The sequence below is a fragment of the Methanothermococcus thermolithotrophicus DSM 2095 genome, assembly GCF_000376965.1.
GTDB classification, from domain to species: Archaea; AGJL01; Methanococci; order Methanococcales; family Methanococcaceae; genus Methanothermococcus; species Methanothermococcus thermolithotrophicus.
The window spans coordinates 1-57,671 of sequence record NZ_AQXV01000051.1; the positions used below are offsets into that span (position 1 = coordinate 1).

55 protein-coding genes (1 of these 55 running past the window's edge) are annotated in these 57,671 nt (G+C 33.8%); 33 read left to right on the plus strand and 22 right to left on the minus strand.

Annotated features, from left to right (window positions below; translation table 11 throughout):
• Positions 1-8: 8 nt before the first annotated feature.
• The 4 genes from frhB to frhA all read right to left on the minus strand — a co-directional run bounded on the left by frhB (position 9) and on the right by frhA (position 3,600).
• Complete coding sequence (gene frhB / locus F555_RS0105685; protein ID WP_018153424.1) at positions 9-857, minus strand: coenzyme F420 hydrogenase subunit beta; 849 nt, start codon at positions 855-857, stop codon at positions 9-11.
• A gap of 52 nt (positions 858-909) precedes the next feature.
• A complete protein-coding gene (gene frhG, locus F555_RS0105690) occupies positions 910-1,635 on the minus strand; it encodes a coenzyme F420 hydrogenase subunit gamma (protein WP_018154257.1) in 726 nt (241 codons plus the stop codon).
• Positions 1,636-1,840: 205 nt separating this feature from the next.
• A complete protein-coding gene (gene frhD / locus F555_RS0105695) occupies positions 1,841-2,353 on the minus strand; it encodes a coenzyme F420-reducing hydrogenase, FrhD protein (RefSeq protein ID WP_018154258.1) in 513 nt (170 codons plus the stop codon).
• 14 nt (positions 2,354-2,367) lie between these two features.
• The gene (gene frhA / locus F555_RS0105700) at positions 2,368-3,600 is read right to left on the minus strand and encodes a coenzyme F420 hydrogenase subunit alpha (protein WP_018154259.1); all 1,233 of its coding nucleotides are present in this window, start codon (positions 3,598-3,600) and stop codon (positions 2,368-2,370) included.
• 362 nt (positions 3,601-3,962) lie between these two features.
• Here frhA and F555_RS0105705 point away from each other — a divergent pair, with 362 nt between their 5' ends.
• From F555_RS0105705 to F555_RS0105730, 6 genes are all read left to right on the plus strand, one after another.
• Positions 3,963-4,385, plus strand: a complete 423-nt coding sequence (locus F555_RS0105705) for a hydrogenase iron-sulfur subunit (protein ID WP_018154260.1) — start codon at positions 3,963-3,965, stop codon at positions 4,383-4,385.
• A gap of 14 nt (positions 4,386-4,399) precedes the next feature.
• Positions 4,400-5,299, plus strand: coding sequence for an NADH-quinone oxidoreductase subunit B family protein (locus F555_RS0105710; protein ID WP_018154261.1), 900 nt, complete (start codon positions 4,400-4,402; stop codon positions 5,297-5,299).
• A 33-nt stretch (positions 5,300-5,332) separates the two neighbouring features.
• Entirely contained in the window at positions 5,333-6,754 is a 1,422-nt protein-coding gene (locus tag F555_RS0105715; protein ID WP_018154262.1) for a Ni/Fe hydrogenase subunit alpha, read from the plus strand.
• A 1-nt stretch (position 6,755) separates the two neighbouring features.
• Positions 6,756-7,946: a 4Fe-4S binding protein gene (locus F555_RS0105720; RefSeq protein WP_018154263.1), complete on the plus strand. Its 1,191-nt coding sequence runs from the start codon at positions 6,756-6,758 to the stop codon at positions 7,944-7,946.
• A 220-nt stretch (positions 7,947-8,166) separates the two neighbouring features.
• The gene (locus tag F555_RS0105725; RefSeq protein WP_018154264.1) at positions 8,167-10,131 is read left to right on the plus strand and encodes a CoB--CoM heterodisulfide reductase iron-sulfur subunit A family protein; all 1,965 of its coding nucleotides are present in this window, start codon (positions 8,167-8,169) and stop codon (positions 10,129-10,131) included.
• Positions 10,132-10,361: 230 nt separating this feature from the next.
• Positions 10,362-11,666, plus strand: coding sequence for a formylmethanofuran dehydrogenase subunit B (locus F555_RS0105730; protein WP_018154265.1), 1,305 nt, complete (start codon positions 10,362-10,364; stop codon positions 11,664-11,666).
• 63 nt (positions 11,667-11,729) lie between these two features.
• Here the strand turns inward: F555_RS0105730 and F555_RS0105735 are convergent, their stop codons facing one another.
• Positions 11,730-12,902: a TraB/GumN family protein gene (locus F555_RS0105735; protein ID WP_018154266.1), complete on the minus strand. Its 1,173-nt coding sequence runs from the start codon at positions 12,900-12,902 to the stop codon at positions 11,730-11,732.
• A 79-nt stretch (positions 12,903-12,981) separates the two neighbouring features.
• Between F555_RS0105735 and F555_RS0105740 the strand changes: the two genes are divergently transcribed.
• From F555_RS0105740 to F555_RS0105755, 4 genes are all read left to right on the plus strand, one after another.
• On the plus strand, positions 12,982-13,458 hold the full coding sequence (locus F555_RS0105740; RefSeq protein WP_018154267.1) for a CBS domain-containing protein: 477 nt from the start codon (positions 12,982-12,984) through the stop codon (positions 13,456-13,458).
• A gap of 34 nt (positions 13,459-13,492) precedes the next feature.
• Positions 13,493-14,473 carry a beta-ribofuranosylaminobenzene 5'-phosphate synthase gene (locus tag F555_RS0105745; protein WP_018154268.1) on the plus strand — a complete coding sequence of 327 codons (981 nt, stop codon included), beginning with the start codon at positions 13,493-13,495 and terminating at the stop codon, positions 14,471-14,473.
• 213 nt (positions 14,474-14,686) lie between these two features.
• Entirely contained in the window at positions 14,687-15,085 is a 399-nt protein-coding gene (gene hisI, locus F555_RS0105750; protein WP_018154269.1) for a phosphoribosyl-AMP cyclohydrolase, read from the plus strand.
• 134 nt (positions 15,086-15,219) lie between these two features.
• Positions 15,220-17,187 carry a PINc/VapC family ATPase gene (locus tag F555_RS0105755; RefSeq protein WP_018154270.1) on the plus strand — a complete coding sequence of 656 codons (1,968 nt, stop codon included), beginning with the start codon at positions 15,220-15,222 and terminating at the stop codon, positions 17,185-17,187.
• A gap of 1 nt (position 17,188) precedes the next feature.
• On the opposite strand, the gene purE is transcribed toward F555_RS0105755, so the two are convergent.
• On the minus strand, positions 17,189-17,659 hold the full coding sequence (purE, locus tag F555_RS0105760) for a 5-(carboxyamino)imidazole ribonucleotide mutase (protein ID WP_018154271.1): 471 nt from the start codon (positions 17,657-17,659) through the stop codon (positions 17,189-17,191).
• Between the two features lie 106 nt (positions 17,660-17,765).
• Between purE and rbr the strand changes: the two genes are divergently transcribed.
• The 6 genes from rbr to F555_RS0105790 all read left to right on the plus strand — a co-directional run bounded on the left by rbr (position 17,766) and on the right by F555_RS0105790 (position 23,672).
• On the plus strand, positions 17,766-18,335 hold the full coding sequence (gene rbr / locus F555_RS0105765) for a rubrerythrin (RefSeq protein ID WP_018154272.1): 570 nt from the start codon (positions 17,766-17,768) through the stop codon (positions 18,333-18,335).
• Positions 18,336-18,418: 83 nt separating this feature from the next.
• The gene (locus tag F555_RS0105770; RefSeq protein WP_018154273.1) at positions 18,419-18,823 is read left to right on the plus strand and encodes a nucleoside-diphosphate kinase; all 405 of its coding nucleotides are present in this window, start codon (positions 18,419-18,421) and stop codon (positions 18,821-18,823) included.
• A 246-nt stretch (positions 18,824-19,069) separates the two neighbouring features.
• Positions 19,070-20,866 (plus strand): translation initiation factor IF-2, encoded by a 1,797-nt coding sequence (gene infB, locus F555_RS0105775; protein ID WP_018154274.1) that lies wholly within the window; start codon positions 19,070-19,072, stop codon positions 20,864-20,866.
• A gap of 167 nt (positions 20,867-21,033) precedes the next feature.
• Positions 21,034-22,506, plus strand: coding sequence for a DHH family phosphoesterase (locus F555_RS0105780; protein ID WP_018154275.1), 1,473 nt, complete (start codon positions 21,034-21,036; stop codon positions 22,504-22,506).
• Between the two features lie 97 nt (positions 22,507-22,603).
• Positions 22,604-22,876, plus strand: a complete 273-nt coding sequence (locus F555_RS0105785) for a DUF504 domain-containing protein (RefSeq protein WP_018154276.1) — start codon at positions 22,604-22,606, stop codon at positions 22,874-22,876.
• A 4-nt stretch (positions 22,877-22,880) separates the two neighbouring features.
• Complete coding sequence (locus tag F555_RS0105790; protein WP_018154277.1) at positions 22,881-23,672, plus strand: CBS domain-containing ParB/RepB/Spo0J family partition protein; 792 nt, start codon at positions 22,881-22,883, stop codon at positions 23,670-23,672.
• Between the two features lie 8 nt (positions 23,673-23,680).
• On the opposite strand, the gene hypD is transcribed toward F555_RS0105790, so the two are convergent.
• Positions 23,681-24,748: a hydrogenase formation protein HypD gene (gene hypD, locus F555_RS0105795; RefSeq protein WP_018154278.1), complete on the minus strand. Its 1,068-nt coding sequence runs from the start codon at positions 24,746-24,748 to the stop codon at positions 23,681-23,683.
• Positions 24,749-25,138: 390 nt separating this feature from the next.
• Between hypD and F555_RS0105800 the strand changes: the two genes are divergently transcribed.
• Complete coding sequence (locus F555_RS0105800) at positions 25,139-25,513, plus strand: nascent polypeptide-associated complex protein (protein ID WP_018154279.1); 375 nt, start codon at positions 25,139-25,141, stop codon at positions 25,511-25,513.
• A 147-nt stretch (positions 25,514-25,660) separates the two neighbouring features.
• A complete protein-coding gene (locus F555_RS0105805) occupies positions 25,661-27,007 on the plus strand; it encodes an AIR synthase-related protein (RefSeq protein WP_018154280.1) in 1,347 nt (448 codons plus the stop codon).
• A 15-nt stretch (positions 27,008-27,022) separates the two neighbouring features.
• Here the strand turns inward: F555_RS0105805 and F555_RS0105810 are convergent, their stop codons facing one another.
• Together F555_RS0105810 and F555_RS0105815 are read right to left on the minus strand one after the other, a co-directional pair.
• Positions 27,023-27,202 (minus strand): hypothetical protein, encoded by a 180-nt coding sequence (locus F555_RS0105810; protein ID WP_018154281.1) that lies wholly within the window; start codon positions 27,200-27,202, stop codon positions 27,023-27,025.
• A 68-nt stretch (positions 27,203-27,270) separates the two neighbouring features.
• Entirely contained in the window at positions 27,271-28,197 is a 927-nt protein-coding gene (locus F555_RS0105815; RefSeq protein ID WP_018154282.1) for a beta/alpha barrel domain-containing protein, read from the minus strand.
• Positions 28,198-28,475: 278 nt separating this feature from the next.
• On the opposite strand from F555_RS0105815, the gene F555_RS0105820 reads away from it, so the two are divergent.
• The gene (locus F555_RS0105820) at positions 28,476-29,387 is read left to right on the plus strand and encodes a homoserine kinase (RefSeq protein WP_018154283.1); all 912 of its coding nucleotides are present in this window, start codon (positions 28,476-28,478) and stop codon (positions 29,385-29,387) included.
• 5 nt (positions 29,388-29,392) lie between these two features.
• Here F555_RS0105820 and F555_RS0105825 read toward each other — a convergent pair whose 3' ends face one another.
• The gene (locus F555_RS0105825; RefSeq protein WP_018154284.1) at positions 29,393-30,493 is read right to left on the minus strand and encodes a 60S ribosomal export protein NMD3; all 1,101 of its coding nucleotides are present in this window, start codon (positions 30,491-30,493) and stop codon (positions 29,393-29,395) included.
• 256 nt (positions 30,494-30,749) lie between these two features.
• Positions 30,750-31,175 (minus strand): translation initiation factor IF-2 subunit beta, encoded by a 426-nt coding sequence (locus tag F555_RS0105830; protein WP_040682809.1) that lies wholly within the window; start codon positions 31,173-31,175, stop codon positions 30,750-30,752.
• A gap of 324 nt (positions 31,176-31,499) precedes the next feature.
• Here F555_RS0105830 and F555_RS0105835 point away from each other — a divergent pair, with 324 nt between their 5' ends.
• The 3 genes from F555_RS0105835 to hypA all read left to right on the plus strand — a co-directional run bounded on the left by F555_RS0105835 (position 31,500) and on the right by hypA (position 33,113).
• Positions 31,500-32,084, plus strand: a complete 585-nt coding sequence (locus F555_RS0105835) for a 50S ribosomal protein L15e (RefSeq protein WP_018154286.1) — start codon at positions 31,500-31,502, stop codon at positions 32,082-32,084.
• A 177-nt stretch (positions 32,085-32,261) separates the two neighbouring features.
• Positions 32,262-32,708, plus strand: coding sequence for an RNA-binding domain-containing protein (locus F555_RS0105840; protein ID WP_018154287.1), 447 nt, complete (start codon positions 32,262-32,264; stop codon positions 32,706-32,708).
• Between the two features lie 9 nt (positions 32,709-32,717).
• Positions 32,718-33,113, plus strand: coding sequence for a hydrogenase maturation nickel metallochaperone HypA (gene hypA / locus F555_RS0105845; RefSeq protein ID WP_018154288.1), 396 nt, complete (start codon positions 32,718-32,720; stop codon positions 33,111-33,113).
• A 35-nt stretch (positions 33,114-33,148) separates the two neighbouring features.
• Here the strand turns inward: hypA and F555_RS0105850 are convergent, their stop codons facing one another.
• The 4 genes from F555_RS0105850 to F555_RS0105865 all read right to left on the minus strand — a co-directional run bounded on the left by F555_RS0105850 (position 33,149) and on the right by F555_RS0105865 (position 36,933).
• Positions 33,149-33,313 (minus strand): rubredoxin, encoded by a 165-nt coding sequence (locus tag F555_RS0105850; protein WP_018154289.1) that lies wholly within the window; start codon positions 33,311-33,313, stop codon positions 33,149-33,151.
• 81 nt (positions 33,314-33,394) lie between these two features.
• Positions 33,395-34,180, minus strand: coding sequence for an N-glycosylase/DNA lyase (locus F555_RS0105855; RefSeq protein ID WP_018154290.1), 786 nt, complete (start codon positions 34,178-34,180; stop codon positions 33,395-33,397).
• A gap of 146 nt (positions 34,181-34,326) precedes the next feature.
• Positions 34,327-35,196: a thiamine pyrophosphate-dependent enzyme gene (locus tag F555_RS0105860; RefSeq protein ID WP_018154291.1), complete on the minus strand. Its 870-nt coding sequence runs from the start codon at positions 35,194-35,196 to the stop codon at positions 34,327-34,329.
• Between the two features lie 3 nt (positions 35,197-35,199).
• Positions 35,200-36,933 carry a 2-oxoacid:acceptor oxidoreductase subunit alpha gene (locus tag F555_RS0105865; protein WP_018154292.1) on the minus strand — a complete coding sequence of 578 codons (1,734 nt, stop codon included), beginning with the start codon at positions 36,931-36,933 and terminating at the stop codon, positions 35,200-35,202.
• A gap of 138 nt (positions 36,934-37,071) precedes the next feature.
• Here F555_RS0105865 and F555_RS0105870 point away from each other — a divergent pair, with 138 nt between their 5' ends.
• From F555_RS0105870 to fbp, 7 genes are all read left to right on the plus strand, one after another.
• Positions 37,072-37,755: an SWIM zinc finger family protein gene (locus F555_RS0105870; protein WP_018154293.1), complete on the plus strand. Its 684-nt coding sequence runs from the start codon at positions 37,072-37,074 to the stop codon at positions 37,753-37,755.
• Between the two features lie 170 nt (positions 37,756-37,925).
• A complete protein-coding gene (locus F555_RS0105875) occupies positions 37,926-38,138 on the plus strand; it encodes a sulfurtransferase TusA family protein (RefSeq protein ID WP_018154294.1) in 213 nt (70 codons plus the stop codon).
• An 18-nt stretch (positions 38,139-38,156) separates the two neighbouring features.
• Positions 38,157-38,501 (plus strand): DsrE/DsrF/TusD sulfur relay family protein, encoded by a 345-nt coding sequence (locus F555_RS0105880; protein ID WP_018154295.1) that lies wholly within the window; start codon positions 38,157-38,159, stop codon positions 38,499-38,501.
• 484 nt (positions 38,502-38,985) lie between these two features.
• Complete coding sequence (gene taw3, locus F555_RS0105885) at positions 38,986-39,576, plus strand: tRNA(Phe) 7-((3-amino-3-carboxypropyl)-4-demethylwyosine(37)-N(4))-methyltransferase Taw3 (protein WP_018154296.1); 591 nt, start codon at positions 38,986-38,988, stop codon at positions 39,574-39,576.
• An 80-nt stretch (positions 39,577-39,656) separates the two neighbouring features.
• The gene (locus F555_RS0105890) at positions 39,657-40,046 is read left to right on the plus strand and encodes a DUF2111 domain-containing protein (protein WP_018154297.1); all 390 of its coding nucleotides are present in this window, start codon (positions 39,657-39,659) and stop codon (positions 40,044-40,046) included.
• 52 nt (positions 40,047-40,098) lie between these two features.
• Positions 40,099-40,545, plus strand: coding sequence for a methanogenesis marker 5 protein (locus tag F555_RS0105895; RefSeq protein WP_018154298.1), 447 nt, complete (start codon positions 40,099-40,101; stop codon positions 40,543-40,545).
• A gap of 159 nt (positions 40,546-40,704) precedes the next feature.
• A complete protein-coding gene (gene fbp / locus F555_RS0105900) occupies positions 40,705-41,850 on the plus strand; it encodes a fructose-1,6-bisphosphate aldolase/phosphatase (protein ID WP_018154299.1) in 1,146 nt (381 codons plus the stop codon).
• Between the two features lie 695 nt (positions 41,851-42,545).
• On the opposite strand, the gene ilvD is transcribed toward fbp, so the two are convergent.
• The 3 genes from ilvD to F555_RS0105920 form a co-directional block, all read right to left on the minus strand.
• Complete coding sequence (gene ilvD / locus F555_RS0105910; protein WP_018154301.1) at positions 42,546-44,198, minus strand: dihydroxy-acid dehydratase; 1,653 nt, start codon at positions 44,196-44,198, stop codon at positions 42,546-42,548.
• 468 nt (positions 44,199-44,666) lie between these two features.
• A complete protein-coding gene (cobI, locus tag F555_RS0105915) occupies positions 44,667-45,356 on the minus strand; it encodes a precorrin-2 C(20)-methyltransferase (RefSeq protein WP_018154302.1) in 690 nt (229 codons plus the stop codon).
• 102 nt (positions 45,357-45,458) lie between these two features.
• Positions 45,459-46,316 (minus strand): shikimate kinase, encoded by an 858-nt coding sequence (locus tag F555_RS0105920; protein ID WP_018154303.1) that lies wholly within the window; start codon positions 46,314-46,316, stop codon positions 45,459-45,461.
• 354 nt (positions 46,317-46,670) lie between these two features.
• On the opposite strand from F555_RS0105920, the gene F555_RS0105925 reads away from it, so the two are divergent.
• On the plus strand, positions 46,671-47,300 hold the full coding sequence (locus tag F555_RS0105925) for a DUF447 domain-containing protein (protein WP_018154304.1): 630 nt from the start codon (positions 46,671-46,673) through the stop codon (positions 47,298-47,300).
• A gap of 116 nt (positions 47,301-47,416) precedes the next feature.
• Positions 47,417-48,868 (plus strand): replication factor C large subunit, encoded by a 1,452-nt coding sequence (locus F555_RS0105930; RefSeq protein WP_018154305.1) that lies wholly within the window; start codon positions 47,417-47,419, stop codon positions 48,866-48,868.
• 46 nt (positions 48,869-48,914) lie between these two features.
• Here F555_RS0105930 and trm5b read toward each other — a convergent pair whose 3' ends face one another.
• The 4 genes from trm5b to F555_RS0105950 form a co-directional block, all read right to left on the minus strand.
• Positions 48,915-50,000 (minus strand): tRNA (guanine(37)-N1)-methyltransferase Trm5b, encoded by a 1,086-nt coding sequence (gene trm5b / locus F555_RS0105935; protein ID WP_018154306.1) that lies wholly within the window; start codon positions 49,998-50,000, stop codon positions 48,915-48,917.
• Between the two features lie 65 nt (positions 50,001-50,065).
• On the minus strand, positions 50,066-51,868 hold the full coding sequence (locus tag F555_RS0105940) for a KamA family radical SAM protein (protein ID WP_018154307.1): 1,803 nt from the start codon (positions 51,866-51,868) through the stop codon (positions 50,066-50,068).
• A 258-nt stretch (positions 51,869-52,126) separates the two neighbouring features.
• Positions 52,127-52,504: a hypothetical protein gene (locus F555_RS0105945; RefSeq protein ID WP_018154308.1), complete on the minus strand. Its 378-nt coding sequence runs from the start codon at positions 52,502-52,504 to the stop codon at positions 52,127-52,129.
• 207 nt (positions 52,505-52,711) lie between these two features.
• A complete protein-coding gene (locus tag F555_RS0105950) occupies positions 52,712-53,734 on the minus strand; it encodes a type II glyceraldehyde-3-phosphate dehydrogenase (RefSeq protein ID WP_018154309.1) in 1,023 nt (340 codons plus the stop codon).
• A 411-nt stretch (positions 53,735-54,145) separates the two neighbouring features.
• On the opposite strand from F555_RS0105950, the gene metG reads away from it, so the two are divergent.
• Positions 54,146-56,215 carry a methionine--tRNA ligase gene (gene metG / locus F555_RS0105955; RefSeq protein WP_018154310.1) on the plus strand — a complete coding sequence of 690 codons (2,070 nt, stop codon included), beginning with the start codon at positions 54,146-54,148 and terminating at the stop codon, positions 56,213-56,215.
• 253 nt (positions 56,216-56,468) lie between these two features.
• Positions 56,469-57,671: the 5' portion of an AMP phosphorylase gene (locus F555_RS0105960; RefSeq protein WP_018154311.1), read on the plus strand. The gene runs 315 nt beyond the window's last position; only the first 1,203 of its 1,518 coding nucleotides appear in the window; it begins with the start codon at positions 56,469-56,471; its stop codon lies off the right edge, out of view.

Genomic DNA, 57,671 nt, shown 5'->3' on the forward strand with positions numbered 1-57,671 from the left:
TAAAGATTCTAATAAGGAACTGGTAATCCAATTTCTTTTCTATGTTCGATTTCTTTTGCGTTTTTCTCTTTTTTAGTTAGTGATAGTTTCTCAACTAATCCTAAACCAGGTTTAACTTCTTCTATTGGTTTAACTTCCAATGCTCCGGCTTCAACCATTTTGTTAAAGAACTCTTCTCCTTGAGCAGTTCTTATGAATACTGTACTCCAGCCATCTGGGCTTCCCACCGAACCTGTGGAAATATCAGCCAATTCAGCTGTGTAATCCATACATACGTGGCAGGATTGTTGTTCGTATGGGTGGGTTTCTTTTAATTTGATGGATTTAACATCTCCCCATTTGGAATATACCCAGAATTTACCTTTTCCAATATCAGTTTTAGCAACATCTTCCATCTTTATTCCACAGTGTTCCTCGATGATGGTTTTCATACCATTGTATGGGAAGTTTTCCATACAGAATATTCCCACAATTAATGCCAGTTTATCAGGAACGTGCCTAAATCCTATAGGATATTTCATTAATTTTCTAGTTGCAATTATTTGGCATGGAGTTCCAACAACTCCAAGTTTTTCACATCCATACTCTCTAACTGCACTCTTTATCACACTTATAGTTGGACAGACTGTGTATTTGGTTCCAGCAGCCTCTAAAACTTCATCAACTGTTGTTGCAACTTTAGGAGTTGTTTGTAATTTGTCATCTTTATCTGCAACAATAACACCATCCAAGAGGCCATTTTCCAAACCGTATATATATGCGGCTGAAACAATACCTCCATCTTGACATTTTTTCAGTATGGTTTTATCTGCAGCTCTTGCAGATACCACAGTTTTATACTTTCCAAAGGGATCCATACATACCACCTCAAAACTTTTGAGAAGTTTTATCAAAATAAGTACTGGCTTTTTACTCAATTTCTTCAATTAATTTAGGAAATCTTATTCTTGGACACTGTAAACTACATGCCCCGCACTTAATACAGAGCTCCTTTAAGACGTTTGGTTTTCCGTCAATCATCTCTATAGCTCTTGTAGGGCATGATGCGGCACATGATCCACATCCCATACAAAGAGACTTGTTGATCACGTTAACCAATAGGTCGCAACCACAGGCTTCTGTTTTTTTCGCTAACTCGGCATAAATTTCCAAATATTCAGTATCTCCATTTAATGCGGCAGTGATTAGGTTTACAAGGGCTTCAGGCGATGGAGGACATCCTGGAAGTGCCAAATCAACCTTTATTAAATCCCCTATTGGAACAAATGAACTATGAACTGGTTTTGACATTTGTCCGCCTCTGCAAAACCTGGTTATTCCACCAGTCGCAGCACATGCCCCTAAAGCAACAACAATTTTTGATTTTCTTCTTGCGTCGAAGACATCTTTCATTGAATGTTCGTCCTCTAAACAGACGCTACCTTCTACAAGTGCTATGTCAATATCATCGGGAATTTCTCTCTCAATGAGTATTTTATCGTCAGTTTCTCTTATCTCGGTTTTTTCATCTACCAAAGTCAATGCATAAACCAGCTCTACACTATTTAAAATATCTAAAAGCTGCTCGTAAGTATCTGCAAGAGATATTAAACAGCCTGTGCATCCACACAAGTGTATATGTGCTATTTTAACCATGATCTCACCTTCCTATTAATGATTAAGCAAAATTTGGCTGAGCATTCAAGTGTCGAAGTAAATTCCTTTGGAATTTACAGATTTAGACAAATCGAAGATTTGTCGGGAAACGGGTAGTAAGAAACTACAATTCGATTGGTGGTTATAAACATGAATATTTATTCAACGAGCTCTACAGTTAAGTCTTCGAGACAAAGATCAGCATTTACAATAATTCATCTAAAACCATTTCAACTGCGTTATCAACTGCATTTTTAACTTCTTCTGATAATTCAAGACATATGTCTGGTGCAGTCATGTTCTTCGATTGGCATCCAATAACTACGGTTTTTACGCCATACTTTTCATTAATTTCCTTTATCATTTCTGCAAGGGGCATATCGTGGGCATCTATGTGATATTTTTTTATGTTTGGCAAATCTTCAGGATATAGTTTTGTTAATTCACCAGGTTTTAAACCAAAATCGATTGCATCTATGATTATGATCTTCTTGATCGGCGTGTCTTTATCAATTAACGATAGTATGAAGTGAGAAGCCCCAGTTCCCGCATCAATAATTTCTATTTTGTCAGAATTTAATTTTGCACATTTCGAGATGGGATAATTATCTCGGATTTCTTTCAGCTTGTTTATTACAGCATATCCAAATCCATCATCGCCAAACAGAATATTCCCACACCCGAGGATTAAAATCTCTTTATTAAGGTAATCTGGCAAATACTCACCTCAGTTTATTTCAGTATCTTCTCACCAATTATTTTGTCATCATAATCCTTGATGATCATATGGGTTGCACATGAGATACATGGATCATAGGCTCTAACAATATGTTCTGCAAACTTGTAATGGGTTCCTTCAACAGCCTTACTAATAACAGGAATGTTCCACGTTGTTGCAACAATTGCGTTGTAATAAACTATGTTTCCATCTTTATCAATTACTGCCTGGTGAGTGTTATGCCCTCTTGCAGCCTCATGAACACCTAAACCTAATTTTTCACCATCTCCGACTATTGGCTCATCGGACATGGTTTTTCCATTTACATTTAATTCGTCAAGAATCTCCATGGCTCTTTTAACAAGAACAGAAATTTCATATGCTCTTGCTATATGTAATGCCATAGCACCTTTTTCTTTGAAATCGAAGAATTTACTAAATCTTGCCCTTGGACCAACTTCCATCAATCTTCCATTATAGGTTGGAACTGTAGTAGATGACTGAATTGCTACGTCTTTGTCGTACACATCAAAAGGAGTATATTCAACAACCTTATCTTGGTCTATTTTGGTTCTATCCCCGTAAGTTGGATGTGTTGCAATATATCCAAAATCATGATATCCAAGTTTTTCTGGGAGCTCAGTTCCATCATTCAAGGTTCTACTTTCAAATATTGGGATTAAATACTCCAGCTGTTCCTTTGCAAGTTTTTCATATTCTTTGCATTTGTAGTACATCTTTGCCTTTGTACTTTCGGTAATTTGCTTTGCCATTCCTCCAACCTTGATATTTGGAGAGTGAATTGCTTCTCCTCCAACGGCATCAACAATATATTGTCCTATTCTTCTCATTGCCTGAACCCTTTTAATAAACTCATTTGAATCATCCTTGGGTACGTAGTCAGGAGATATCAAAAATTGATGTAATGGGTGTGAGTGCATTTTATTGCCTATTCCACATAGTTCTCTTAACAACAACCCATCTTTTGGTGGTGTTATATCACATGCATCTTCAATTGCCTCTACTGCTGAAGTTGCATGAGCTACGGGACAAATTCCACAAAATCTTGATACTGCAATAGGAGCAAATTCTGCAGGTTTTCCAACTAAGAATTTTTCAAAACCTCTTACTGGGGTTACGCTTAGATAAGCTCCTTTTTCAACAATACCTTCATCATCGACCTTCAAAACCAACTTTGTATGCCCTTCATGCCTTGTTGTAGGGTGGATTTCTACAATTTTCCCCATATTAATCACCTACCTTATTTGGATAATTAATATATCTATTATAAAGTATGATATCTATTAAAATTTCTTATTTAGTTAAAATAAAAAGGTATATATGTTAAAATAATTTTCAATATTTTTATTAAGGTAATAATAAAAATTTAAAAAATAGTAATAAAAAATTCAAATCATTGTTTTTCGTATTTATTTTTACGTTTAAATTTTCAAAAATTTAATTTGATGGATATATCCATTAGATTTCCTAATACGTTATATAAAGTTTTCTATTTGGGCTGTATAAAAAATTTTATGTACATCTATGATTTATGTAGTATGTAATTAGTTTTTGTAATATAGATATTAAACTATTTAATGGTGATTCTATGTCTGAATGGGAACCAAAAATTATTGGATTTTGTTGTAATTGGTGTACCTATGGTGGAGCAGACACTGCCGGTGTTGGAAGGATGCAATACCCACCAAGTATAAGAATAATTAGAGTAATGTGCTCTGGAAGAATTGAACCATCCCTTATTTTAAAAGCGTTTAAAGAAGGGGCAGATGGTGTTTTTGTCGGAGGTTGCCACTTAGGAGATTGCCACTACGATTCTGGGAATTATAAATGGCAAAGAAGAGTTATGATGCTCTACGAATTATTGGAAGAATTAGGCATTGAAAAAGAAAGATTAAACCATGAATGGATTTCTGCATCAGAAGGTGAAAAATTCCAAAATACGATGAAGGATTTCTATAATAAAATAGAAGCTCTTGGACCTTGCAAACTAAAAGAAGAATTAGACAAATAAAATTGGTGATTTAGATGGTAAAAATAGCAACAACATGGTTAGGCGGTTGTTCCGGATGTCATATAAGTTTGTTAGATTTACACGAAGAACTTTTGAATTTGCTGGAAAATGTTGAACTTGTTCATTGTCCTGTGCTTATGGATGTTAAAGAAATCCCTGATGAAGTTGAAGTTGCATTGATTGAAGGTGGAATAAGAAACGAAGAAAACCTGGAAATTGCAAAAGAAATGAGGGAAAGGGCAAAAATAGTCATAGCATTTGGAACCTGTGCTGCATTTGGAGGTGTTCCAGGGTTAGGTAATCTGTATTCCAACGATGAGTTATTGGACAAGGCCTATAAAACAACTATCACTACAAAAAACGACGATGGAATTATTCCAAACGAAGAAGTTCCAGAATTAGTCTCAAGGGTTAAACCGCTATCTGAGGTTATAGAAGTCGATTACTTCATCCCAGGATGTCCACCAAATCCTGAAATGATTGCTGAAGTTGTAAAAGCATTGTTAGAAGGAAAAGAACCAGAATTGCCTAAGAAGAATTTATGTGAAGAGTGTGCAAGGAAGAAAAGTGAAGAAGGAGTTGCAATTGAAACAATAAAAAGAAACTATGAAGGAAATCCAGATCCTGAAAAATGTCTATTGGAACAAGGATATATCTGCTTAGGTATCGCAACAAGGGAAGGTTGTGGGGCACCATGTCCGAGCTCAGGTGTTCCATGTAGTGGTTGCAGTGGTCCAACAGATGCTGTTGTTGATCAAGGAGCAAAAATGATTTCTGCACTATGTTCTGATTTTGGAATTGATAACGATAGAGATGTAGATCCAATGATATTACCGAAATCAATAAAAGATAAAATAGGAAGTTTTTACAAATTTACACTCCCAAGTGCTTTTGTTCCTATCAGATTGAAATAATAATTTAGAGAGCGATTAAATAACGGTGATAAAATGGTAAAATTGTCAGTTGAACCAGTTACAAGGGTTGAAGGGCATGGAAAAATATCAGTATCCTTTGATGATAGTGGAAATTTAGACAAGGTTCGTTTCCATGTTGTGGAAGTTAGAGGTTTTGAAAAGTTTTTGGAAGGAAGGTATGTTGAAGATGCCCCAATATATACACCAAGAATCTGTGGAATATGTCAAGTTGCCCACCATTTAGCAAGTGCAAAAGCGGTGGACAATGTATTTGGCGTGAAAATTCCAGAAACAGCTGAGCTCTTAAGAAACTTAATGCATCAAGGGGCAACAGTTCACAGTCATGCACTCCATTTTTACATGCTTGCTGCACCAGATTTAATGTTTCCAACAACAGATGATGTTTTAAAAAGAAACTTAATGGGTATCGCAAAGGAACATCCAGAAATTATAAAGGATGCTATTGAATTGAGAAAAGCAGGACAGAATGTTGTTAGAGTAGTCGGAGGTAGAGCAATTCACCCAGTTACTGCAGTAGTTGGAGGTCAATCAAAATCACTGAAAGAAGAAGAAAGAGACGAATTGCTAAAACTATCTGAAAGAACGATAGAGTTATCTGAAAAGTCTATTGAAGTTGGAAAAAAGTTACTTGAAAATATAAAAGATGAGGATTTATTGGACATAGGCTATTTTGAATCAGCTCATATGGGTATGGTAAATAATGGAGTCCATGACCTATATGATGGAAAACTTAGGGTTGTCAATTCAGAAGGAAAAGTTGAATATGAATTTGATCCATCTGAATACATGAACTATATTGCCGAAGGAGTTAAGCCATACTCATACTTAAAATTCCCATATTTAAAAGATAAAGGAGAAGAAGACGGAATTTATAGGGTGAATACATTATCAAGACTTAACGTTTCCGACAAGATGGCTACACCACTTGCACAGAAATATTATGACGAATTTGTTAAAGAATTTGGAAAACCTTGCCACCATCCAATGTTATTCCACTATGCAAGGTTAATAGAGCTCCTCTCAAGTGCTGAAATGGTAAAAGAACTTTTAGAAAACGATAAAATAGTTGGAGAGGACATAAGAGCTGAACCAGAGGAAGTTGTTGGAGATGGAGTAGGATGTGTTGAAGCTCCAAGGGGAACGTTAATACACCACTTCAAAACAGACGACGATGGAATTATAACAGATACTAATTTAGTTGTTGCAACAGTTCAAAACAACCCTGCTATGGACATTGGTGTTAGAAAAGTTGCTGAAAAGTATATAAAAGCTCCTGAAGATGCAACACCACAAGTTTTAAACTATATGGAAATGCTCATTAGGGCTTATGACCCATGTTTGTCCTGTGCAACTCACATAATTGGGGAAGAATCAAATAACCTATCATTGGATGTTTATCAGAAAAATAAATTAGTCAAATCAATTAGGGGATAAAATGATAGTAGTAAATACGGAGGATTGCTATTTATGCAAAGCATGTGAAAGGGCATGTCCTACTGAGGCACTAAAACTTAATCCCCTTAAAGTCTGCATGCTGTGTGGAAATTGTGTCAACGCATGTCCTAATGATGCCTTAAACCTAAGAGAAATCGAATTAAATGGCAAAAAAATCAAACAGATTGAGTACAACTCAAGTAAGTGTGATTTATGTGGAGAATGTGTTAAAGTCTGTCCAAATAATCTAACAATCAAAGATGATAAATTAAAAGGCTTCTGTGTTGGATGTATGAAGTGTATCGATGCCTGTCCAGACAAATTCGTTGGAATGGAAGGCGTTGTTGAACCAAATAAAAAAGAAATAATTATTCCACAAGAACCAATAGCAGTTACCGACGACTGTGTGGGATGTGGAATTTGTGCAGAGGAATGTCCAGTTAAGGCAATAGAAATCAGTGATGATAAGGCAGTAGTTGACAAGGATAAATGTATCTATTGTAGCGTATGTGCTCAAACATGCCCATGGAATGCCATATTCGTTGCAGGCAAGAAATCTCCAAAAAGAGACAAAAATATATTGAAATTTGAAGTTAATGAGGAATGTATTGGGTGTGGGGTTTGTACAGACGTATGCCCTAAAAATCTAATAAAAGTTGAAGATATGATGGCAAAACCACCAGTTGGATGTCCAGCATGTGGTCTGTGTGCAAATGCATGTCCTGTAGATGCCATAACTTTAGAGGTTGAGTATAAACCACCTAAACCAGTAAGTGAGGAAGGCATTGCGTGGATTGAAGAGAGCTGCAATTACTGCGGTTCATGTGCTATGAAGTGTCCAACAAGTGCTATAAAAGTTGTCAATAAGAGGGGTATGGAGCTCCCAACAAAGAAAAAAACAGATGAGAAAGAGAAGTTCAGAATGTGCGTTAGATGCGGGGCATGTACAACAGTTTGTCCAACTGGAGCATTGAAACTAGGAACGGTAACTTATGATGGGAAAGAATACAATAGGATTGAATTCAACCCTACTCTGTGTAATAAATGTGGAGAATGTGTAAAAGTTTGTCCATACGATATGTTAGAATTAACTGAAAATGAAAAAATGCCTTTAAGCGGTTTTTGTGTCATGTGTTTAAAGTGTGTTGACGCCTGTAAGAAGATTAAAAGAAATGCGCTGGCATTGAAGTGAGCTGAAATAAAGCATAAATTCCAAAGGAATTTATAAACGAAAGTTGATGATTTGCTTCGACTTCGGAGCAGATGAAGGATTATATGGTTCTTCGGATTTTACCATCGCTTGAAAAGACTTGAATATTTTGCATATTACCATATTAGAAAATCCAATTACAATATTAGTAAATTGGTTAATAATCAAAAATATTAAAATGAATTATAAAATTGGTGATAACATGGAAGAGCCAAGAATTGGCGTATATGTTTGCCATTGTGGAGTCAACATCGGAGGGACTGTTGACTGTCCAGATGTTACCGAGTTTGCTAAAACCTTAAAGAATGTTGTTGTGGCAAGAGATTACAAATACATGTGTGCAGATCCTGGGCAAGAAATGATTAAAAAAGACATCAAAGAACACAACTTAAACAGGGTGGTTGTAGCTGCATGTTCTCCAAGATTACACGAGCCAACATTTAGAAGGTGTGTTGCTGAAGCAGGATTAAACCCATTCTTATTTGAGTTTGCGAACATAAGAGAACACTGCTCTTGGGTACACATGCATGAAAAAGAAAAAGCAACAGAAAAGGCAAAAGATTTAGTAAGAATGGCTGTTGCAAAGGCAAGGTTGTTAGAACCTTTAGAGTTCATCAAAGTAGGGGTTACACAAAGAGCTCTGGTTATTGGAGGGGGAGTTGCAGGTATTCAGACTGCACTAGATTTAGGAGATATGGGTTTTGAAACCATATTGGTAGAAAAAACTCCTTCTGTTGGAGGAAGAATGGCCCAACTTGATAAAACATTCCCTACAAACGACTGTTCTATTTGTATTTTAGCTCCAAAGATGGTAGATGTTGCAAAGCATCCAAACGTTAAACTTTATGCCTATTCTGAAGTTGTAGATGTCCAAGGATATGTTGGAAACTTTAAAGTCAAAATAATGAAAAAGGCAAGATACATCGATGAAACAAAATGTACTGGATGCGGGCAGTGTTCAGAAGTATGTCCAATAGATGTTCCAAATGAGTTTGATATGGGCATTGGAATGAGAAAAGCCATCTATAAGCCATTTCCACAGGCAGTTCCTGCAAAATACACCATTGATAAAGAACACTGTATAGAATGTGGATTGTGTGCAAAAGTTTGTGGGCCTAATGCCATAGACTTTGATCAAGAACCTGAAATTATAGAAGCTGAAGTAGGTACGATAATTTGTGCAATAGGTTATGATGCATTTGATCCAACAGTTAGGGAAGAGTACGGATATGGAGTATATGATAACGTTGTAACTGCACTTGAATTGGAGAGGATGATTAACGCCTCTGGTCCTACAGGTGGAAAGGTTATAAGGTTAAGTGACGGGCAAAAACCAAAAAGAATCGCATTTATCCAGTGTGTTGGTTCAAGGGATGCAAAAGTTGGAAACAAATATTGTTCAAACGTCTGTTGTATGTATGCAATGAAGAACTCTCAGTTAATTAAGGAAAAATCACCAGATACCGAGATAGATATTTATTATATGGATATAAGGGCGTTCAGCAAAGGATACGAAGAGTTCTATGAAAGAAGTGCCAAACAGTACGGTATTAAATTCATGAGAGGAAGGCCATCACAAGTTATAGAAGATCCAGAAACAGGAAACCTTGTAGTTAGGGCAGAAGATACCTTGTTAGGAGAAATACTTGAAAAAGAATATGATTTAGTAGTTCTCTCAGTAGGTATGGTACCAACAAAATCAGCTGATGAGGTCCAAAAAATATTGGGTATTTCAAGAACACCTGACCAGTTCTTTATGGAAGCACACCCAAAATTAAGACCTGTTGATACTGCAACAGACGGTGTTTATCTTGCTGGAGCTTGTCAGGGGCCAAAAGATATCCCTGCATCAGTTGCACAAGGTTCTGCCGCTGCTTCAAGAGCTGCGATTCCACTTGCTAAAGGAGAAGTTGAAGTTGAACCAATAATTGCGTCAGTAGATGCAGAAATCTGTGGTGGATGTGGAGTTTGTGTAAAACAATGTCCATACGGAGCTCCAAGATTGGTTGAAAAAGACGGTAAAGTAGTAGCTGAAGTTATCTCAGCCCTGTGTAAAGGATGTGGAACCTGTCCTGCAGGATGTCCTAGTGGTGCATTAGAACAAGACCACTTCAAAACAATACAACTGTTTAAACAGATTGAAGGGATGTTTAGGGATACAGCATAACTCAAATTAATCATCTAAGACTTTAAAAACGGAATCTATGATTCCGTTGATTAATTCCTAATTTTATGTATATTTACTCAAGATTGAATGAAACATTTGGGTTTTAGCACTCCTTTGGAGGTTGGTGAAATCCTAACAGATTTTACGATTCATGAGAATTAACAAAATCAAAGTTGTAACTCCTTCTTGGAGCTCCCATATTTTTTCATGTTTCATATGAAGGTGGTATTATGGAAATAATAAAAGATGTGGTTTGTCCATTCTGTGGAACATTATGTGACGACATAGAGTGCTATGTTGAAGGTAATCACATAATCGGGACAAAGAACGCATGCAGAATTGGATACAGTAAATTTACCCATAGAGAAGGTTCTACAAGACACACAGGACCTTTAATGAGGGAAAATAAAAAAGACGATTTTAAAAAGGTTGATTGGGATACTGCAATAGAGAAGGCGGCAGAAATACTAGTAAATGCCAAAAAACCATTGATATATGGATTTTCAGCAACAGAGTGTCATGCTCACGTGTATGGGATAGAATTGGCCGAAAAGGTAAAAGGAGTAGTAAGTAATACTGCAGAAGTATGCCACGGACCAAGTGTTTGGGCATTGCAGGATGTAGGTTATCCTATTTGTACATTAGGTGAGGTAAAAAATAGGGCAGATGTAGTGATCTATTGGGGATGCAATCCAATGCATGCTCATCCAAGACACATGAGTAGGTATGGTGTATTTTCAAGAGGATTTTTCAGAGAAAGAGGGAGAAATGATAGAACATTAATTGTTGTAGATCCGAGAAAAACAGATACTGCGAAGTTAGCAGATGTTCACCTACAAGTCGAACCTCATAAAGATTATGAGTTAATAAGTGCAATGAGGGCGGCATTGAAAGGGTTTGAGTTGAAAGGGGAAAAAATTGCAGGAATCCCTGTGGAAACTATTTATGAGGCAATAGATGTGCTTAAAAATGCCCAATTTGGAAATTTGTTCTTTGGTATGGGTGTCACCCAATCAGGAAGTAAGCACAGAAATATTGACAATGCCATTGAACTTATTATTGATTTAAATGCCCATACAAAATTCACACTTATACCGATGAGGGGACACTACAATGTGAATGGATTTAACCAAGTGTGCACCTGGATAAGTGGTTATCCACTATGTGTTGATTACTCAAGTGGAAGCCCTATATTCAATCCAGGGGATACAAGTGTAACCGATCTGTTAATGAGAAGAGAAGCTGATGCCATGTTAAACCTTGCATCAGATCCTGGAGCTCACTTCCCTCAAAAGGCAGTGGAGAGAATGGTTGAAATTCCTTTAATAGTGATGGAGCCCCACCAAACTCCAACAACAGAACTGGCAAATATAATACTACCTCCGGCAATTGCTGGAGTTGAATGTGGAGGAACCGCTTATAGGATGGATGGCGTTCCAATCGCTCTTAAAAAAGTCATTGACCCTCCAGAAGATGTAATGTCAGATAAAGAAATCCTAAAAAGAATGATGGACAAAGTTAAAGAGCTTTTATAAGCTATTTTATTTTACTTTTTTATTACACCTATATTTTTAAAATTTTTCCTTGTTTTTTATTTTTTAATATCCTAAAAATCTTGGTATAAAGTAAAAGGTACCTATGGCACTTCCTAAATTTGCAAGTGCAGCCACTATTAGTACCTTCATTGCATTATTTTTAATTAGTTTTTTAAAATCTTCAGTGTTAAATAATTCTTTTATGTCTTCAACAGTTATTTTTCTGTATTTTAACTCCACAAGACCTGCTATATACCCTGCTCCAATAACTGGTATTAGGGAAGTTATCGGTGCAGCTAAAAACGCTGCAATTGCAGTTTGAATACGTCCCCTGGCGATTAAAACACCTAATGATGAAAGACTTCCATTTACAAGTATCCAATCTAAAGTTAGTTTTTTTAAAACATCTAAATTTGAAGAAGCCATATAAAATCCATAGATGATTAATAAAACCAAACCAATTGACGCCAATTTTCCAAGTATGTTGGACTTCTTTTTAACTTCCATTAACTCTCCTAAATCAATATTTTTTCCAGATTCAAGTTCCCTTAAATAGTTGGCAATTCCATTTAAATGGCCTGCCCCAACAACTGCAACTATTTTTTCTTTTCCCTTACTGGATTCAAAAATGTTCTTTGCCATGAACTTATCTCTTTCATCTACAAGAACTTCGTAAATTGCTGGTGAAACTTCTTTTAACATTAAAATTAAATCTTCGGCGTTATTTATCATATTGTTTAGTGATTTTTCATCTATTTCAATATCGTTTTTTTCAGTTAGGAGCCCCAATAAAACATCTATTTTTTCCTTTAAAGTCATTTTATTCATGGCCCTTGAAAGAGTAATGTTTATTGGCCGGTCTATAAGTGAAACAGGTTTATTATATAAAATAGCCAAATCTACCGCTTTTTTCATTTCACTACCTGGTTTTATGCCAAACTGTTCCCCAATCTTTTTTTGAAAATTCGCTAAAATTGTATGAATCAAAAAGAGCCCAATCTTTCCTTCTTTAATAATCTTTAAAATATCTATATTATGTATATTATCCGCATTCTTTGAGTTTCCGCTGTTCATAATGGAAAGAAATCTGTCTTTATCGAGTTCAACAGCAATTAAATCAGGATCTATTTCCATTATTGCTTTTTCCACGTTATGTATACTTTCGTCGGAAACATGGGCAGTACCTATTAAGTGAATATCACATTCACTTATTCCATTGTTAATCCTTACGTGCATTTTTTTCACCATAAGTATAAGTATATTAAAAGAGAGGTTATATATATTTTAATATGTTGATAAATTTTCTGGTGAGTATATGATCGAAGTGAGATCAGTTATGAAGGAACCAATAACGGTAAATCAAAATGACCGTATCGAAGATGTCATAACTTTATTTAGAAAAAATAGAATAAGTGGAGCTCCGGTTGTGGATGCAGATGGTAAAATAGTTGGGGTCATTTCAGAAAGTGATATTGTAAAGACAATTACAACCCATGATGAAAGATTTGATTTAATACTACCTTCTCCACTGGATTTAATTGAATTACCTTTAAAAGCAGCTATAAAAATGGAAGAATTCAAAGAAGATATGAAAAATGCCCTAAAAACCGAAGTATGGGAAGCTATGACAAGGGATGTTATAACAATTACACCCGAAACTTCAATAAATGAAGCTGCTGAAATAATGATTAAAAATAAAATTAAGAGACTTCCCGTTGTTGAAAACGGAAAACTTGTTGGAATTGTCACAAGAGGGGACTTGATAGAGGTACTGGTTTCTGAGAAGGAATAGTATAATTTGGAGTGTTTCAGGTTTAGGTGAGATGATGAAATTAAAGTTAACTTCCCCTTCAAGAATACACATGAGTTTAATTGACTTGAACGGCAGTATTGGAAGGGTAGATGGTGGTGTAGGGGTAGCCTTAGATTATCCAAATTTCGTAATTGAAGGTAAAGAAAGCGATGAGATAGAGATAGATTTAAAAGCTGATTTAAATAAAAGTATGAAAGAGGATATGGAAAAAAGGATTTACGATTCTGCAAAAAAGGTTTTAAACCATATAAATGAAGATGGGATATCTTTAAAAATACGCAATATAATTCCTCCACATACTGGTTTAGGCAGTGGTACTCAGATGGCAATCTCAACTGGAAAGTTGACCTCATTAATCTACGGAAAAGAATTAAGCGCTACCGAAATTGCAAAAATAACTGGGAGAGGCGGTACATCAGGTATTGGTATTGCAGCATTTGAAAATGGAGGTTTTATAGTTGATGGGGGGCACACATTTGGACCAGGCAAGGATAAAGAGGATTTCAGACCTTCTTCTGTGTCAAAAAATGTAAGGCCTGCGCCCATACTTTTTAGGCATGACTTTAACTGGGATATAGTTTTAACGATACCAAGGGGCAAAAATATACATGGAAACAAAGAAGTAGATATATTTAAGACATACTGCCCTATCCCATTATCTGAAACCCAAAAGCTATGCCATCTAATCCTAATGAAGATGATGCCATCAATAATTGAAAAAGATTTAAATTCCTTTGGAGAGGTTATAAATAATATACAAAACTTAGGTTTTAAGAAGGTAGAGGTTGATCTTCAGAGTGAAACTGTCAAAAAACTTTTAAAAACATTGCAGGATGTTTCATACAGTGGTTTGTCCAGTTTTGGACCTACCATATATTCAATTGGAGATAAGAAGATAATAATTGAAGCTTCAAAGAAGTTTTTTGATGAAAATGGAATAGAAGGCGAGATCATAGTAACTACTGGAAATAACAAAGGATATAAAGTAGAATAAGAGACAGTCTCAGAATATGATTGAATTGATTATCCTTTTCTCAAGATATTTATAGAATTTATATTTATAATCATATTTGCAGTTTTATAAAGAAATACGGTTTAGTAGGTTGAATGAAATCCTTAGGATTGAATGAAAACCTGATGGTTTTCATTGCTCAAAACCGAAGGTTTTTATCTCATAGCTCACCTTCACTTTGTTCGGTGATACCTTATGGAAAAATCAAACACTAACGAGTTAATTAATAACTTAAATCTGAAGTTCAGAAATATTGATGGTAGAGAGCTCATAACTGCAATTGTGATGGATGAGAACAAAAATATTTTAATGACCGCTTTCATGAATATGGAATCACTGAAAAAAACCCTTGAAACCAAAATTATGCATTATTATTCAACAAGCAGAAATAAGATTTGGAGGAAAGGGGAGGAAAGTGGAAATACACAATATGTTAAAGAAGTTTATCGTGATTGCGATGGCGATGCTCTTTTATTCGTTGTAAAACAGAAGGGATGGGCTTGTCACGAAGACTATTATTCATGTTTCCACTATAAATTAGATTTAGAGAGTGGAAATTTATCCATTGTAGGGGATAAAATTATGAAAATCTAAAAGATTTTTAATACCCTTAACGGGAACGATAATAAAAATACAATATAAAAACTTTGTTAAATTAACTTTTTTGTTTAATACTAAATTTGTTGGCATTTATTACTTACATATTAATAACTTATTTAGGTGATAGTATGGACGATAAACAAGATTCTAGTGGTTTAAATCAAGAACCAATATTTGTTGGCGGTTCACAAAATGAAGATGAGGATATTCCAACTACAATCCCTGATTTAAAAAATAAAAAAATAACAGTAGATACCTGTGTAGTTATTGACGGTAGAATAACTGACCTGATAGAGAATGGAGTAATAGAAAATAGTAAGATAATAATCCCTGAGGCAGTTATATCTGAGTTGGAAGCTCAGGCAAATAAAGGTAGGGAAATAGGTTATTTAGGAATTGAAGAATTGAAGAAAATGGTAGATGTTGCAAAGGAAAGCAATATTGAAATAGAATACTACGGGGAAAGACCCTCAGTTGATATTATTTCACTTGCCAAGAGCGGGGAAATAGATGCAATGATTAGAAATGTGGCAAAAGAAACCGACTCAATACTTTTAACAAGCGATAGAATACAATACAACCTTGCACTTGCTCAAGGAATAGAGTCCTACTATCTACACGTTAAAAAAGAAAAAGTTGAATTGGTGTTGGATAAATATTTTGACTCTTTAACAACATCAGTTCATTTGAAGGAAAACTGCAAACCATATGTAAAAAGAGGAAAACCTGGGGAAGTTAAACTTACCCCTGTAGATGATAAGGAGCTCACAAGGGAAGAAATGGAAGCTATAATTGATAATATTTTAAAATACAGTGAGCAAAATAATGGATTAATTGAGATACAGAGAAGAGGGGCAACAGTAATCCAGCTTGGAAACATGAGAATAGCCATAACAAGGCCTCCGTTTTCAGAAGGTCTCGAAGTCACGGCTGTAAGGCCTATCACAAAGGTTTCACTTGATGATTACAATTTATCAGAACATCTAATGGATAGACTAAAGAAAGCAGAAGGTATATTTGTTTCAGGAGCTCCAGGTAGTGGAAAATCAACGTTTGTTTCAGCATTGGCAGAGTACTATAGGAGCAACAATAAAATAGTAAAAACAATGGAAAGTCCAAGGGATTTACAGGTAGGTACTGAAATTACTCAGTATGCACCACTTGAGGGGAGTATGGAAAAAACCTGCGATATTTTACTTTTAGTAAGGCCTGATTACACAATATACGATGAAGTCAGAAAGACAAGGGACTTTGAAATATTTGCAGATATGAGAATGGCAGGAGTTGGAATGGTTGGGGTAGTTCATGCTTCAAAGCCAATAGATGCTATACAGAGACTCATAGGTAGAGTAGAGCTCGGTATAATTCCTCAGATTGTAGATACTGTTGTATTTATTCAAGATGGAAAAATTGAAAAGGTTTATGAAGTGGGCTTTACAGTTAAAGTTCCGCATGGAATGAAAGAGGCAGATTTGGCAAGGCCTGTTATTGAAATTAAAGACTTTGTAACAAAAAAACCCGAATACGAGATATACACCTATGGGGAACAGGTTGTAGTCATGCCTATAAAGGAAGAAGAAATTAGCGAAGTACCTCCAGTTTACAAATATGCCGAAGAAAATATAAAGAAGGCTTTGAAACCATACATTCCAAAAAAGGCAAAACCTGAGATTAAAATATTGGGCAACGATACAATTGAACTTAGAGTTCATGAGAAGTACATTCCTTCAATTATAGGAAAAGGGGGAAAGGAAATATCCAAGCTGGAAGATATAATAGGATTAAAAATAAGTGTTAGAGAATTGGGTTCAGATTCTGGAGCTGAAACTCAAGGTCATTATGATGAAGAAGTTGATAAGTACGAATATATGAGCGATTATGAAACTACAAGATTAATTGAGACTGGAAAACATATCGTTGTAGATGCAGGGGAGGATTTTGTTGGAGCGAATATTAAAATTTATATTGATGGAGAATATCTCTGCTCTGCTACCGTAAGTTCAAATGGTACTGTAAAATTAAACAAAAAAACATCCATTGGAAAAGAGCTCTTAAGTGCAATGAAAAAAGGAAAAGACATATTTGTTGAGATGTAATTTAAAACATGTTTTTAACTTTTTCATCGGATTTCATAACCTTCTCTTTTTGTTTAGTTCTGAAATCTTTCAATTTTGATGCAATGTTTTCATCAGATATTGCCAGCATTTCAAGGGCTAAAATAGCAGCATTTTCACCTCTATCTACACCAACAGTAGCTACTGGGATTCCTGGAGGCATTTGAACAGCACTTAGTAATGCATCCATTCCATCCAGTTTGCTCTCAACAGGAACAGCAACAACTGGTTTTGTTGTTAAAGATGCTACAACACCTGGTAAATGGGCAGCCAATCCTGCAATCGCTATAAAAACTTTTGCATCTGAATTTTTAACTATTTCTTCAACTAATTCTGGTGTTCTATGGGCTGAAGCTACTCTAACTTCAAATTCTACTTCAAAGTCCTTTAAAATATTAACAGCCTTTTCGGCTATTTTAACATCGCTTTCGCTTCCCATTACAATACATATCATCTTTTTCACCGTTTATATTTTTGAACTATATATTGTATATTGTATGGAAAGATTCTTATTGTTTGAGATTTATATATTTATTCACAAAAAATAGGGGAGGTACACTATGGGTACTATTGAAAACTTGGTTAAGGCATTTGCTGGAGAGAGTATGGCAAGAAATAGATATAGTTTCTATGCAAAGATTGCAAAGAAGGAGGGGTATGTATTTATATCCAAGGTCTTTCTTGAAACTGCTGACAATGAAAAAGAACATGCTGAGACTTTTTTTGAGTTTATTCAGGAACTTAGAAAAGATGACGCCATAAAAACCGAAATTGAAGCACCATTAGTTTGCGGAAACACCGTGGAAAACCTAAAAGCTGCGATAGATGGAGAGCATTATGAAAATACATACATGTATCCAGAATTTGCAGAAATAGCTGAAAAAGAAGGACTTAAAGATATAGCAGAAAGAATTAGGGCGATAAGTAGGGCAGAAGAGCATCATGAGGCAAGGTACAAAAAAATCCTTGAAGCAGTTGAAAACGGAACAATGTTTAAAAGAGATGAGGAAACAGAATGGGTTTGTCTTGAATGTGGGTATATCCATAACGGAACTGAAGCTCCAGAAAAGTGTCCATCATGTGGGCATGCAAAGAGCTACTATGTTGCTAGGGACATGCTTTCTCTTTAAAATAAAATATACTTAATTATTATTTATTTAATCATTTAACAGTTTTTAACTTTTGCAGTCTTTGTGGTATGTTAGGGATTACTATGAAAGAGAGAACTTTTGTGGCTTTAAAGCCAGATGCAGTTAAAAGAAAATTAATCGGAAGAATTATCCAGAGATTCGAAGATAAAGGGCTTGATATTGTAGATATGAAGATGTTAACCCTTTCAAGAGAAATGGTTGAAAAGTGTTATATGGAACACAGAGGAAAAGGGTTTTATGAGAAACTTATAAATTTCATGACATCAGGTAGAATCGTAATTCTTATTGTTGAAGGAGAAAATGTAATATCGATTGTTAGGAAAATGATCGGAAGTACAAATCCTAAAGAAGCAGAACCTGGGACTATCAGGGGAGATTTTGCTTTATCGACTCCTGATAATATAATACATGCATCTGATTCAAAAGAAAGTGCAGAGAGAGAAATAAGTCTATTTTTTGGAAGATAATTTATGGCGATATTTCTTAAAATTGCCATAAAAAATAAAAAGTGGTGCAGTGCAATATATTTTAAATAATAAATCTTTTTATATAACCTCGATCTATTTTAGTAAAATATCTATATTATAAGTGATTATCGTCTCTATTTAAAAAACGTTTATTGATATGTATTTTGATAAATATTATATAACAATGTGAATTGTGAGATATCGGATATTTTTAGTGTGAAACAATTTACAAAACGGTGATTTTTTATGGCTTTAAGATTTCCTATAGTTAGTGTTTTAGGGCATGTGGATCATGGTAAAACAAGTTTACTTGATAAAATAAGAAAAACAAGGGTTACAAAAAGAGAAGCTGGTGGAATTACCCAGCATATTGGGGCCAGTGAAATCCCAATAGACGTTATAAAGAAGATTTCTGGAAACCTACTAAATATGTTAAATGCTAAAATAACGATTCCTGGGCTTTTGGTTATTGATACCCCAGGACACGAGGCTTTTACCTCCTTGAGAAAAAGGGGAGGAGCTCTGGCAGATATTGCCATATTGGTAGTAGATATTAATGAAGGGTTTAAGCCCCAAACGATTGAGGCTATTAATATTTTAAAACAATGTAAAACCCCCTTCGTGGTAGCTGCAAATAAAATTGATCTTATCCCAGGATGGAGCTCTGTTGAAGGGCCATTTGTTTTAAATTTTAATGAGAAAAATCAGCATCCTAATGCATTGACTGAATTCGAAATAAGACTCTATGAAAATGTTATAAAGCCTTTAAACGAAATGGGCTTTGAAGCAGACCTTTTTATGAGGGTTAAAGACATTGCAAAAACTGTTAACATAATTCCAGTTTCAGCTATGACTGGAGAAGGAATCCCAGATTTACTGGTTATGATTGCAGGTTTGGCTCAGAAGTTTTTAGAACAGAACTTGAGCTTAAATGTTGAAGGTTATGCAAAAGGTACCGTTTTGGAAGTTAAAGAAGAAAAAGGACTGGGAAAAACTATTGATGCGATAATTTATGACGGTATTGCAAAAAGAGGAGATTATATAGTGGTTGGAAATCCTGATGGAGTTTTAGTTTCAAAGATTAAGGCCCTTTTAAAACCTAAACCATTGGATGAAATGAGAGATCCAAGGGATAAGTTTAAACCTGTTAAAGAGGTTGTTGCATCTGCAGGGGTTAAAATATCAGCTCCTGAATTGGAAAACGTTATTGCAGGAAGTCCTTTAAGGATCGTTCCAAAGAACAAGGTAGATGAGGCTAAAGAGGAAATTTTGAAAGAAATTGAAGAAGTAGCCATAGAGACAGATGAAGAAGGAATCATCATTAAGGCAGACACTATGGGTTCATTGGAAGCTCTTGCCAATGAGTTAAGAAAAAATAATGTTAAAATTAAAAAAGCAGAAGTTGGGGACGTTTCTAAAAAAGACGTTATTGAAGCTTCATCCTATGCTCAATCAAACCCATTAAATGGGGCTATAATATCATTTAACACAAAAATACTTCCAGATGCAAAAACAGAAATAGAAAAAACCGATGTAAAGGTATTTGAAGGAAACATTATCTACAAGTTAGTTGAAGACTATGATGAATGGTTAAAAGAAATGAATGAAAAGATGAAATCCGATGAATTAAGTAAACTTACAAAACCTGCAATCATTAAAATACTTCCTAACTGTATATTCAGGCAGAAAAATCCTGCGATCTGTGGTGTTGAAGTTATATATGGGACCTTAAAAGTAGGCAGTCCTTTAATGACTGAGGATGGAAAAAAATTAGGTTATGTGAAAGAAATTAAAAACCAAAAGCAGGAGAATATTAAAGAGGCAAAAGTTGGCATGCAGGTTCCTATTTCAATTGAAGGTAATATAGTGTTGGGAAGGAACGCCAAGGAAAATGATATACTATATGTGGAAGTTCCTGAACATGAAGTTAGAAAGCTCTACCATGAATATAAGGGAGAATTAAGAGGAGATGAACGGGAAGCCCTCTCAAAATACATGGAATTAAAACAAAAACTCGAAGGGAACCTATTCTGGGGAATGTAACCTTGTTTCATTTTCTTTTTATAGCATGTCTTAACATTAAAATTATATACCATTATTTTGAGATTATATTAAAAGTGATGTTTTAGACCCCATTATTACTTACATTACTACGTACTTGTGAACTATATCGTTTAGAATATAATGTCCCATGCCTTTGGAGGTATACTATGATATTAATTATTGGTTACGGTTCGTTTGGTCGTAAAATCGTGAATAATGCCAAAAATCTTGATAAAATCGTGGTAATTGATAAAAACGAAGCTGTATTTGAATCACTTGAGGAAATTGATTTTGATTATATTGTGGGGGATGCCACTGAAGAGGATACTCTCAATAGAGCAAGAATTAAAGATGCTGACACAATACTAATTCTAACAAATAACTACGAGATAAATAGAAAAATTGCAGAACTAGTAACTCAATTAAATCAAAGGGGTTATCTTATAGCTAGAGGGGTAGTTAAGTATCCTGATCTTTACAGCGGTCTTGATGTCGATAAGGTTATATATCCATTAGAAAGTGCTGCAAAAGATGTTATAGCAGAAATTGAAAAGTCGAAGTTAAGGAGAAAATTGGCAGACCTTAGGGAGCTCGCTTTAGATGCTCGGAGAAAATTTAACAAATATTATGGTGAGAAAGAAGATAAGGAGTCAACTGATAGTGAGTTTAAGGCTCCTTTTTTAATAGTTACGCATAAAAATCCCGATCCTGATGCAATGGCAAGTTCAATGGCCTTAAAAACAATATTAGAAAAATGGGGCGTAAATTCTGAAATTGTATATGGGGGGAAAATAGGTTATGACGAAAATAAGGCAATGATAAACTTATTGGGCATTAAATTAAAGCACATAGATGATGTTGATTTGAAAAACTACTGTTCGATTGCAGTGGTGGATTCTTCAAGTTCAAAAACCCTTCCAATAGATGCCGAAAACACGGAGATAGCTATATTAATAGATCATCACGAGAACGGAGATCTAAATGCAAAATATGAAGATATTAGGCAGGATGTTGGTGCAACTGCTACTATTTTAACAGAGTATTTAATGCAAATGGATATGACGCCAAGTAGAGATTTGGCAACTGCACTTTACTATGCAATAGCATCAGATACGAACTATTTTAAAAGAAAAACTTCAAAAAAGGACTTTGAAGCTGCAGGGTATTTGCAGGGGCTAATGGATGCTAAAGTTTTGGAAATGATAGAGAATCCTGAAATGGATACTGAGACAATGGAAGTACTTGCAAGGGCCATACTAAACAGAAAAATTATTAAAGGTAATATTGCTCTTTCTTACGTTGGAATGATAAAGAATAGGGATGCATTACCAAGAGCTGCAGAATTTTTACTTAAGATGGAAGGGATTACAACTACCTATGTATTTGGAATATCTGAAAATGAAATACATATTAGTTCAAGGACAAAGGATCTGAGAATTGATGTAGGGGATATAATGAAAAAAGCCTTTGGTGGTGGGGGTCACCAATCATCTGCAGCAGCAAGTATTGAATTGGGTATTTTTGAATCAGTTTCAGATAAAAATGCACTTAGAAAATTAGTCGAGGAGGCCATACAGGCTAAAATTTTTGAAGCTGTAGGGGTTGAAGAAGGAAATAATGGTTCAGAAAGTAACGAATAATATATCGTTTCAAAACAACATATATTTAGTTAATTTCAGTTTTTTCAGTTTTGGAACTATCTCAATATTTTCTTTGTCTTAATTAATTGGGGGTGTTATGATTAAAGTTAAACGAGATCGGAAATTTCGGAGCTCTCCACTGGAGAACTTAATAAACAAAATAATCTGGCATCCCGAACTTAATCCAGGAGATTATGAAATAGTTTATCTGCATAGAGGGGCTGAAAACAATAAAAAAACCATCCCAATGGATAAAATTTCTATCGAGGATTCTTTTATAATTTACGAGGAATCTCATATTCCTCTCCATAGGATTTTGGAGATTAAAAATCTAAAAACAGGGGAAATAATTTACAAAAAGAGGGTTTGACAACATGGTAAGAGTAAAGGAATACATGACAGTAAAGGTTGATTGCGTTAGCCCAGAGGATACAGTTAAAGATGTAATTGGTTTGATAAAAAAAACGTCCCATGATGCTTTTCCAGTTGTATCAGATGGGAAACTTCAGGGGATTGTTTCAGTTCACGACCTTATCGGAAAAGACGAATCCGAAAAGATAAAGAACTTAATGACAAAAAGGGAAGAAATGATAATTACTAAGCCTGAAGCAAATGTAATGGATGTTGGAAGGATAATGTTTAGAACAGGATTTTCAAAGCTTCCAGTTGTTGACGAAGAGAATAATTTAGTTGGGATAATTACGAACACCGATGTTATAAGATCTCAAATAGAAAAAACTACTCCAACTAAACTTGAAAAAATAATTAAATCTTATAAAAACCTAGGATATGATGTTGAATTAAAAAAAGAATCTATTCCGGTTAATGAACTTAAACCTACTCAATCTAAAGTTTATGAAGATGAATTATTTGGAAGAATATATGAATTGAATAGAGGTCTTGCAGAGCCCATCATAGTTATAGAGACAAACAACAATAAATACATAATAGTTGACGGTCACCATAGAGCTGTAGCTGCCTGTCTATTAAAAGTACCTAGTTTAGAAGCTTATATATTGAGTATGGATACTGATAAAACTCTAGGGATAGAAAAAACAGCTGAAAAACAGGGTTTAAATAGTTTAAAGGATGTTAAAATAATCGATGAAGATAAGAATGACTCATGTGACCTATACAAACTTAAAACTGCAATCAAAAAGATATGAAAATTAGGTTAAATTCTTTTATACTTGTAAAATATTCTGCAGGTTCCTTCGTCAGACACCATACAGCTTCCAACAGGATTTAAAGGATTACATACGTTTCCAAAGAGTTTACAATCACTTGGTAATTTATCCCCCCTCAAAATCTCACTACATATGCATCCTTTAACTATTTTCTCTTTTATCTCTGGAATGTCTTCATTTTCGTGAATATCATATTTTTTATACTTCTCTTTTAATTTTAAACCGCCATCTTTAATGACGGGGAAACCTCTCCACGGGACATCTGAAGGTTCAAATACTTCATTCATTATTCTTTGAGCTATTAAGTTACCTTCCTCTTTTACACTTCTCTTATATTCATTTTCTACTTTTGCCTCACCATTTATCAACTGTTTTAAAATCATAACCAAAGACATTAAAACGTCCATAGGTTCAAAACCTGCAACTACCATAGGGGCATTGTATTTTTCACATGGTTCATAGTAAGGTTTTAATCCAACTATTGTGGAAACATGCCCTGGACATATGAAACCATCTATTTTTCTTTCAGCTCCCCCGCTTAAAAGAAAATCCATCACAGGAGGAGTTTGTCTATGACAGTTTAAAATATAGAAATTCTCTGGATTGGTCAATATCTCTGCTGCAGTTGTTGGTGCCGTAGTTTCAAAACCTATGGCAATAAATACAACTTTGTTTTCCTGCTCTTTTGCAAGTTTTACAGCATCCCCTATACCATAGACCAGTTTTACATCCGCACCTTCTGATTGCAATTCCATAAGCGATTTTTTGCTACCTGGAACCCTGTACATATCTCCAAGTGTTGCAATTGTGTACCCCTGTTCTGCCAAGTATATTGCTTCATCTATTTCCTTCTGAGTTGTAACACAGACCGGACATCCCGGGCCTGGAACAACAGTAATATTTTTAGGTAAAACATCCCTTATTCCATATTTACATATTGTATGTTCGTGAGAACCGCAAACGTGCATTATTTTTACATCGTCTTCTATTTTTTCAGAGAGCTTTTTAATGGCTTGAACCGCTTTCTTAATTAATTCTTTGTTGTTGATATCCATATTTTTCCTCCGAAATATAGTGGTGTGCATGACTTATTAATGATATTGATTATAAAATTATCATAAATATTGCTTTCATAATAAAAATAATGTAATTTTTTGTATTTCTCGACGAAACTTTGGTTTCGTGAGTCGACAAATTCTAAAATGAATTTATCTCGATCTAAGTTTAAATAGTATGAAATAAGTATGGTTAAAATTGCACATTACTATAATATGCTATGACTGTATATATTTTACAGTTGAATGTTTTATTAGTGTTGTTTTTAATATCGTCCATATTGGCGTATTCCAGTCCATATATTTATATTAGGTTTAGGTTAATACTTATTTTCATGTGTTTATCAATCAGGTAATTTGCAGAATAATATATTAATGAGGTGAATATGTATGTTTCCAGGAAGAATGAACCCAAGAATGTTAAAACAAATGCAAAAAATGATGAAAGATTTTGGAATGGATGCTAAGGATTTAAAGGCGGTAAAAGTCATAATTGAGCTCGAGGATCAAGAATTGATTTTTGAAAATCCAAAAGTGCAAATAATGGATATGATGGGGACAAAAACCTATTCGATAACTGGAAAGCCTAAAAAAGTTAAAAAAGAAGCTGAAAAGATAGCTGATGAAGAGGTTAAATTAGAAATAACCGACGAAGATATTGAAATGGTGGCTAACCAGTGTAATGTATCAAAAGAAGAAGCGAGAAAAGCATTAGAAGAATGTAATGGGGATTTGGCAGAGGCGATTTTGAAATTGAGCGAATAATTGAATTGAAATGATTTTTATCTATTTTATTTTCAGTTTTATGGATTTGATTACGTGTTAATTGTATGAAAACTCAGATTTAACTTTATAATTTTATAATTTGTGGAGAAACTGAAGTTCGGCTTATTTACATACTATGGTGAAAAAATGGATATAGAGGGTTATATAAGGAGATGTTTGAGGAAGAACACATCTGAAGATAAGATTATTGAAGATGGGTTCAAAAAAGTAATGGAGATAAAAGAAGGCGTTAGTGAAGATTGGGCGGAGAGATTTGTTAAGGCTGTTTTAGAGGAAGTAAGAACAACGGAAAAATATAAAGAAATTGAGGATAAGGATTTGAAGTATATTTTGGATTTCCCAAGGTCGGAAGTTACAATGGGCAAAATGGGAGTAGGAAGTCGGGGAGAAGGAGACTTTTTTGTTCATAGAGAAATAGCAAGAATTATTGAGAGTACAAAACAAAAAACAGAAGTTGACAGTAGAGAGCAGGATGATGCGGGAGTTGTAAAAGCAAACGCCCAATATATTGTAGTTGCAGTTGATGGGACACACTCAAGATTAAGTGATTTTCCTTTTTTAGCAGGTTTTCATGTTACACGAGCTGCGTTAAGAGATGTTTTTGTAATGGGAGCTGATGCAAAAGCCCTCATAAGTAATATTCATTTAGCAGACGATGGAGACGTTTCTAAGATTTTTGATTATACCGGCGGAGTTTGTGCAGTTTCAGAAGCTATTGGAGTCCCTTTGGTTTCAGGAAGTACTTTAAGAGTTGGAGGAGATATGGTTTTAGGGGACAGGATGGTGAGCTCAGTTGGAGCTATAGGAGTAATTGAAGATGGAAGACCAACTGCAAGAAAGAGAGCTGAAGTAGGAGACGTTATTTTAATGACTGAAGGTAGCGGTGGAGGGACCATAACAACTACCGCACTTTACTATGGAATGTTTGATGTAATCTACGAAACCCTGAACGTTGATTTTTTAAAGGCATGTAAAAATCTCATAAAATACGATTTATTAAAACACATCCATGTAATGACTGATGTTACAAACGGTGGATTAAGAGGAGACGCATACGAGATTTCAAAAACTGCAAAAGTTTCATTGGAATTTGATAAGGAGAAAGTTTATGATTTAATCAACCCTAAAGTATTGGATATGCTCAATAAGTTGAATATTGACCCATTGGGAGTTTCAGTAGATAGTCTTTTGATTATCGCCCCAAAAGAGTATGCAGATGAAATAAGCAAAAAAACCGGTGCAAAAGTTGTTGGAGAGGTTAAAGAAGGGGATACAAGTTATCTAATAGATAAAAATGAAAAAATTCCATTAATACCAATGTTCAGGGAAGCTGCATATACACCAGTTAAAAAAGTTGTTGGTGAACAAAAACCAGAAGACTTTGAAATAATGAAAGAAAAAGTTAAAGAAGCCTGTGATAATGCCATTAAAAAGAAAAACTTTATTGTGAAATTATTAAAAAAGAAAATTTAATTTAATATAATAATTTTATTTAATATTCAATTCTTTTATTAACTTCCCAATATTTGATGGTTCTACAATATTGATATCTATATTTTTGTTTTTTATAGTAATTTCAACTGTTTTTTGTCCTTCAACTGATAACTGTAATCCCACTCCTTTTTTTTCAAGGGTATCTATTATATTAACTAACATTTCCATGTCCATGTAAATCACTTCTTTAGTTATTATTTTCTTATTTTTATTTAGGGTATCTATTATGTTCTCGTTATGTATTATATGCCTTCATAGATTTTTAAAGCCTCATCAACGGTTTTTCCTTCAATTGTAATTGCATAAATTGCATTGCACATTCTTACGGCATCATCAAGGGATTTTTGATGTATATTTCTACCTGTGGCGTTTCCTGCGGCACCGCTTATATATATCTGGTCATAAAGCTTCTGTAAAAATACCCTTACATCTGTGCTTTCTCCACCTGCACAAACGACTTTTGTTCTACCTGCAGCCAATACCGCTTCTTTAAAAGCCTCTGCTGGATTTTCACCTTCAGGATAGTTCACTTTAACAAAATCTGAACCTAAACAGGCTCCAACTCCTGCAGCACCTGCTATTAAATGAGGGTCCTTTTCATTTTTAACAGCTTTTCCCCTTGGATACATCCAAAGTACAGCGATTAACCCGTTTTTATGGGCTTCATATATTATCTTTGAAGCTTCAGACAACATGATACTTTCATACTCACTTCCAAGATAAACCGTATAACCAACACCCAATATATTGAGTCCAGAATTTTCCTTAAATTCAACTACATCTTTTACATCAACTAGAGCTCTACTTATTGGGTCTTTTTGTGAAGTTTTGACAAGGTGTGTTTTTGAGTTTAATTTAACTAAATAAGGTACTTTTTTGTAATCCATACCGTACCTTGCTATTAATCCGAGCTGAGTTGCAAATACTCCAATTTTTGCCTTATCTGCAATTCTAAATAGATGTTCGGGATCTGAATCATCCATTGATATGCCTTCCCCATAAAAATCATCGTTTAAATGCTCTATTTTCTGATCTCCCGCAAAAAGCATTAATCTCCCGGTGTTTTTTGTAATTTCAAGATAATTTTTTATGTATGTCTCTTTTGCAGATTCTGGAACATCAAGCGGTACTACAACATCTTTTTTACTTATATTCTTGAGATTCTCCATTTTACCCTCCCCAGTTTAGTTTTATCTATTTTATCAACTGATAACATATTTATTTTATACGCCAACTTTTAAATAAATATAGTCATCTAAATTATCAGTAGTTATTCAATATAAATCGGTCGTTAAAGTTAAAACATAGATTTTATTTAATTCGGGGTAGTTTCATTAAATGGTAAAAAAAGCTAGGGAAATTAAAATATAGTAGAGTATTAAAATAGTACATGTGGTATATTTATGTCATGTTTATTTTGATTAGAGATGTAATTTTAGGTGACAGTATGAAAAAAGTTACAGTATGTTCTCCAGGAACCTCTGCGAATTTAGGTCCTGGTTATGATGTATTTGGATTGGCACTTTCTAAACCTTACGACATAATTACAGTGACAAAAACAGACGAAGACGGAACAATAACCATATCTGTTGAAGGAGAGAAGTGTGAAGAGATACCAACTGAAGTAGATAAAAACACTGCCGGCGTGGTAGCTAAAAAGATGCTTGAAGACTTCAACATATCAGATGGAATTCATATTCACATCAACAAAGGTATAAAGCCAGGAAGTGGTCTAGGCAGCAGCTCCGCATCATGTGCGGGAGTTTCAGTTGCCATAGATGAGCTCTTTAATTTAAACCTTTCAAAGTTGAAGTTAGTTGAGTATGCTTCACTAGGTGAGGCTGTAGCTGCAGGAGCTCCACACGCTGACAACGTTGCTCCAGCTATTTTTGGTGGCTTTACAATGGTAACAAATTATGACCCCTTGGAAGTTCTTCACATACCTTTAGAATTTGAAATTCTCGTAGCCCTACCAAACATTCAGGTAAACACAAAAAAAGCAAGAGAAATTCTTCCGAAAAAGGTAGATATGAAGGACATGGTCAACAACGTTGGAAAAGCATGCGGTATGGTGCATGCACTATATACAGATGACCTTGAATTATTTGGAAAATATATGATGGAAGACCGTGTTGTTGAGCCTTGTAGGGCCACTTTAATAGATGGATATGAAGAAGTAAAAGAAAAAGTTATGGATTGGGTGTATGGAATAACAATTAGTGGTTCAGGACCTGCGATTATTTCTCTCCCTAAATTAGAACATGTTTTAGATGTTAAAAAAGCATTTAAAGAAACATGGGACTGTCCGGTCTATCATACAAAAATGGGTCCTGGAGCTTATGTATTAAAAAGTGAATAATTGGATTAATTATCTATGATATCCACAATATAGTTTAGACCTTCTTTTTTGAATATTCTTAATTTTTCCCCTTCTTTTAGATCCTCAAATTCAAATTTAATTTTATCGTATTCATAAACTTCATAAGTTTCATCATCCATAGCCATGATCATATCTGGGGTTATGGATATTATTGTGGCACTTCCACATTCGTCTTTTCTTTTAAGCAACTTGGTATTTTTTTCAGCATCTGCCCAGTTCAAAGAAATTTTTTCCCTTCTATCCAATTTTAATAAATAGATTTTGTTTTCGTTCATAGAAAGTACTTTACAAGGATTTCCCTCATATTCTACAACATCCCCAATCTTATACTCTGGGATTCTAACTGCTATAGTTATTCTGTACTGATTTTTTCCAGTATCTTTTTCAACACCAACTAGTTTTGCGGTCTCAGTTATTTTACCGCCGTATCTGGATTTTATCGCAGAAGCTATGTTTCTTGCACCGCCCATTGATCCGATCTGATAATCCAAACCTTCCTTCTGGATTATAAACTTTGATACAAACGACATTCTATCTTTTTTTAATCTTTTAGCAACTTCTTCCCTAACGAAGTTATCCAGCTCATCTTTTTCTTCGTCTGTTAAGAACCTGTTCATAGCCCTTACCTGTAATGTGGCCTCATAGTAGTTTGAGATGGATCTTACACATCTTGGACATTGGGCCATCCTTAGGTAAACTGTAACATTTCTTTCCTCGGATCTTTCATCATCTTCTCCAGCAAGTTTTCCAGTAGCAATTACGACTGTAGGAATTTCAACTCTGGAACGTTTTCCACCAGGGAGCTGCCTAGGTTCTTGAGGTATTATTTCGACTTCTATGTTCTTATTTCTTTTTTTAATATTGTCCTTTACTCCGAAATATGCTATTTCATCCAGTATTTCAAATAATCCCCTTTCATTGGGATCTTGCCATGTTCTTCTTTTATAGGAACCGCACATATAGCAAACTTCAACATAAATCTCTTCGGGGATTTCAATTAATGGATTTTCATTTGCATAGCACACCTTACAAAGACCATCTATTAATTCTCCCTCATAACCACATCTATAACAAAATCCTTTCATTTATATCACCGAAAATGAAGTAAATTAAAACTATAGTAATAAAATAGTCGTTCTGCGAATATGTTCCATAGAATGTTTCTTCAAATTGGAATTTAAAGTATATTATAACACCTATTAAAATTAAGTATATTGACTAATCTAATTGCGGAACGACTAAATCACAAATCAAAATCTCTGCCAGTAAAAAAGTAAGAAAATGAAACAAATGAATTAATATACATCCGTAAACCTAAGAAAAACACTATATATAATTTTCTTAGATTAACTTTATAGGTTTCATTGCACCACAAGCGGTACATTTGAGGAAGTGTATTCTTCCCTCTTTAACGATCTTTGTATCTGGTTTTCCACATTCATGGCAGAGAACGTATTCATCTACAAAGTCCTGGATTTTTGATTTTATTAAGTAGTTACCGAATTTACCCTGTAATATTAATCTTGAACCTTCAACATCCCCTGCAGTACCTAACTCTCTCATTACGTATTTTGCAAAGTATTGAACATCTCTATCAATGATTTTGGCGATATCTCTGAAGTTTTTGACAATCGTCCTGCTACCTTCAACAAAGCTTTCTGCAGGTGGGATTTCAAACCTAACATCTTTAAAGACATCTTCAGGAAGCTGACTTCTCGCTCTTTTTAAAAGTTCTTCATAATTGTAGTAATCCATTATTATCACCATATATATGATTTAAATTTAAATATAACTAATAATTACATTTAATGTAATTAAAAAAGAGTAGATACTTTAACGAAATATTAATATAAATATTTTTAATATTTTTACCAAACTGTCAAAGCACATCATATACTTACAACTGAATTGATATTATAATCCATTGTTTATATAATTACCGTTAAGTTAATATATTAATTATAACACATCAATAGAAGACTAGGTCCATAAATCTAGTAAGTCAGTAACGGGAAAAAATCCCGTAGGAAATGTGGCTAAAAATGCCGAATCCATAAACAGTAACCTAGCAAAAATATATTGAGTGATAAAATGAGCATGTACAAATACGTTAGAGATGCATGGAAAGTACCTAAAAACACTTACGTTAAAGAGTTGTTATGGTCAAGAATGCAAACATGGAGAAAGGAACCTACTGTTGTAAGAGTTGAAAAACCAACAAGAGTAGATAGGGCTAGAAGCTTAGGATACAAAGCAAAACAAGGAATTATTGTTGTTAGAGTTAAGGTAAGAAGAGGTGGATTGAGAAAGCCAAGACCAAAGAACTCCAAAAAACCTGCAACATTAGGTATAAACAAAATAACAATGGCAAAATCAATCCAAAGAATAGCAGAAGAAAGGGCTGCTAAAAGATATCCAAACATGGAAGTTTTAAACTCATACTGGGTAGGTCAAGACGGTAAACAAAAATGGTATGAAGTAATTTTAGTAGACCCTCACCACCCATCAATAAAGAACGATCCTACCTACAACTGGTTATGCACCGGTAAACACAAAGGTAGAGCATTCAGGGGCTTAACCTCAGCAGGTAAAAAAGGAAGAGGATTAAGAAACAAAGGTAAAGGTGCTGAAAAAGTAAGACCTAGCGTAAGAGCTAACGGTAAAAAAGCTAAATAATTGAGGATTGAATAAATAAAATCTCAATTATTTTTTTATTTACTTTGTATTTACTTTTGTATTTTTGACTTAAATGTATTTAATGTATTTAACAATAAGTTTTTATTAATGGTTTTACTGATTTTATATAATTCTAATATTTTATTCTAAATTTTAATTTTAAATTAAAGTGATAACATGATAAACAGTATAAGCATATCCTCAATCGCCCATGCTACAGAGGACGAAGATAGAGTTTTAGAGGCAATGACTTATTTTTTACCTGAAGGAATCGATGAAGAAGACTTAGAATTGGAAACAATAGAGACAGAAGGATATTTTGGAAATCCAATAAACATACATAAGATTTCTGTGAAGAAAAAGTCAAAACAGGTTTTCAAACACATAATGAATCTTCTAAAGAGTAAAGAAGAAAATATAAACAAGTTAAAAGAAGATATGAATTTGAGAATAGAAAGGAATAAAATCTATTTGAGATTTGACAAGCAAAAGGCATATCTTAATGAATGTAAGTTGGTGGATGGGGACGATACCGTAAGAATAGTTATAAACTTTAAAGTGTATGTACCTAAAAATAAAGAGCAAAAGGTAATGGAAATAATGTTAAATGAACTTGAAAAATAGGTGTATTCTATGCATGAACTTTCTTATGCTACTTCGATACTAAATTCAATATTGGATGCTGTAAATCAGCAGGAAGCTAACGGTAGAAAAGTTACAAAAGTTTCTGAAATAAACTTGGAAATTGGTGAGCTCACCCTTATAAATTTTGAACAGCTTAAATTTGCTTTTGAAGTTATAGCAGAAGATACCATCTGCAATGGGGCTAAATTAAACGTTCAATATATAAAACCATATATAGTATGTAGGGATTGTGGTTATGAAGGTAATTTGGAGATAAAAGATGAAATTGAAGCATTATGTCCAAAATGCGAAGGTATGAATTTGAAGTTAAAAGGTGGGAAAGAATTCAATATAAAAAATGTGACAATAGAGTTTGATGAGCCAACTGAGACTGTACAAAAATAATAGTTATAAAATAATAAGCTGTAGGGATATTTAAATTAGTCTTCTATTCTTTCAAATAAATCTTTTGTAGCGCCACATATTGGACACTTCCAATCGTCTGGAAGGTCTTCAAATTTGGTTCCCTTAGGTATTCCGTTATTTTCGTCTCCTTTTTCTTCATCAAGAATGTATCCACATATCGTGCATTTCCAAACTGCCATAATATTCACCTATGTATATTTTGTTGATTTTATTTGTATATATAGTATGTTCGTTTATACTGTTATATTCTTTGTAAGGGATTACATATCCGATAGCTTAAAAATAAGCTTCAATTTTTGAATAAATGTCTCATTTTCAAAGTATTCTTTTAAACGCTCCCTAACTTCCTTAGATTTTCCCAAAACTGGCCAAATTATGGAATCGATATGAAGTGGCGGAATATTAGTTTCTAGTGCAATTCTATTCCAAAATTTTATTGGATCTTCTTCAGTATATCTTTTTGTATATTTTTCAATTCTACTATCTTTTGGAATTTCTATTTCCATAGGATATGGGATAAACTCGTTAAAAACTATCCTAGATGCATACCCAAACATTTTAACTGCAAATACTACAGTTTTAGCATCTTTTTTTGTTTTTAGAGTTGATACCAGATCATCTCTAAAGGAGCTCATATTTTCATAGTATTTCCTTAGGTCTTCAAGGGTCAGTTTTTCTAAAAACGGTTTTATTTTTTCAATCCGTTTTAGTTTGGCTCCTAAAAGCCTTTTATTGCCCTTTGAATTTACAATGAAATCCTTGTAATTTTCAAAAATATCAGTTGATTTATCGGCGGTATTTCTTACCTCATTAGACCAATACTCTGAAAATTCGTTCCACCAGGATTCACCAGTAGTTGAGAGCTGATAGCTAACTAATGCGTTAATTATAACCAATTTTATAAATATTTCGTCGTTTTCAAGGTTTCTATGGAGATTTTCAAGTGAAGCATACTGTAGATCGACTTTTTCTTCTATTTTTCTTGCACACTCTATTTTAAGTTCCTTTAATATTGATTTTAGTTCCTCTATTTTTTTAGTATCCATATTCTATCACAAGTATAACTTAAATCTCTGTTAGTTATAGTCGTAGTCGTTCTGCGAATGATTGTACAGATATGGTTATTAATGGGAAAATATTTAAAAAAATTAATTCGAAGTTAGTATTTGACCTAATTGTAGGACAACCACACTTATGATCTCTTCTTTGAATCCAATATTTCATTTATACGGTCTAATTTTGGTTCTCTTTTCCATAATGGAGTTTTATTGGACTTATAAGCAGGTATTTTTTCTTCAAATATTGGTCTTTCACACATGTAAAATATTCCCAAAGGATATGGTTCACTCTCCAACGCCCTTTTAAATGCTTCCTCCCTATCATAAGGATCATGATCTTTCATGAAGTACGTATTTTCTTTGTACCATTGAAATGTATTTACTTTGTTAAAAGAAGGGCAGTTTTGGAATATATCCACAACAGAAAACCCTTTATGCTCTATGGCTTTTTTTATTATTTCTTTAGTTTCTTCAATATATCCAGAAAATGTTCTTGCTACGAATGACGCGTTCGATGAGATAGCCATGGCTATTGGATTAAATGGTTCTTCAAATACTCCCCAAGGTTGGGTTGGTGTTTTAGTATTTATTGAAGTTGTTGGTGAAGCCTGTCCTTTAGTCAACCCATATATCTGATTGTTGTGAATCAAAACTGTAATATTTGGGTTTCTTCTTATCCCATGAATTAGGTGATTTCCCCCCTCTGCATACATGTCTCCGTCTCCACCTTCGGCAATAACCACCAACTCAGGATTTGATGCTTTAACTCCCGTGGCTATAGGTATGGCCCTTCCATGAAGTCCATGAAATTTGTTAATCTTAAGGTAATGTGGCATTTTACCTGCCTGACCGATTCCAGAAACTAATGCAACATCATTTGGAGTTAATCCAAGTTCTTCAAGTGCGTTCATCAAAGCTACTTTAATACTAAAGTTTCCACACCCTGGACACCAAGTGATATCTATTTCATCACTTCTTTCAAAAACTGAATCTAGTTTAATCATACCTTACCCCTCCAAAACTTCTTTAAGTTTTTCAACGAGCTCTTCCACTGAAAATGGCCTACCGTTGTACTTTAAAATTTTATCATCTGCTTCAATTCCAAATTCTCTTCTTAACAATCTGGCAAATTGGGCATTGTAGTTTTCTTCAATACATATTATTTTTTTAGCTTTTTTTAAGTAATCTATTGAATCTTCACTAATCGGATAAACTTGATTAAAGTACAGGAATGCCAAATCATCCCTATCTAGTTTTTTAAGAGCTCCTTCAATGGCGTAATAAGTTGGCCCCCAACCAACTACCAGGTAGTCATAATTCTCGTTTTCCTCAGGATCGGTAGTATTTCCATATTTTATTAACTCAGGTTTTAAAGCCTCTTTTTTCATTAATTCAAGTTTTTTATTTCTTTTTTCTTGCATCAATGCACTGAGCTCTTTATCTTCGGTAATGTCTCCAAGTTCATTATGTTCGTTCCCGGTTATAGATACAACGCCGTTACCGTATTTTGGAATACCTCTTGGAGAAATCCCGTTTTCAGTTAATTTGTACCTTTTATAGTTTTTTTCAGTTTCTACTATATGTTTTTCCATTTTTGTTCTTTTAAGCTCACTATCTGGTATATTGTAATAGGTGTCTGCAAAATATTCGTTGGATAATATAAATACTGGTATTTGGTATTTATCTGCCATATTGAAAGCCAGCTGGCTTACATAAAATGCGTCCTCTATTTTTCCGGGCGCATAAATAATTCTTGGGAATTCGCCATGGCCAGAATATAGGGCTAGTTCTAAATCCCCTTGTGCAGTCCTAGTTGGCAAACCTGTTGCTGGACCTGGCCTTTGGGCAAGATAAACTACAACAGGACTTTCAGTCATTCCTGCCAAACTTAATCCTTCACACATTAAAGAAAATCCCCCTCCTGAGGTAGTTACCATTCCTCGCCCTCCAGCATACCATGAACCTATAGCCATGTTTATTGCAGCTATTTCATCTTCAACCTGCTCAACCAATATTTCCAGGTCTTCAGATTTTTGAGCTAAGAATGTTGCTACCCCAGTAGATGGTGTCATTGGATAAAAAGAAACAAAATTACAGCCACCTATCGCAGACCCCAGTGCGACAGCTTCTGTACCGCTTAAAAGTATTTCTTCTTTAACATCCTCAGTTTTTTCAATTTCAATACTTAACTGTTCTGATAAGCTTTTTCCCAAATTATACCCTTCAACAGCGGCTTCAATGTTCTTTTTTACAATTTCTTCCCCTTTTGAAGAGAATTTTTCAGTTAAATATTTCTTAAATACTTCTAAATCCCCATCAAACAATCCAACTACCATTCCAGAGCCTATTGTATTTATGTATATTGGATTTCCCAGTTTTTGGCTTATATTTGATAGCGAGATCTCTATTAAATTTATATTATCGAGATAATCTTCATCAATATTGTCTTTTTCCCCTAAAACAACAGTTGTATCGGATATTCTTTCTTTTAAGTGGTCTAAAACTCCTTTTTTAAATGGGATTAATATGTCGATTCTATCAACAAATGCCCTAACTTTTTCTGAGGAAACTATAATTTCGGTTGTATTTATTCCACCTCTTACCCTTGACATGTATTCTTTTGTAGCAAAAACATTATATCCTGAGAGCTTCAATACCCTTGTTAATATCTCTTCGATAGTTTGGATACCTTGGCCAGCAGCCCCTCCCAGAACTATGGAAACTTCCTTCTTGAAATTCATTATTCCCCTCCCAATTGTTATATGTCACATATACTATAGTTTTGAATATTTATACTATTATCTTATCTAAACGATTGAATAAAAAAGTTATCAAAGTTCTATGTCGCATAATTAATTAATACATGCTCCAGTGATAAAATGGATAGTGAAATATACGATAAAAAAATAGTGGAAAGGGGAAAGGAGTACTACAGTAAAAATCTGGTTAAATTCTGCGTTGAGTACAATAAAAAACTTTATGGAAAGGTTGTAGGTGGAGAAGAGTACGATACAGTTTTGAACCTTGAAGACTCTTCAGGTTTTTGCTCCTGCCCTTACAAATATAACTGTAAACACGCTTACGCTCTTTTAGAATCATTTAAAAATAAGAATTATGTAAATGGGAACAAAATATTTGAAGATTTGAAAAATAAAGACAAAGATGAAATTCTTAAAATTCTCGAAAATCTGGTTTTAAAGTACAATCTATGGGAAGAGTTTATCAGTAAAGAAGATAATTTGCTAAATGATGCGGTAAATCTTTTAAAACTTACTCAGATCGAAAAAAAGAACATATTTACATTTATGTCTTTTTTAAGAAACAGGTTTTTAAGCAACTCTAAAGAAAATGAACTTGTCGAGCTAATACCTCAGGTAATACATTATTTAAAGGATTCAAAACACCTTGAAGAGATACTATTTTTAATTGTTGAAGAAGTCTTCCGTAGGAAAGACATGGGGACTTTGAAGGATTTAGTTACTATGTCGAAAAAGTATCAGGAGCTCTGGATGGTTAGGGATTATATTATAGAGTATGAATATTATGATCTACTAGGTTATTAGAATTATTGATAATTTTTTTGAATTAAAATATGCTAAATATCAAATAATAATCTTTATATATTCTTTGTAAGAATATAATTTTAAGGATTATTCATTATTTCCGTTAGAAGTCTAGTTTAAAGGTCATTATGGATATTAATAGCATTGTAGCCATAAAAAAGGGTGATATGATGGAGTTAGATGTTAGTGGAACAGTTTGCCCAATACCAGTATTGAAAACAAAAAAAGCTTTAGATTCAATGTCTGAAGGGGAGGAATTAGTTGTAGTTGGGGATTACAAACCAGCTCTTGAAAACCTAAAAAGATATGCTGAAGAACACGGGCATACCGTTTTATCAGCTGAAGAAACAGACAACGGATTTAAAATTGTAATAAAAAAATAAAAATTAAAGAGGGATAACTTGAAATTTACTGTAATACTATCTTCTGCACCTTATGGAAAAGAAAGTGCCTACACAGGTTTAAGATTCGCGCTTACCTCTCTCTTAGAAGGTATCGATGTTAACATATTTTTAATCGAAGATGGGGTTTTTGTGGCTAAAAAAGGTCAAAATCCTGCTGAAGTGCCAAACTATATGGAATACTTAAAAAACTGTATAGAAGCAGGGGCAGTTGTAAAAGCCTGCGGACCTTGTGGAAAAGCCAGAGGTTTAAGTGACGATGACCTCATAGATGGTGTTGAGTTTGGAACAATGCATGATTTGGTAAACTTTGTAAAAGAGAGCGATAACGTTGTTAATTTCTAAAATAGAATAGTATTGTAGCCACTAAAAGGCATTGAGCAAAGTGAAATGCCTTATTTTGATGAAAATTTTCAAAAGTTTCAAAGAAAGCGATAACGTTGTTAATTCTAAATAAATATTATATTAGGTATTTTTTCTATTTTTATTTTTTTATGGATTTTCTTTGTAGTACGTTCTACATATAAATATAATTACACTATTACTGTTTTTATGATATTAACAATTATATATGCCTTGTTGACCAGTAGTATCCGTTGAAGTATGTTCTCATTTCACGATTCCTTCGGCAGGAAGCCAACGACTCCGTAACTTTGTTGCGGGCTATAAACTCGTAAGAGTTTATTCAATTATTCGTTGGTAGCTGACAAACATGGTTGTTTCAGGAATTAAGTAAAAATTTAATTCGAATATAATTATGGTTAAAATTAAATTTAAAGAAATTATTTAAATTTTCGGAACAACTATAAATAAAATTTAAAGTGAAATCATGTTTGAGGACGATAAAAGAAATACTCTTAAGAAACTTAAACATGCTATAGAAAACAACCTTGTAGATAAAGAGGTCATGTATATTGTGGATAAAATAAATGAATTGAATAATTACTACACCACAAGTAGCTGCATAGGAAGATGCGGAATAATGGAATTCCCAAAAAATAAAAATACTAAAATTTACTCCAGATGGCTTGGAAAATGGCACCATTATGCTGAATACAATGAGATATTTGAAGCACTGGATAAGAAATCAGAGGACTTTGAATATCTGGTTTTTGTTATGAACTCCCCTATACTACATATAGCTTCCAAAGATATTCATTCAGCTAAAAAACTACTTGAACTGGCAATTCACAACGGATTAAAGGCGTCTTCTATAAAATCGGTAAATGATAGAAGAGTTATTGTTGAGATACTTCCTACCTATAAGGTGGATGCTCCCATCGGAGCTGATGGAAAAGTTTTTGTAAATGACGATTACTTAAAATTCTTGCTTGATATTGGAAATAAAAAGCTAAAGGAAGCTAGAAAACGCCTAAGAGTTCTTCATGAAAGATTGGACAGTCTCCAAGACAAATATTGAACGGAACTAGATGAATATATTAAAATACTTTAAAAGAAAATAGTTCTATTGAGTTAAATGCATAGAGTTAGGTGAAAAAAATGTTAAAAGAAGATTTAAAAAGAGGGGAGTTAAAAGATATATTGCCTATAGCTTATGCCGTTCATATGCTCGTAAACAAAATCCCAATAACCATGAGGTCTAAAGAAAAGCCTGGGGTAAGGATCGAGAAAGGAAAGGTAGTCGATGACAACTACGAAGGCTATGTTTTAAAATTGGCTATTGAATCGGGAGATATACTAAGGGTAACTCCAACAATGGGCCCATATGCTGGACTCCCTGTTATAGTAGTTCCAATAAAGGATGGCGATGAAGTTTTAGGGGCTATTGGGGCGGTTGATATTACTGCAGGAATATTTGAAGAAGTTCTTTTACTTGCAAGAAGGCCAGAGTTATCCAAGTTTTTGCCTGATGAGGTATTTCCAAAATAAATAAGTATTAATTAATTCTTTGGAATATCTTAATAAAATTATAGGTGATACAGTGAAGAAGGTGTTTATATTTCCACCAAACAGTTTGATATTGGCGGATTTGGTAGAAAGATTCGGTCACAAACCTTTAATGATAAATAACGTAATAGGGGATAAAGTAAGAAGTGCAGAAATCGACAGCCCGCCCTTAAACATTACAGATGAGGATCCTAAAAAGGGTCTAAGGTATGCGGCGGTAGAGGTACCTTCTGGAGTAAGGGGAAGAATGTCGTTAATAGGTCCTTTAATTGATGAAGCAGAAGCTGCAGTAGTTATGACAAAAGCCCCAATTGGATTTGGTTGTGTAGGGTGTGAAAGGACAAACGAATTAACAAAATATTTAATAAGAAGAAAAGATATTCCAGTTTTGAATGTTAAATACCCTGAAAATGACGATGAAGCCAAAGTAATAGTTAAAAAAATAGCTTTATTCTTAAAAGAACTTGAGGAAGAAGAGTAAGTAGGTTAAATATATAAGTTAGTAATATATACCATATTTATATTATAGCTATTATTGCACTTTTTTGGAAGATACAACAAAATACGATATTCTTTAAACTTTATATATTATATCAAATAGTTATATATGTCCAAAAAGTAAAAGGTAAAGGGTGAATTCATGGAAGAAAAAATAACTGTAAGCGTTATTAAAGCTGATGTTGGAGGATTGTGTGGCCATACAGTAGCTCCAGATGAACTTTTGGATACTTGTGAGTATGTACTTGAAAATGCAGTTGATGAATTGTTGATTGATTATTATGTTACACGATGTGGTGACGACATAGATTTAATCATGACCCACAACTTAGGAACCGATAATGATAAAATCCACGGACTTGCATGGAATGCATTCGAAGAAGCTACTGAAGTTGCAAAGGAACTTAAACTATATGGTGCTGGTCAGGATTTACTTGCTGAATGTTTTTCAGGAAACGTAAAAGGTATGGGTCCAGGATGCGCTGAAATGGAATTTGTTGAAAGACCAAGTGAACCTATTATTGTATTCTGCTGTGATAAAACAGACCCAACAGCATTTAGTCTTCCACTTTACAAGATGTTTGCTGATCCATTTAGCACCGCAGGTTTAGTCTATGACTCCTCAATGACTGGTGGATTTAGATTTGATGTATTGGATATGTACGAAAATAAACAGATTTCATTAAATACGCCAGAAGATCAATACTCATTATTGGCATTAATCGGAAACTTAGAAAAATATGCAATAAAAAGAGTATTTAGAAGAAAAGACAATGAAATAGCTGCAGTAGTAAGTTCAGATAAATTAAATAAAATTGCAGGAGAATATGTTGGTAAAGACGATCCTGTTGCAGTTGTAAGAGCTCAGAGTGGATTCCCGGCAGTTGGTGAGCTCTTGGAAGCATTCGCAAACCCACACTTTGTTCCAGGGTGGATGAGAGGATGCCACTGGGGACCATTAATGCCTGTAGGGGAAGACGATGCACTACCATCAAGATTTGACGGACCTCCAAGAGTTATGGCATTAGGATTCCAGCTATCAAAAGGAAGATTAGTAGGACCTAACGACTTATTTGCGGATAAAGGATTCGATAACGCAAGACAAAAGGCTTTGGACATGGCTGACATGATAAGAAGCATGGGGCCATTCCAACCAAATAGATTACCAGAATCAATGATGGAATACTCCTCAGTACCTAAAATCATGGAAAAATTAAAAGATAAATTCGTAAGCTTAGATGAACCTAAAAAATTGGATTGTGTAAGGGATAGGGGAGATATGGAGTAATTGCAGTTGTTTGGTGAGGCGATAGTAAATTCCTAAATTTCATTAGGAATGACTATGCCCTCAAATATTTATTTTTTTGTTAATATTTGTTATAATTAGAAATTCTTTTTAAGCACCGCTATTGTTCTGTTTATAAAAAAAGACCCCTCTAAATTCTCTATCCATAAGCATGAGATATACCTTATCTTCTGAGATGTATGGAAATTTAAATCTGCATAATCCCTTTTGTTGGGCTTAGATTATCACTAAAGCAATTACAAATAATATAATACTAAATAATTTTACCCATTCTTCATCGTACTTGCTCATGCTATCCCCCGTTTTATATAACTTTAATTTTAGTATTTTCTTCATATTGGGTATATTTTAATTATGTGCTACTATATGGCTCATGATATATATAATTCCGATATTCGTCCCATATGGTACGAATTGATAGCCACAAGTGATGAAAAGAGTAATATAGGAAATGTTATTCCGAGTCTCTCTATTATTTTGGTAGGTCTTTTCCTATATAAAATTTTCGATCTTGATCCTCTACAATAAAATAATCAAAAAATAAAAACTTGCAGAATTGTTTTAAAACTGCTCCTCCAACCTTTAGAAACCCTACAAACACAAAGTGTTGTGGGAATCATTCAATTTTATTGAATGATTAGGTTGGATCCAAAAAATATAGAAGAATATTTAGGTTATTATTTTAAAACTGCTCCTTCGTCAGCAGAAGTAACTAATCTTGAATATCTTGCTATGTATCCTTTTTTAACCTTAGGTTCTGGTTTTTTCCATTTTGAAAGTCTTTCTTTTATTTCTTCATCACTCAATTTTACATCTAATTTTTTACCTATCATGTCGATGGATATTATATCTCCATCTTCGACTATTGCAATGGGTCCTCCAGCCATAGCCTCTGGAGAAACGTGACCTATACAAGGACCTCTACTTCCACCACTGAATCTACCATCGGTAATAAGGGCTACACTGTCATCTAATCCCATACCACATATTGCAGAAGTTGGGGACAACATTTCTCTCATTCCTGGACCTCCTGCAGGCCCTTCGTATCTTATTATAACAACGTCTCCTTCTTTAATTTCTCCACCAAGTATTGCCTTTATGGCATCTTCTTCAGAGTTAAACACTCTTGCAGGACCTTCATGTTTGTACATCTTTGGATTTACTGCACCTATTTTAACAACACTTCCATTTGGTGCAAGATTTCCTTTTAAAATTCTTAGGCCCGCTGTCTCATGAACTGGTTTATCGACAGTTCTTATAATATCGTGGTTGATGTATTTTACACTTTCAATTATTTCCTTTGTTGTTTTTCCGCTTACAGTTTTTGCATCTCTGATTTTATCCTTTAAAACCTTCAATACTGCGGGAATTCCTCCAGCATTGTGTAGATCTATCATAAAGTGTTCTCCACCAGGTCTAAGCGATGCTATATGTGGCACTTCGTCACTTAACCTGTCAAAATCATCCAACGTTATAAATTTGTTCTCTATCTCATTTGCAATAGCTGGTATGTGTAATGTTGTGTTTGTTGAACCTCCCAATGCTAAATCAACTAATATGGCATTTTCAAATGACTCTTTTGTTAAAATGTCTGTTGGTTTGATATTTTCTTTTACTAAATCAACTATCTTCATCCCGCTCTTTTTTGCAATCCTTACCTTTCCTGCATCTACTGCTGGAGTTGTTGCACACATTGGAAGTGAAAGTCCGAGAGCTTCGGTTAAACATGCCATACTGTTTGCAGTGAATAAACCTGCGCAGCTCCCTGCACCTGGACAAGCACAGTCTTCTATTTCTCTAAGTTCTTCTTCAGTTATCTTTCCAACTTGGTATTCTCCAACTCCTTCAAATACACTTATAAGGTCGTAACATTCTCCCTGTCTCTCTCCAGGTAACATTGGTCCCCCAGTTACAACTATGAATGGAATGTTTAACCTCAGAGCTCCCATTATCATTCCAGGGACTATCTTATCACATGAAGGTATTAAAACTAAACCATCAAATCCATGGGCCTTAGCCATACTTTCAACGGTATCGGCTATAATTTCTCTTGATGGAAGGGAGTATCTCATTCCCTCATGCCCCATTGCTATACCGTCACATATTGCCATTGTGTTAAATTCAAAGGCGGTTCCACCGTTGGCATAGACTCCTTTTTTAACGGCTTCGGAAATTGTATTTAAATGTACATGTCCGGGAACTACTTCTGTAAAGCTGTTTACAACACCTATAAACGGCCTTTCTATTTCTTCGTCAGTATATCCGCAAGCTTTTAATAAACTTCTATTTGGCGATCTGTTTACTCCTTTTTTTAGATTATCACTTATCATTTGATTCACCTTTATGATTAAAAAATATTAAAGTAAGATATGAAAAGATTGTATATATTGGTAGTAACTACCTAACTTATAATTATTTAATTAAGGATTAAAAAGCCTTTCTCAAACACAGTAGTAAATTGGAGACATTATAATCTTAATCATTTGCGTTATTTGAGTATAACTTCAAGAAATTAAAAGCATGAATATGCTTTATTTAATATTACTCATGAACTACTATTATACTTTAAATTTATTATGTTGATAATTGACGTCAATTCCGCAAACGATTATAACACAACTAAATTTTTCTTGAACAACAACCGCAAGATTTTTGTTCAGTGATAGTCTCGTGTTTGCATTTTTTATGATTGCAGTTCAAAGAACTAGCTTCACATGCAATATCTTCGGTTTTTTTACAACCACATGTATTAGATCCGTTTCCACAGTTACAACTCATATTAAAACCTCGTTTTAGATTTATTTTAATTTTTTTATTATTGCCAATGACAGGTAATCCTTAAATTGGCTAAAATCAATTTCATTTATTTTCCCCAGCATAAATTTTTCATTCTCGCAGGTAACTCTATTAACTACTCCTATGAGATAGTCGCATTCTTTATCCTTTAAACTCTTTAGTTTATCTTCTAAATCGTTAGTTTTCATTACCACAAGGGTATCGAACTCATCCAAGTATTTTTCTAAGTCCCTACCCTGCGGTAGTATGGCTATTTTTTCATCCCCCTCAACTAATGGAATGTTTAACCTTCCTGCACCTGCAAATGGGGAGGATATTCCATTTACAATTTCTGTTTCTATATTGTTTTCCTTTAAAATACTCCAGACATAGGAAAAGGTACTATAAAGTGTAGGGTCACCAATTGTAATAACTGCTACCTCTCCTTCTTCATTCATTATAGCTTCAGAAGCTTCTTCCCAGTATTTTTTTAGAAATTCTCGGTCTTTACTCATCGGAAAAAGTAGTTCAACTATTTTTTTATCTTCACAGAGTATGAGCTCCTTTATTATTTCGTAGGCAAAAGAACTTTTATCTTTTTTAGATATCGGTACAAATATTGTATTTACTTTTTCAAGTATTTTAACGGCTTTTAAAGTTAATAATTCCTTATCGCCTGGACCAACGCCAATACCATAGACCTTATTTACCATGTTTTCACCAAAACGCAACTTAAAAATAAATAGATAATAATTGAATAATAAATAAATAGATAAATTAGACAAAGAATGTATAATAAGCATGCATATTGAAAATTAGAACTGCTCCAATATTTTTGCTCCAGAATTGTTTAACTGTGTTACAATAACATCTCCGTATTTTTCAAGGACTTTTTTAACACCATCGGTATTTTCTTTGTAACTTAGAGCTATATACGATGGACCAGTTCCCGATAACCCGCAGGTAACTGCACCATTTTCTATGGCTTCTATTGATATATCTGTTGGGAAATTTAAAGCTGATGCATAAAGTATCCCATTTAAAAATAGTGCATTATAATAATTTCCATTTAAACATTCTTTAAACGCAACTTCAACATAGTCTTTCAGAAGTTTCATCCTCTCCACGTTTACATTTTTCTTTAGGTCAGGGATCAGGACTAAAACATCTAAATCGTCTTTAAATCTATCTTTTTTTAATATTTTTCTTTCCATATTATCGGTTATTGTTATACCACCATAGTATGAAGCCGTTGCATCATCGTATGCTCCAGTAATCGTTAACCCTTCATCAAATGATGATTTTATTGCTAAATCAAGTACTAAATTATCATCTATCTTTTCGCCCAATGCTCCAATTGTGGCCAGAACAGTTGCATTTGATGTGGCACTACTACTACTTAGGCCGGATTTTATTGGGATTTCGGTTTCTGTAACAACCTTTGCAGAATATTTTAAATCAAAATGGTCTAAAACATTCTTCACACATCGTTCTATTAAGTTTGCCCTCACATTTGGACGATCGGCTATCTCTCCTATAATTTCATTTTTTTCATCATCAAAGAGCTCTACTGTGGCCTTAACTTTTAAGTTAATACCAAATGCAGAGCCTTTTCCAGTAGCTATTGCATTAATTATTGTACCAGAACCCATTGAAACTGCAGAACATTTCATAATGTCACCATAACAAAATCAATATATAATCCTAACTTATAGTCGTTCTGCAATTTATACAACTATTATGCTTATTATAATTTACATTAATTCTATTAATTTTAGTAGAATTTTTAAGTATTATAGTTAAATTTTAGAATTTCTTATGCTATATTTAGTGCCTGAATTTGCAGAACGACTATATATGTGGTTTGCATTAATAATAAATATAATAACTGCAGGATTTCTATAAATTCAATAAAATTAATGCAATTATATAAATTTTAGAAATGTGTTTTACAATATATATGTGGAACGACGATTTTACTTAAAATTATGCACAATTATGTATAATATGCTGTATTAGTGATCTTCATGAAGTTTGAAATTGTAGTAACATCAGGTAAAGGAAATAGGGCACCAATTGGGGCTTTTATGAGTGACAATAAAATAACTTTACATCTCTATGAAGGGTCCCACACTTATCAAAACTTAAAAGAAGATGATTTTTATATTTTAAATATCTGCGAGCCTTATTTGGTGGCAGAATCTGTTTTAGATGATAACGGAAACTATGAATACTTGGAATATGACGATAATAACAATAATGACAATGGTAATAACAATGATAATAAGAACGTTAGTAAAAGATTTTGTTACCTTAAGGACTCGTATAAAATAATCTTGGTGAGGATAAACAATAGGAAATTCATTGAAACAAAAAATGAATACGGTTCTTCAAAAATGATGATCGTAGATGGCACCCCTGTATTTGAAAAGGTATTAAAACATGATAATGAATTAAAACCTTACAATAGGGCAGATGGACTTATTGTGGAGATGGCTGTTTTATATTCAAGGCTCAATCTTGTATCGGATGATACTAGGGAAGAAATGAAGAAAGAAATGGAAAAATACCTAAGGAACATTAAAAAGGTAGGATCTAAAAAGCATATTGAATTAGGAAAGAGATTTATGGATATTATGGTCGTTCTGCGAATGTAGGCACATAATTATATCATCTAAATTAATTATATATTGTTTAAAAACTTCTATAATTTAAAATTTAAATTATGCCGTAATTTGCTAATTGCAGAACGACCATATACGGAGGGTTACAAATGGAATGGGTTGAAAAATATCGACCAAAATCTTTAGATGAAGTAGCAGGACATTCAAAAATAAAAGAGGAATTGAAAAAATGGGTAGAAGAATATTTATCTGGAGAAACACAGAAGCCCGCACTTCTTGTAGGCCCTCCAGGTTGTGGTAAAACTACGCTAGCCCATGCTTTAGCTAATGAATACGGATTTGATGTGATTGAATTAAATGCAAGCGATAAAAGAAACAGCAACGTCATGAAACAGGTTGTAGGAACTGCTGCAATGTCAAAATCCCTATCTGGAGGAAGAGTTTTAATTATACTTGATGAAGTAGATGGCATTTCTGGAAACGAGGATAGGGGAGGAGTAAGTGAGATAGTAAAGATAATAAAGAATTCAAAAAATCCTATAATCTTAACTGCAAATGATATATACAAACCAACCTTGATGTCTTTAAGAAACGTATGTAAGGTAATAAAAATAAATCCTGTTCATACAAACTCGATAGTTCCCGTATTGAGAAGAATAGCATTAAAAGAAGGTTTCAGTGTCGATGACAAGATATTAAAAATTATTGCCAAACATGCTGGCGGTGATTTAAGAGCTGCGATAAATGACTTAGAGTCGTTAGCACTAGGAAATAAATTAGATATTGAAGAAGTTAAGGATCTCCCTGACAGAAACAGTGAAAGGAGTATTTTTGATGCAATCAGGATAATACTTAAAACAACCCATTATGATATTGCAGTGTCGTCATTAAACGATGTTAAAGAAGATTTGAATACTATTGAAGAATGGATTTCAGAGAATTTACCAAGGGAGTATAAAAAACAGAAGGATTTAGTAGAAGGATTTGACTACCTTTCAAAGGCAGATCTATATTTAGGCAGAGTTTATAAAAGACAGTATTTTGGGCTTTGGAGGTTTGCTTCAGCTCTCATGACTGCAGGTGTGGCACTATCAAAGGAGGAAAAGTATAGGGGATTTATAAATTATTCCCGTCCAACGATATTTACAAAACTATCCAAAACAAAGTCTCAAAGAGAACGGATGAAAAAAATTCTAAGTAAAATAGGAATAAAAACCCATTCATCAACTAAAAGAGCTAGAGAGGATTTGATATTCTTAAAAGCCATATTTGAAAACAACACTGAGCTCGGAGCTGAGCTCGTGAAGTTCTACGGATTTACAAAAGATGAGGTAGAAGTCATAACCGATAAAAAAACAACAAAGAAGATATTTGAAGTGATAAATAGGACCCTAAAAGACGAGAAAAAAGAAAAAGAAAAAAGTAAAAGTAAACGTAAAACAGAAGCACCAATTACAGAGAAACCAGAAGCTCTAGAATTGAAAAAAGAGAGCAAAGAAAAAACTCCGGTAGATAAAGATGGTAAAAATAATAAAGATAAAAAGAAAACAGATAAAAAAGAAGAGAAAGCTAAACAGGTAACTTTGGATGCTTTCTTTTAATACTATTTTAAATAATTTTTAAAAAAGGTTTATTTATCAAAGTTATTTATTTTTTTAATATTTTAAAATCTATGGCAAGAACATATTCCCTAGGCGAATAAGATTTTACAATTCTCTTTTCCAGAATTTCAAATTCACATTTTGAACCAAATAGTTTTTCTGCATCTTCAAAGTCTTTTCCGATGGTGTAGTAGTGGATTACTCCATTTTCTTCCACAATATCCAATGCCTTATCAACAAATTCATGGGCATACTTAGGTAAATTCATTATAACTCTGTTTCCTTTGACATCAACTTTTCTAACATCTTCCAATATTGGGACAATTTTGTTTTCAAGATGGTTTAATTCGATGTTCTTCTTCAGGAGCTCTATTGCATCAGGATTTATATCGATTGAATATATCTTTTTTGCATTTTTACAGGCTATGGAGTATGGTCCAACACCGCAGAACATATCCACAACTATATCGTCATAATTTACCTTATCCATAATCCTTTTTCTTTCCCATCCAAGTCTTGGGGAGAAATAAACCTTTTCAACATCCACCCAAAGTCTATATCCGTTTTCTTTGTACAATGTCAATGTTTTATATTCTCCAGCTAAATGTTCCAATTCTCTAACTCTAAAATCTCCTAGTATCTCACTTTTTCTCCTAAAAACAGTTTTTACCGAAGGTATTAGTTTTAGGGCAGCTTTTCCAATTTCTTTTCGTGTTTCTAAATCCATTTCATCAGATATTTGGAGGATTGCAATATCTCCAACTACATCATAGGAATGGGCAATAATCCCTTCTTCAATTTCTTTTTCGAAATTTTTTAACAGGTAATCCTTAAAACTCTCTGATTTTTTTCTTTCAACTTTTTCTAGCTCATCTTCATTTAATTCAACTATCTCAAGTCCTAAATCGTCTATTCCAGAATCCCAACTGGATTCGAAAACCGAAGGTTTTCGTAACCTACTGGATTCGAAAATCTCTGATTTTCGTAATTTTAAACCTGCTGAATTTAGGGGTATATACAAATAATTCCCTTCCTTTTTTATTCTGTAGCTTTTATCAAGTATGTTATTTTCCAGAAGAACTTTCCTAGTTTTTTCCCCATTTTCAACAGGTACCTTAACACAGACTACCAAGAATCTCACCTTTGAGCAAATATATGGTGATGTACAATTTTAAGCTACAAACACGGATAAGAATGTTAGAAATAATACCAGATGGTATTGTATTCATTTATATCTTCGCCTCTCCTTTTTAATTCCATGAGATAATCATAGATAGGGACGTCTTTATAGATGTAAGTGTTTGTAAGGGTCATATTTTTCTCCCATGGATGGAATTCATAAACCCTACTTCCATCAGGTAGTATCGATATTAATTCATGATCCTGCCAGGATATGAGGTTGTTCTTACCTAACTTTGGAACATTAAATACTGGACTATCGGTTCTATTGTATCCTGGCAATAGCCTTGATTCCTCTTTATTTTCTTGCATTAATCTTGCAATAGGAACTCTATATTTTGCAGTTTCTTCTTTCCCTTTTGTATTGAATGTATAGTATGGTACCACACCAATTAATCTTAGGGCCACTCTTAATGCAGAAGTTTCAAATTTTCTACTATTTTCGACAGTAAATACTTGCTGATTATAAACACAAATTCCTCTTTTTCTAATTTTTTGAACGGCGTCTTTAAGGTCGTCTGTAACCTCGTAAACATGTTCTACATGTGTTGATATTGCAACTTCTCTTTTTCCAGGCTCATGATGATTTTCAAGCATGTCTGCAAAATCATCTGTGATTCTTTGAGGTAATACCACGGGCATCCTTGTACCTATTCTAATCCTTTCAATATGATTAATTCCTGAAAATTCTGATAAAAGCTTATCTAAAAAATCATCATTTAAAACGACAGGATCTCCTCCAGTTATTAATACTTCTTTCATTGATTCATGATTTTTAAACCATTCAACTGCATTTTCAATTGCACTTTTCGGAGCAATGGCATCTTCTGCAAGTACATTTTTTATTTGCCAGTTTCTCTGACAGTAAACACAAATTTGGGCACAGGTGTTATATGGTTTCAATATTGCTATCATAGGATATCTTCTTGTAACAAGACTAATTGGCGAAGTATCGTTTTCACCCATGAAATCCATATTCTTATTATTTTCCCTACCTTCAATTACTTTTTCAACGTAGTCTAACGGAGGGATTACCTGAGCTCTAACTGCGTGATCATATTTTCTACTAGGATCTTTGTCCATCAAAGAAATGTAGTATGGGGTAATTCCAAATGGGATTGAATTTTCTACAGCTAACTCTATGGCTCTTTTTTCTTCTTCAGTAAGTTCAATAAGATTTTCCAAAGTTTGTCTATCTTTTACGATATTTTTAAGGTGCCATTTCCAGTTTTCCCAGTCTTCCTCATTCCCTCCAAAATAATCCAAAATTCTTCTTTTATTTTCTTCTCTTTTTGATTTAACCTCTTCTAACAATCCTGAAGGATATTTTTTCATGAATCTATTGGCGTATTCATAAATTCTATCAAGCTCTTTTGACCTTTCTATTGCAGCTTCCCTGCCTTTTAGTTTTAAAAATTCTGGAACTTCTTTACTGTTATATATTCCTGAATTGCCAATTATGCCTTTTAACAAGTGTTTAAATTCCTCCAGAAATCCAATGCTAATATTTGTTTCTAGTTCGTCTATGTTTCCATTTGCAAGATTCCACAGTGTTTCTAAAGCACTGAATTTGCTTAATTTTTCGTTTTTTGGGGCCATGATATTTTTAAAGACTTTTATACATGATTTCATGTTAATTATCTCTAATGGATGAAGATCTATTTCTTCAAAATAAATTTTATTTTCTAAACTGGCCAAATATTCATAAATTCTTTTTCTTGCAGAGTCTATGCTATCGCTTGTCTTCAAAATTTCATAAAATTCTCTATTTGCATTCCACAGTTCATTCAATGTAAATTCCAAGTCATGATTTTTACTCATTTTGGCACCCCCGAACATTTATACATTATTATATTTAAATCGACCTTTTCTAAAAAGAGAATTCGATAAAAAAGCTAAAACCAAAATAGCCAAAAAACAAAGTATAATCCAACACTAAAATATTTGTTATATTTATATAAATATTTTGTTTTAAAAGTTACTAAAAATCAAAAACCTGTTTTGCGATTATGAACGAAGTGAATAATAAGAAAGCCACAATTTCAATTGTGGGCTACAAACACGAAGTGTTTGTTTAATCTATGATTTTCTAGATTTAAGTTTATAGTAATGGTATTCTACAGTTTTGAGATTGATGCCTGTTATTTTGGAGATTTCTTCAGGACTTTTGTCCAAGTATTTGGCTATAATTTCTTTTTTATTTGTTGGTCTTCCACATTTTCCCTTTATACACTTAACTTCCACACCTATTTCTTTTAATGCGTCTAGGATTTTTTTGTTAGTTCTCTTGTATCGGGATTCGGGAAGATAAATGGTTTTAACTTCACAATTTTCTAATATTTCAATAATTAAGTTTTTTGACAGCTCTTTATTTAAGTATATTTCTTCCACATCTGTACCGAGCTCTCTAATCTTTTCAATTAGCTCTTTGTAAGAGCGGCCCCTAATGTATTTCATAGTTTCACGCACGTATGATCTTGACGAAATCGAAAAATTATTAAAATCCAAGCAAGTAATGTCTTATTAACTTAGTAAATATAATTATGCCATATTTGACTGTCAAACTACTAAAATTGAGCTAAAAAAGTATTTTAAAGAGTAAATGCCTTAATTTTTTCAAAATTTAAATAATCATAATGTTCTAAAAAAATAAAACATTTGTATTTATTTTAAAAGACCCATAGCTTTATTTGTTTTTTCAATGGATTTCATATTGTCGTCTTCCATTTGGAGCATTGCCCTTATACAGTCAATGTTTTCTGGGATTACATCACTTTCTTGGTGTATTGCTTGCATTAAGAATATTTCATTATCTACTACGTTTACGCTTTCTTCCCAGATTGCGATTTCATTTAAATCGTATCTTGGTCTTCCTAAATCTCTTGCATATTCTATAATTGTCGCGGTTGAGTCCAAACCTTCTGAAGCTTTTACAGTAATTATCCTTGGGGTTTTTTCAATTGCATCTAAAACATCATCTTTTGTAACTCCTGTAGTTTCAACCATTAAAGAGTGCATGTGCATTAAGGTTGTTGGAACTATAACTGCTGAAGACATTATTTTACCTTCAAACTGTGGAACAACGGATACTACATCAGGTCCGTGGTGAGAAGGCACGGTTGCAGGATTCGGAACAATTGCATTTACTGGACCTGTTTTTGCATCGTTCGGGTCAGCTGCTCTCCTTACTAAAACTACTCTAGCTTTTAATATATCGGTAACAGAGTTGATGGCATAAAATGTCCTACACAATCCTGTTGTGTTGCATGAAACTACCCTAATATAGTCTTTTCCATAACATCTATCGTAGCTCCAAAGTGAGTTAAATGAATCTTCAACTACGTGAGCTTTTTCTCCACCTTGTAATATTGCCTTAACGCCGTATTTTTTGTAGATCTTTTCTAAGTTATCTGTTCCTATCTTTTTTGGTGCTCCATCAACTACAATATCTGCATCTTCAATTATATCATCAATGGTACCTTCAATTTCAATTCCTGCTTCTTCAAATAAATGTTTTCTTTCAGGAATTGCTGCAAATAATTTATATCCTTTTTCAACTGCCAATCTAGCTTCAAAATCAGGTTTAGTTTTTGTAACTCCTATAACTTCCATATCGTCTTGCTTGGATACTGCATCAGCTACTCTTTTCCCTATTGAACCATATCCATTTATTAAAACTTTTGCCATCTATAATCACCTGAAGCTGTCTATTGCCATTTCAAAATACATTATTGTACTTCAGTTTTGAAATAGCTTTGGTAATGCCATACAATATTATTGATTTTAATGTATGGTGCTTCCACAAAGTTAACAAAACTAACTATGTTAGTTTTGAAAAATATTATCTAATTTAATTTAAATTTAATATATATTATTGTGGAAGTACTATATATACCACCTTCTTAGTAACATAAGAAATATGATTTGGCTAAAATTTTTTTTAAGTGTAGTTGTTCCGAGAGCTCTGGTAAATCAATCTCATATTTTTAAATTAAATTCATTTTAGTTTTAAACAATAATATATATTTAAAAATGCTAATAGTTAAGCTAATCAATCACAACTAAAATACTATAATACGAATGTCACGGAGGGAAATAATGAAGTATCTTATTACAACTGCCCTTGCATATACAAACGGTCCTTTGCATCTTGGACATGCTAGGAGTACCTATATCCCAGCGGATATTATGACGAGATATTTGAAATTAAAAGGGGAAGATGTCATACATGTTGGTGGAACAGATAACCACGGGGTTCCTATTACATTAACTGCAGAAAAAGAAGGGGTTACTCCGGAAGATATTGTTGAAAAGTACCACAATGAGATAAAACATGATTTGGATAGTTTAAATGTGGTTTTTGATTCCTTTGGAAGAACCCACAGTGATATACATATCAAAACTGCCCAAGAATTCTATAAAAAATTAAGAGAGAACGGATACATATACGAAAAGGAAATTGAGCAATTTTACTGTCCAAAATGTGACAGATTTTTAGCAGATAGGTATGTCGAAGGTACCTGTCCGTTCTGCGATGGAGAAGCTAGAGGAGACCACTGTGAAGTCTGTGGAAGACACCTCGAACCTACAGAGTTAATAGACCCATACTGTGTTCACTGTAATGCCAAACCAGAAATCAGAAAGACAACACATTATTTCTTTAAATTAAGTGCCTTGAATAGTGATTTAGAGGAGTACATTAAGAGCTCAGAAGAGATGCCGGAACATGTAAAGAATTTGGCTTTAAGATGGATTGAAGAGCTCCACGACTGGGATATTTCAAGGGATATAAAATGGGGAGTTCCAATACCTGAGAATCCAAACCAAGTCATGTATGTTTGGTTGGAAGCCCCTATAGGTTATATTTCATTTACAAAACAGTTAGGGGACGTTTGGAAAGAATATTGGTTAAAAAATTACGAAAACCTTCGGTTTTCGAATCCAGTAGGTTACGAAAATCAAAGATTTTCGAATCCAGTTGGTAAAGAAAATGAAGAAGATGTAAAAATATATCACTTTATTGGAAAGGATATAACCGTTCACCACTCCGTATTTTGGCCAGGTATGATACTTGCCAACGGTGACTATAACCTACCGTCTTCTGTAATCAGTGGGGGCTACCTGACATTGGAAGGAAGAAAAATGAGTACAAGTAAAAAATGGGTAGTCTGGGTCAAGGACTTTGTTGAAAACTTTGAATCAGATTATTTAAGATACTTCTTGATGATAAATGCTCCATTAAATAGGGACAGCGATTTTTCATGGGACGAATTCCAGAAGAGAATAAACACCGAGCTCATCGATATTATTGGAAACTTCATCCACAGAACTTTGGTATTTACTCAGAGAAAATTCAAAGAAGTTCCAATTGCAGATAAGGAGAGCCTAAAAGAAGAAGATAAAGCACTTTTAATGAAATGTGAAGAAACACTAACTAATGTAGATAAGAACATAAGGAGCTACAACTTCAAAGATGCATTAATGAATATAATCCATCTTGCAAAGGAAGGAAACACATATTTCCAGAGTATGGAACCTTGGACAATTAAAGACGAAACAAGATTAAAAGAAGTTCTATACACCTGTTGTACCGTAGTCAAATACATACTATACCTGTTGTATCCATTCATGCCTAAAAAGACCTTGGAAATTTTGGATTTAATGGGCGAAGAAGTTGACTTAGAATTGAGAGGGAAAAAGTTAAAAAAACCAAAGGTTATATTTAAAAAAGTCGAAGACGAAGACATCAAAAAGATGAAAGAAAAATTGATGGCATCGAAGGAGCCAAAAACAGATGGAAAAAATAAAGGTAAAAACAAAACAAAAAAGTCTAATGGTGAAAAAATGGAATTAATTGGCATAGATTACTTTGATAACTTGGACTTAAGAGTAGCTCAAATTTTAGAGGCAGAGGACATCCCAAAATCAAAAAAATTGTTAAAATTGATTGTAGATATTGGCGATGAAAAAAGACAGGTTGTTGCAGGTATAAAAGGACACTATGAACCTGAGGAGCTCGTTGGAAAAAAAATTGTTTTAGTATGTAACTTAAAACCTGCAAAACTCTGCGGTGTTGAATCCCAAGGCATGGTTTTAGCAGCCGGAGATGATGTTGTAGCTCTTTTAACACCTGACAAAGATGTTCCTGTTGGAAGTAAGATTTGCTAACACAGTTTGTAATATTTATCTACTTATTTCCATTATTTTTAACTATTTTTCAAATATATCTACTCTAAGATTAAGTAAAATAATATATCATGTTCAATTCAAACATAATAATGTAATTATCACTTAAATCAAATTTAAGATATTGTAATGTATTCATTTGTAAAATTATCATAAATTTTTAGAATATTATATCATCAATTATTTATACCTCAAATTTTAAAGTTTGTATGTATATTAACTAGGGAGGGAGCTGATGCTATTTTTAAAGACTAAATATGTGGACTTGGATTTAGGTGCAAATGCCGTTATCATAAATGAAGAGGATTTAAAGGGCACTCCATACTACCCTCAAGATAGGGTTTTAGTGGAAACCTCAGAAGGTTCTTTTATAGGCACACTTTATTCAACAAAAGAAATGGTAAATAAAGGAGAAGTTGGTATTCTAAGCGAGATTCTTAAAAGTATTCCTATTAAGGAAGGCGAAGAAATAAAAATAAGACATGCCCAAAAACCAGTTTCAGTAAATTATATTAAGAAAAAGATGGAAGGGCAGACTTTAAAACCTCATGAGATACGTACAATAGTTGATGAAATAGTTTCAAGAAAGCTTTCAAATATTGAAATTGCAGCTTTTGTCTCATCTACTTTTATTAACGGAATGGGAATGGATGAAGTTGTAGAGATGACCAAAAGAATGGCTGAAACAGGAGATATGATTGAATGGGAAGATGGAATTGTTGCAGATGTCCATAGTATCGGGGGAGTTCCAGGTAACAAGTATGCACTTTTAACGATCCCTATTGTGGCTGCAGCAGGTATTAAAATTCCCAAAACTTCTTCAAGGGCCATAACTTCGGCAGCTGGTACTGCAGATGTGGTTGAAGTTTTGACAAACGTTAGTTTATCTTATGATGAGATAAAACGTGTTGTAAAAACTACAAATGGATGTTTGGTTTGGGGAGGTGCGGTAAACCTTGCTCCAGCAGACGACATCATAATAAACGTTGAAAGACCACTTTCTATAGATCCGCAACCTCAACTCTTGTCAAGTGTAATGGCCAAGAAGATTGCCACCGGTGTAAAATATACGGTAATAGACATACCAATTGGAAATGAGGTAAAAATTAAAAACGAACAGGAAGGGGCCCAATTGGCTAGAAAATTCATCGAATTGGGAGATATGCTTAACCTACGTGTTGAATGTGTATTGACCTACGGGGGACAGCCTATAGGTAGGGCCATAGGACCTGCTTTAGAAGCTAAAGAAGCTCTGGAAGCACTTCATGACTGTAAAAATGCACCTAAAAGTTTAATTGAAAAGGCAGTATCTTTGGCAGGTGTTATATTGGAATTAGGTGGCGTTGCGTCACCTGGAAAAGGATCCGATGTAGCTTGGGACATACTATGTACTGGAAAAGCCTTAGAGAAATTTAATGAAATAATTACCGAACAAGGT

Bases quoted from the DNA above. Each gene is read 5' to 3' on its own strand.
- frhB (WP_018153424.1), bottom strand. From the start codon at position 857: ATGGATCCCTTTGGAAAGTATAAAACTGTGGTATCTGCAAGAGCTGCA.
- frhG (WP_018154257.1), bottom strand. From the start codon at position 1,635: ATGGTTAAAATAGCACATATACACTTGTGTGGATGCACAGGCTGTTTA.
- frhA (WP_018154259.1), bottom strand. From the start codon at position 3,600: ATGGGGAAAATTGTAGAAATCCACCCTACAACAAGGCATGAAGGGCAT.
- F555_RS0105705 (WP_018154260.1), top strand. From the start codon at position 3,963: ATGTCTGAATGGGAACCAAAAATTATTGGATTTTGTTGTAATTGGTGT.
- F555_RS0105710 (WP_018154261.1), top strand. From the start codon at position 4,400: ATGGTAAAAATAGCAACAACATGGTTAGGCGGTTGTTCCGGATGTCAT.
- F555_RS0105715 (WP_018154262.1), top strand. From the start codon at position 5,333: ATGGTAAAATTGTCAGTTGAACCAGTTACAAGGGTTGAAGGGCATGGA.
- F555_RS0105720 (WP_018154263.1), top strand. From the start codon at position 6,756: ATGATAGTAGTAAATACGGAGGATTGCTATTTATGCAAAGCATGTGAA.
- F555_RS0105725 (WP_018154264.1), top strand. From the start codon at position 8,167: ATGGAAGAGCCAAGAATTGGCGTATATGTTTGCCATTGTGGAGTCAAC.
- F555_RS0105730 (WP_018154265.1), top strand. From the start codon at position 10,362: ATGGAAATAATAAAAGATGTGGTTTGTCCATTCTGTGGAACATTATGT.
- F555_RS0105735 (WP_018154266.1), bottom strand. From the start codon at position 12,902: ATGCACGTAAGGATTAACAATGGAATAAGTGAATGTGATATTCACTTA.
- F555_RS0105740 (WP_018154267.1), top strand. From the start codon at position 12,982: ATGATCGAAGTGAGATCAGTTATGAAGGAACCAATAACGGTAAATCAA.
- F555_RS0105745 (WP_018154268.1), top strand. From the start codon at position 13,493: ATGAAATTAAAGTTAACTTCCCCTTCAAGAATACACATGAGTTTAATT.
- hisI (WP_018154269.1), top strand. From the start codon at position 14,687: ATGGAAAAATCAAACACTAACGAGTTAATTAATAACTTAAATCTGAAG.
- F555_RS0105755 (WP_018154270.1), top strand. From the start codon at position 15,220: ATGGACGATAAACAAGATTCTAGTGGTTTAAATCAAGAACCAATATTT.
- purE (WP_018154271.1), bottom strand. From the start codon at position 17,659: ATGATATGTATTGTAATGGGAAGCGAAAGCGATGTTAAAATAGCCGAA.
- rbr (WP_018154272.1), top strand. From the start codon at position 17,766: ATGGGTACTATTGAAAACTTGGTTAAGGCATTTGCTGGAGAGAGTATG.
- F555_RS0105770 (WP_018154273.1), top strand. From the start codon at position 18,419: ATGAAAGAGAGAACTTTTGTGGCTTTAAAGCCAGATGCAGTTAAAAGA.
- infB (WP_018154274.1), top strand. From the start codon at position 19,070: ATGGCTTTAAGATTTCCTATAGTTAGTGTTTTAGGGCATGTGGATCAT.
- F555_RS0105780 (WP_018154275.1), top strand. From the start codon at position 21,034: ATGATATTAATTATTGGTTACGGTTCGTTTGGTCGTAAAATCGTGAAT.
- F555_RS0105785 (WP_018154276.1), top strand. From the start codon at position 22,604: ATGATTAAAGTTAAACGAGATCGGAAATTTCGGAGCTCTCCACTGGAG.
- F555_RS0105790 (WP_018154277.1), top strand. From the start codon at position 22,881: ATGGTAAGAGTAAAGGAATACATGACAGTAAAGGTTGATTGCGTTAGC.
- hypD (WP_018154278.1), bottom strand. From the start codon at position 24,748: ATGGATATCAACAACAAAGAATTAATTAAGAAAGCGGTTCAAGCCATT.
- F555_RS0105800 (WP_018154279.1), top strand. From the start codon at position 25,139: ATGTTTCCAGGAAGAATGAACCCAAGAATGTTAAAACAAATGCAAAAA.
- F555_RS0105805 (WP_018154280.1), top strand. From the start codon at position 25,661: ATGGATATAGAGGGTTATATAAGGAGATGTTTGAGGAAGAACACATCT.
- F555_RS0105810 (WP_018154281.1), bottom strand. From the start codon at position 27,202: ATGGACATGGAAATGTTAGTTAATATAATAGATACCCTTGAAAAAAAA.
- F555_RS0105815 (WP_018154282.1), bottom strand. From the start codon at position 28,197: ATGGAGAATCTCAAGAATATAAGTAAAAAAGATGTTGTAGTACCGCTT.
- F555_RS0105820 (WP_018154283.1), top strand. From the start codon at position 28,476: ATGAAAAAAGTTACAGTATGTTCTCCAGGAACCTCTGCGAATTTAGGT.
- F555_RS0105825 (WP_018154284.1), bottom strand. From the start codon at position 30,493: ATGAAAGGATTTTGTTATAGATGTGGTTATGAGGGAGAATTAATAGAT.
- F555_RS0105830 (WP_040682809.1), bottom strand. From the start codon at position 31,175: ATGGTGATAATAATGGATTACTACAATTATGAAGAACTTTTAAAAAGA.
- F555_RS0105835 (WP_018154286.1), top strand. From the start codon at position 31,500: ATGAGCATGTACAAATACGTTAGAGATGCATGGAAAGTACCTAAAAAC.
- F555_RS0105840 (WP_018154287.1), top strand. From the start codon at position 32,262: ATGATAAACAGTATAAGCATATCCTCAATCGCCCATGCTACAGAGGAC.
- hypA (WP_018154288.1), top strand. From the start codon at position 32,718: ATGCATGAACTTTCTTATGCTACTTCGATACTAAATTCAATATTGGAT.
- F555_RS0105850 (WP_018154289.1), bottom strand. From the start codon at position 33,313: ATGGCAGTTTGGAAATGCACGATATGTGGATACATTCTTGATGAAGAA.
- F555_RS0105855 (WP_018154290.1), bottom strand. From the start codon at position 34,180: ATGGATACTAAAAAAATAGAGGAACTAAAATCAATATTAAAGGAACTT.
- F555_RS0105860 (WP_018154291.1), bottom strand. From the start codon at position 35,196: ATGATTAAACTAGATTCAGTTTTTGAAAGAAGTGATGAAATAGATATC.
- F555_RS0105865 (WP_018154292.1), bottom strand. From the start codon at position 36,933: ATGAATTTCAAGAAGGAAGTTTCCATAGTTCTGGGAGGGGCTGCTGGC.
- F555_RS0105870 (WP_018154293.1), top strand. From the start codon at position 37,072: ATGGATAGTGAAATATACGATAAAAAAATAGTGGAAAGGGGAAAGGAG.
- F555_RS0105875 (WP_018154294.1), top strand. From the start codon at position 37,926: ATGGAGTTAGATGTTAGTGGAACAGTTTGCCCAATACCAGTATTGAAA.
- taw3 (WP_018154296.1), top strand. From the start codon at position 38,986: ATGTTTGAGGACGATAAAAGAAATACTCTTAAGAAACTTAAACATGCT.
- F555_RS0105890 (WP_018154297.1), top strand. From the start codon at position 39,657: ATGTTAAAAGAAGATTTAAAAAGAGGGGAGTTAAAAGATATATTGCCT.
- fbp (WP_018154299.1), top strand. From the start codon at position 40,705: ATGGAAGAAAAAATAACTGTAAGCGTTATTAAAGCTGATGTTGGAGGA.
- ilvD (WP_018154301.1), bottom strand. From the start codon at position 44,198: ATGATAAGTGATAATCTAAAAAAAGGAGTAAACAGATCGCCAAATAGA.
- cobI (WP_018154302.1), bottom strand. From the start codon at position 45,356: ATGGTAAATAAGGTCTATGGTATTGGCGTTGGTCCAGGCGATAAGGAA.
- F555_RS0105920 (WP_018154303.1), bottom strand. From the start codon at position 46,316: ATGAAATGTTCTGCAGTTTCAATGGGTTCTGGTACAATAATTAATGCA.
- F555_RS0105925 (WP_018154304.1), top strand. From the start codon at position 46,671: ATGAAGTTTGAAATTGTAGTAACATCAGGTAAAGGAAATAGGGCACCA.
- F555_RS0105930 (WP_018154305.1), top strand. From the start codon at position 47,417: ATGGAATGGGTTGAAAAATATCGACCAAAATCTTTAGATGAAGTAGCA.
- F555_RS0105940 (WP_018154307.1), bottom strand. From the start codon at position 51,868: ATGAGTAAAAATCATGACTTGGAATTTACATTGAATGAACTGTGGAAT.
- F555_RS0105945 (WP_018154308.1), bottom strand. From the start codon at position 52,504: ATGAAATACATTAGGGGCCGCTCTTACAAAGAGCTAATTGAAAAGATT.
- F555_RS0105950 (WP_018154309.1), bottom strand. From the start codon at position 53,734: ATGGCAAAAGTTTTAATAAATGGATATGGTTCAATAGGGAAAAGAGTA.
- metG (WP_018154310.1), top strand. From the start codon at position 54,146: ATGAAGTATCTTATTACAACTGCCCTTGCATATACAAACGGTCCTTTG.